The sequence below is a fragment of the Actinomadura terrae genome, assembly GCF_022751215.1.
Lineage (GTDB): Bacteria > Actinomycetota > Actinomycetes > Streptosporangiales > Streptosporangiaceae > Spirillospora > Spirillospora terrae.
In genome coordinates this window covers 682,823-739,666 of record NZ_JAICDG010000003.1, presented here as the reverse complement: position 1 = coordinate 739,666, position 56,844 = coordinate 682,823, and the positions used below count along the sequence as shown (strand labels likewise).

General features: G+C 72.9%; 49 protein-coding genes (2 of these 49 only partly in view). 27 read left to right on the top strand and 22 right to left on the bottom strand.

Translation table 11 applies throughout. The features are described from left to right. Positions 1-101 carry the final stretch of an acetamidase/formamidase family protein gene (locus tag K2F47_RS23110; protein ID WP_242907005.1) on the top strand. Its footprint begins 808 nt before the window's first position, so only the last 101 of its 909 coding nucleotides appear in the window; its start codon lies beyond the left edge, outside the window; its stop codon occupies positions 99-101. A gap of 7 nt (positions 102-108) precedes the next feature. On the opposite strand, the gene K2F47_RS23105 is transcribed toward K2F47_RS23110, so the two are convergent. Next, positions 109-768: a GAP family protein gene (locus K2F47_RS23105; RefSeq protein WP_242907004.1), complete on the bottom strand. Its 660-nt coding sequence runs from the start codon at positions 766-768 to the stop codon at positions 109-111. A 393-nt stretch (positions 769-1,161) separates the two neighbouring features. Here K2F47_RS23105 and K2F47_RS23100 point away from each other — a divergent pair, with 393 nt between their 5' ends. From K2F47_RS23100 to K2F47_RS23075, 6 genes are all read left to right on the top strand, one after another. After that, positions 1,162-1,875, top strand: coding sequence for a (Fe-S)-binding protein (locus K2F47_RS23100; protein WP_242907003.1), 714 nt, complete (start codon positions 1,162-1,164; stop codon positions 1,873-1,875). Between the two features lie 38 nt (positions 1,876-1,913). Further along, positions 1,914-3,326, top strand: a complete 1,413-nt coding sequence (locus tag K2F47_RS23095) for a LutB/LldF family L-lactate oxidation iron-sulfur protein (protein ID WP_242907543.1) — start codon at positions 1,914-1,916, stop codon at positions 3,324-3,326. Beyond that, positions 3,323-3,946, top strand: a complete 624-nt coding sequence (locus K2F47_RS23090; RefSeq protein ID WP_242907002.1) for a LutC/YkgG family protein — start codon at positions 3,323-3,325, stop codon at positions 3,944-3,946. Before K2F47_RS23095 ends, K2F47_RS23090 begins: the two co-directional genes overlap by 4 nt. Positions 3,947-4,334: 388 nt before the next feature. After that, positions 4,335-7,286 (top strand): helix-turn-helix transcriptional regulator, encoded by a 2,952-nt coding sequence (locus K2F47_RS23085; RefSeq protein ID WP_242907001.1) that lies wholly within the window; start codon positions 4,335-4,337, stop codon positions 7,284-7,286. 247 nt (positions 7,287-7,533) lie between these two features. Continuing rightward, complete coding sequence (locus K2F47_RS23080; RefSeq protein WP_242907000.1) at positions 7,534-8,628, top strand: alpha/beta hydrolase; 1,095 nt, start codon at positions 7,534-7,536, stop codon at positions 8,626-8,628. Positions 8,629-8,674: 46 nt separating this feature from the next. Further along, positions 8,675-11,344, top strand: coding sequence for a GMC oxidoreductase (locus K2F47_RS23075; RefSeq protein WP_242906999.1), 2,670 nt, complete (start codon positions 8,675-8,677; stop codon positions 11,342-11,344). A 103-nt stretch (positions 11,345-11,447) separates the two neighbouring features. Here the strand turns inward: K2F47_RS23075 and K2F47_RS23070 are convergent, their stop codons facing one another. Then, a complete protein-coding gene (locus K2F47_RS23070) occupies positions 11,448-12,017 on the bottom strand; it encodes a CGNR zinc finger domain-containing protein (protein ID WP_242906998.1) in 570 nt (189 codons plus the stop codon). Between the two features lie 60 nt (positions 12,018-12,077). Between K2F47_RS23070 and K2F47_RS23065 the strand changes: the two genes are divergently transcribed. Beyond that, positions 12,078-12,857: a class I SAM-dependent methyltransferase gene (locus K2F47_RS23065; RefSeq protein WP_242906997.1), complete on the top strand. Its 780-nt coding sequence runs from the start codon at positions 12,078-12,080 to the stop codon at positions 12,855-12,857. Between the two features lie 26 nt (positions 12,858-12,883). Here the strand turns inward: K2F47_RS23065 and K2F47_RS23060 are convergent, their stop codons facing one another. Together K2F47_RS23060 and K2F47_RS23055 are read right to left on the bottom strand one after the other, a co-directional pair. Beyond that, the gene (locus K2F47_RS23060; RefSeq protein ID WP_242906996.1) at positions 12,884-13,312 is read right to left on the bottom strand and encodes a PPOX class F420-dependent oxidoreductase; all 429 of its coding nucleotides are present in this window, start codon (positions 13,310-13,312) and stop codon (positions 12,884-12,886) included. A gap of 163 nt (positions 13,313-13,475) precedes the next feature. Continuing rightward, positions 13,476-14,201 carry a nucleotidyl cyclase domain-containing protein gene (locus K2F47_RS23055; protein ID WP_242906995.1) on the bottom strand — a complete coding sequence of 242 codons (726 nt, stop codon included), beginning with the start codon at positions 14,199-14,201 and terminating at the stop codon, positions 13,476-13,478. A 366-nt stretch (positions 14,202-14,567) separates the two neighbouring features. Here K2F47_RS23055 and K2F47_RS23050 point away from each other — a divergent pair, with 366 nt between their 5' ends. From K2F47_RS23050 to K2F47_RS23040, 3 genes are all read left to right on the top strand, one after another. Continuing rightward, on the top strand, positions 14,568-15,170 hold the full coding sequence (locus K2F47_RS23050) for a sigma-70 family RNA polymerase sigma factor (RefSeq protein ID WP_242906994.1): 603 nt from the start codon (positions 14,568-14,570) through the stop codon (positions 15,168-15,170). After that, entirely contained in the window at positions 15,167-15,886 is a 720-nt protein-coding gene (locus K2F47_RS23045; RefSeq protein WP_242906993.1) for a zf-HC2 domain-containing protein, read from the top strand. The genes K2F47_RS23050 and K2F47_RS23045 overlap by 4 nt, the downstream gene beginning before the upstream one ends. Before the next feature lie 109 nt (positions 15,887-15,995). After that, positions 15,996-16,694 (top strand): hypothetical protein, encoded by a 699-nt coding sequence (locus tag K2F47_RS23040; RefSeq protein WP_242906992.1) that lies wholly within the window; start codon positions 15,996-15,998, stop codon positions 16,692-16,694. Positions 16,695-16,734: 40 nt separating this feature from the next. Here the strand turns inward: K2F47_RS23040 and K2F47_RS23035 are convergent, their stop codons facing one another. Both K2F47_RS23035 and K2F47_RS23030 read right to left on the bottom strand, forming a co-directional pair. After that, positions 16,735-17,553, bottom strand: coding sequence for an ABC transporter permease (locus tag K2F47_RS23035; protein WP_242906991.1), 819 nt, complete (start codon positions 17,551-17,553; stop codon positions 16,735-16,737). Next, positions 17,550-18,545, bottom strand: coding sequence for an ATP-binding cassette domain-containing protein (locus K2F47_RS23030; protein ID WP_242906990.1), 996 nt, complete (start codon positions 18,543-18,545; stop codon positions 17,550-17,552). Before K2F47_RS23030 ends, K2F47_RS23035 begins: the two co-directional genes overlap by 4 nt. Positions 18,546-18,637: 92 nt before the next feature. Here K2F47_RS23030 and K2F47_RS23025 point away from each other — a divergent pair, with 92 nt between their 5' ends. Next, entirely contained in the window at positions 18,638-19,390 is a 753-nt protein-coding gene (locus K2F47_RS23025; protein WP_242906989.1) for a TetR/AcrR family transcriptional regulator C-terminal domain-containing protein, read from the top strand. 24 nt (positions 19,391-19,414) lie between these two features. Here the strand turns inward: K2F47_RS23025 and hrpB are convergent, their stop codons facing one another. Next, a complete protein-coding gene (gene hrpB, locus K2F47_RS23020; RefSeq protein ID WP_242906988.1) occupies positions 19,415-21,943 on the bottom strand; it encodes an ATP-dependent helicase HrpB in 2,529 nt (842 codons plus the stop codon). 435 nt (positions 21,944-22,378) lie between these two features. Between hrpB and K2F47_RS23015 the strand changes: the two genes are divergently transcribed. Next, positions 22,379-23,044, top strand: coding sequence for an NERD domain-containing protein (locus K2F47_RS23015; protein ID WP_242906987.1), 666 nt, complete (start codon positions 22,379-22,381; stop codon positions 23,042-23,044). Positions 23,045-23,142: 98 nt separating this feature from the next. On the opposite strand, the gene K2F47_RS23010 is transcribed toward K2F47_RS23015, so the two are convergent. After that, on the bottom strand, positions 23,143-23,547 hold the full coding sequence (locus tag K2F47_RS23010) for a hypothetical protein (protein WP_242907541.1): 405 nt from the start codon (positions 23,545-23,547) through the stop codon (positions 23,143-23,145). 160 nt (positions 23,548-23,707) lie between these two features. Continuing rightward, positions 23,708-24,073, bottom strand: a complete 366-nt coding sequence (locus K2F47_RS23005; protein ID WP_242906985.1) for a hypothetical protein — start codon at positions 24,071-24,073, stop codon at positions 23,708-23,710. 101 nt (positions 24,074-24,174) lie between these two features. Here K2F47_RS23005 and K2F47_RS23000 point away from each other — a divergent pair, with 101 nt between their 5' ends. Continuing rightward, the gene (locus K2F47_RS23000; RefSeq protein ID WP_242906983.1) at positions 24,175-24,885 is read left to right on the top strand and encodes a histidine phosphatase family protein; all 711 of its coding nucleotides are present in this window, start codon (positions 24,175-24,177) and stop codon (positions 24,883-24,885) included. Between the two features lie 11 nt (positions 24,886-24,896). Here the strand turns inward: K2F47_RS23000 and K2F47_RS22995 are convergent, their stop codons facing one another. After that, positions 24,897-26,510, bottom strand: a complete 1,614-nt coding sequence (locus tag K2F47_RS22995) for a GAF domain-containing protein (RefSeq protein ID WP_242906981.1) — start codon at positions 26,508-26,510, stop codon at positions 24,897-24,899. Positions 26,511-27,008: 498 nt separating this feature from the next. Between K2F47_RS22995 and K2F47_RS22990 the strand changes: the two genes are divergently transcribed. From K2F47_RS22990 to K2F47_RS22980, 3 genes are all read left to right on the top strand, one after another. Beyond that, positions 27,009-27,665, top strand: coding sequence for a hypothetical protein (locus K2F47_RS22990; protein ID WP_242906979.1), 657 nt, complete (start codon positions 27,009-27,011; stop codon positions 27,663-27,665). A gap of 89 nt (positions 27,666-27,754) precedes the next feature. Further along, positions 27,755-28,456: an SDR family NAD(P)-dependent oxidoreductase gene (locus K2F47_RS22985; RefSeq protein ID WP_242906977.1), complete on the top strand. Its 702-nt coding sequence runs from the start codon at positions 27,755-27,757 to the stop codon at positions 28,454-28,456. Next, positions 28,443-29,513, top strand: a complete 1,071-nt coding sequence (locus K2F47_RS22980) for a threonine aldolase family protein (protein WP_242906975.1) — start codon at positions 28,443-28,445, stop codon at positions 29,511-29,513. The genes K2F47_RS22985 and K2F47_RS22980 overlap by 14 nt, the downstream gene beginning before the upstream one ends. Positions 29,514-29,550: 37 nt before the next feature. Here the strand turns inward: K2F47_RS22980 and cqsA are convergent, their stop codons facing one another. Further along, positions 29,551-30,723 carry an alpha-hydroxyketone-type quorum-sensing autoinducer synthase gene (cqsA, locus tag K2F47_RS22975; RefSeq protein ID WP_242906973.1) on the bottom strand — a complete coding sequence of 391 codons (1,173 nt, stop codon included), beginning with the start codon at positions 30,721-30,723 and terminating at the stop codon, positions 29,551-29,553. A gap of 175 nt (positions 30,724-30,898) precedes the next feature. On the opposite strand from cqsA, the gene K2F47_RS22970 reads away from it, so the two are divergent. From K2F47_RS22970 to K2F47_RS22960, 3 genes are all read left to right on the top strand, one after another. Further along, the gene (locus tag K2F47_RS22970) at positions 30,899-31,486 is read left to right on the top strand and encodes a TIGR03086 family metal-binding protein (protein WP_242906971.1); all 588 of its coding nucleotides are present in this window, start codon (positions 30,899-30,901) and stop codon (positions 31,484-31,486) included. Between the two features lie 124 nt (positions 31,487-31,610). After that, positions 31,611-32,639 (top strand): lysylphosphatidylglycerol synthase transmembrane domain-containing protein, encoded by a 1,029-nt coding sequence (locus tag K2F47_RS22965; RefSeq protein ID WP_242906969.1) that lies wholly within the window; start codon positions 31,611-31,613, stop codon positions 32,637-32,639. Positions 32,640-32,751: 112 nt separating this feature from the next. Next, positions 32,752-33,348 carry a hypothetical protein gene (locus K2F47_RS22960; protein ID WP_242906967.1) on the top strand — a complete coding sequence of 199 codons (597 nt, stop codon included), beginning with the start codon at positions 32,752-32,754 and terminating at the stop codon, positions 33,346-33,348. Between the two features lie 82 nt (positions 33,349-33,430). On the opposite strand, the gene K2F47_RS22955 is transcribed toward K2F47_RS22960, so the two are convergent. From K2F47_RS22955 to K2F47_RS22940, 4 genes are all read right to left on the bottom strand, one after another. Beyond that, positions 33,431-34,243 carry an SGNH/GDSL hydrolase family protein gene (locus tag K2F47_RS22955; RefSeq protein WP_272497299.1) on the bottom strand — a complete coding sequence of 271 codons (813 nt, stop codon included), beginning with the start codon at positions 34,241-34,243 and terminating at the stop codon, positions 33,431-33,433. A 201-nt stretch (positions 34,244-34,444) separates the two neighbouring features. Next, positions 34,445-35,281 (bottom strand): SDR family NAD(P)-dependent oxidoreductase, encoded by an 837-nt coding sequence (locus tag K2F47_RS22950; protein ID WP_242906965.1) that lies wholly within the window; start codon positions 35,279-35,281, stop codon positions 34,445-34,447. Then, positions 35,278-36,627, bottom strand: coding sequence for a cation:dicarboxylate symporter family transporter (locus K2F47_RS22945; RefSeq protein ID WP_242906963.1), 1,350 nt, complete (start codon positions 36,625-36,627; stop codon positions 35,278-35,280). Before K2F47_RS22945 ends, K2F47_RS22950 begins: the two co-directional genes overlap by 4 nt. Positions 36,628-36,751: 124 nt before the next feature. Next, the gene (locus tag K2F47_RS22940) at positions 36,752-37,528 is read right to left on the bottom strand and encodes an IclR family transcriptional regulator domain-containing protein (RefSeq protein ID WP_242906962.1); all 777 of its coding nucleotides are present in this window, start codon (positions 37,526-37,528) and stop codon (positions 36,752-36,754) included. A 119-nt stretch (positions 37,529-37,647) separates the two neighbouring features. Here K2F47_RS22940 and K2F47_RS22935 point away from each other — a divergent pair, with 119 nt between their 5' ends. After that, entirely contained in the window at positions 37,648-38,301 is a 654-nt protein-coding gene (locus K2F47_RS22935; RefSeq protein WP_242906960.1) for a hypothetical protein, read from the top strand. Between the two features lie 24 nt (positions 38,302-38,325). Further along, the gene (locus K2F47_RS22930; RefSeq protein WP_242906958.1) at positions 38,326-38,889 is read left to right on the top strand and encodes a carboxymuconolactone decarboxylase family protein; all 564 of its coding nucleotides are present in this window, start codon (positions 38,326-38,328) and stop codon (positions 38,887-38,889) included. Between the two features lie 3 nt (positions 38,890-38,892). On the opposite strand, the gene K2F47_RS22925 is transcribed toward K2F47_RS22930, so the two are convergent. From K2F47_RS22925 to K2F47_RS22910, 4 genes are all read right to left on the bottom strand, one after another. Then, positions 38,893-39,291 carry a hypothetical protein gene (locus K2F47_RS22925; protein WP_242906956.1) on the bottom strand — a complete coding sequence of 133 codons (399 nt, stop codon included), beginning with the start codon at positions 39,289-39,291 and terminating at the stop codon, positions 38,893-38,895. 184 nt (positions 39,292-39,475) lie between these two features. Beyond that, entirely contained in the window at positions 39,476-40,582 is a 1,107-nt protein-coding gene (locus K2F47_RS22920; protein WP_308198445.1) for an McrC family protein, read from the bottom strand. A gap of 92 nt (positions 40,583-40,674) precedes the next feature. Beyond that, complete coding sequence (locus tag K2F47_RS41470) at positions 40,675-42,735, bottom strand: AAA family ATPase (RefSeq protein WP_242906955.1); 2,061 nt, start codon at positions 42,733-42,735, stop codon at positions 40,675-40,677. Positions 42,736-42,802: 67 nt separating this feature from the next. After that, positions 42,803-48,205: an NB-ARC domain-containing protein gene (locus tag K2F47_RS22910; RefSeq protein WP_242906953.1), complete on the bottom strand. Its 5,403-nt coding sequence runs from the start codon at positions 48,203-48,205 to the stop codon at positions 42,803-42,805. 216 nt (positions 48,206-48,421) lie between these two features. Between K2F47_RS22910 and K2F47_RS41465 the strand changes: the two genes are divergently transcribed. Beyond that, complete coding sequence (locus K2F47_RS41465) at positions 48,422-49,321, top strand: S-4TM family putative pore-forming effector (protein ID WP_242906951.1); 900 nt, start codon at positions 48,422-48,424, stop codon at positions 49,319-49,321. On the opposite strand, the gene K2F47_RS22900 is transcribed toward K2F47_RS41465, so the two are convergent. Together K2F47_RS22900 and K2F47_RS22895 are read right to left on the bottom strand one after the other, a co-directional pair. Then, the gene (locus K2F47_RS22900; protein ID WP_242906949.1) at positions 49,318-49,869 is read right to left on the bottom strand and encodes an SUKH-4 family immunity protein; all 552 of its coding nucleotides are present in this window, start codon (positions 49,867-49,869) and stop codon (positions 49,318-49,320) included. The two genes, K2F47_RS41465 and K2F47_RS22900, sit on opposite strands and share 4 nt — an antisense overlap. Next, on the bottom strand, positions 49,866-50,291 hold the full coding sequence (locus K2F47_RS22895) for an ATP-binding protein (RefSeq protein WP_242906948.1): 426 nt from the start codon (positions 50,289-50,291) through the stop codon (positions 49,866-49,868). Before K2F47_RS22895 ends, K2F47_RS22900 begins: the two co-directional genes overlap by 4 nt. A gap of 307 nt (positions 50,292-50,598) precedes the next feature. Between K2F47_RS22895 and K2F47_RS22890 the strand changes: the two genes are divergently transcribed. The 4 genes from K2F47_RS22890 to K2F47_RS22875 all read left to right on the top strand — a co-directional run bounded on the left by K2F47_RS22890 (position 50,599) and on the right by K2F47_RS22875 (position 53,559). After that, complete coding sequence (locus K2F47_RS22890; RefSeq protein WP_242906947.1) at positions 50,599-51,918, top strand: hypothetical protein; 1,320 nt, start codon at positions 50,599-50,601, stop codon at positions 51,916-51,918. Between the two features lie 30 nt (positions 51,919-51,948). Next, positions 51,949-52,293: a hypothetical protein gene (locus K2F47_RS22885; RefSeq protein ID WP_242906946.1), complete on the top strand. Its 345-nt coding sequence runs from the start codon at positions 51,949-51,951 to the stop codon at positions 52,291-52,293. Positions 52,294-52,486: 193 nt separating this feature from the next. After that, complete coding sequence (locus K2F47_RS22880; protein WP_242906945.1) at positions 52,487-53,368, top strand: helix-turn-helix domain-containing protein; 882 nt, start codon at positions 52,487-52,489, stop codon at positions 53,366-53,368. Continuing rightward, complete coding sequence (locus K2F47_RS22875) at positions 53,365-53,559, top strand: DUF397 domain-containing protein (RefSeq protein WP_242906944.1); 195 nt, start codon at positions 53,365-53,367, stop codon at positions 53,557-53,559. Before K2F47_RS22880 ends, K2F47_RS22875 begins: the two co-directional genes overlap by 4 nt. Before the next feature lie 76 nt (positions 53,560-53,635). On the opposite strand, the gene K2F47_RS22870 is transcribed toward K2F47_RS22875, so the two are convergent. Beyond that, on the bottom strand, positions 53,636-56,844 hold the 3' portion of the coding sequence (locus K2F47_RS22870; RefSeq protein WP_242906943.1) for an Eco57I restriction-modification methylase domain-containing protein. 880 nt of this gene lie beyond the right edge of the window; 3,209 of the gene's 4,089 nt are visible here — the last part of the coding sequence; its start codon lies beyond the right edge, outside the window — the gene reads right to left on this strand; its stop codon occupies positions 53,636-53,638.

Below are 56,844 nucleotides of genomic sequence, written 5' to 3'. Positions count from 1 at the left end.
ACCTGCTGGCGAGCGTCGCCGCCGACCTGAAGATCTCCGAGGTCGTCGACGTCCCCAACTGGATCGTCTCCGCCCATCTGGAGCTGGCCCTGCTGGGGTAGCGGAGCCTCAGTCGATCAGGCCGCCGATGCCCTTGGCCAGCAGGACGACCCCGATCACCAGCAGCAGCACCGAGACGACCGTCGCGCGGTTCGGCTCCAGCCACGCGCCGAGTGCGTCCAGCCGGGGCCGCCACCGCGCGGCGTCGACCAGGTAGACGACCACCGGGACCGCCACCCCGCACGCCGCGACGAGCGAGAACACCGCGACCGCCACGACCTCCCCGCCGACGCTCAGCAGGCCCTGCGACACCGCGATCGCCGCAGCGACGAACATCAGCAGGTTCGTGGGGTTGAGGATCGAGAGCAGCAGCCCCTGCTGGACGGCCCGCACCGGCGTGACGCCCTCCAGGCGGTTGCGGTGGGTGTCCTCGTGCCGCCCCGTCCACTGCCGGACGGCGATCGTGAGCACGAGGATGCCCAGCAGCAGTACGATCACCGACACCGATGTCTTCGGTTCGCCGGTGTCGGAATTCATCCCGATGACGTTCGCGATCACCAGTAGCACCGTCGTCGCGGCGACGATGCCCGCCGTCCACCCCGCCAGGAACCCGAGCGCCGCGTCCCGCGCGCGCGGCGTCAGCAGCAGGGCCACGATCGCGATGATCGGAATCGGGCTGACCAGCACCCCCAACGTGAGCGGCAGCACTGCCCTGATGACCTCGCCCATCTCGCCCCCGATTCGCCCCCCGCCGCTCGCCCCGACGGCCATACCCCCCTGACCAGCGGTGATACCTGGCGCGGCCACCTCACCGGGGGGCGATGCGCGCGGCCTCCACCGGACGGCGCCCCGGACGCTCGCCCCGACGCCCGCGCGTTACACCGAAAACTCGCCGAAATTGATCCTCCGCGAATGAGAACTTCTGGCGGGGGTCCGTCGTTGTCTGTTCGGGTTCCCTTGGTCGAGCGGGCCCACAGGGACGGCCGGTCGCCCGGGTGGGGACGGTGCGCGCGAGCGCACGGTCCGGGCACCGGCCGTCCCCTTCTCCTTTTCTCCTTGTCAGCGTGCTCCGACTGGCGCGGTGTCTCGACTGGCGGGGCGGGGACCGGGTACGACGGTGGGGTGAAGATCGCGCTTTTCCTCACGTGCGTGAACGACACCCTCTATCCGGACACCGGCAAGGCGGTCGTGCGGCTGCTGCGGCGCCTCGGCCACGATGTCGAGTTCCCCTCCGCCCAGACGTGCTGCGGGCAGATGCACCTCAACACCGGCTACCGGCGGCGGGCGCTGCGCCTGGTGAAGGGGTTCGCCGAGGCGTTCGAGGGCTGCGAGGCGGTGGTGACGCCGTCCGCGTCCTGCGCCGCGATGATCCGCGACTGGCATCCCCGGCTGGCGCCGCGGACCGCGGGCGTCGCGTCCCGCGTCCATGAGCTGTCGGAGTTCCTCGTGGACGTGCTGGGCGTCACCGACGTCGGCGCGTCCTACCCGCACCGCGTCACCTACCACCCGACCTGCCACTCGCTGCGGATGCTGCGGGTCGGCGACCGGCCGCTGCGGCTGCTGCGCGCGGTGCGCGGCATCGACCTGGTCGAACTGCCGGACGCGGCGGAGTGCTGCGGCTTCGGCGGGACGTTCGCGCTGAAGAACGCCGACGTCTCGGCGGCCATGTGCGCGGACAAGGTGGCCGCCGTCCACGCGAGCGGCGCCGAGACGCTGTGCGCGGCCGACAACTCCTGCCTGATGCACATCGGCGGCGCACTCGGCCGGACCCGTTCGGGCGTCCGCTCCGTCCATCTGGCCGAGATCCTCGCCTCGACCGAGGAGGACCCGCTGTGAACGCCCCGTCTCCCGAGGCGATGCCGACCTACCTGGGGATGCCCTCCTTCCCCGACGCGGCCGGGCCCGCCGTCGCCGACGCGCGGCTGCGCCGCAACCTCGCCCACGCCACCACCACGATCCGGGAACGGCGCGCCGCCGCCGTCGCGGAGCTGGAGGACTGGGCGGCGCTCCGCGAGGCGGGCCGCCAGATCAAGGACCACGTGCTGGCGAACCTCGGCCACTACCTGCGGCTGCTGGAGGAGCGGTTCACCGCGGCGGGCGGGACGGTCCACTGGGCGCGGGACGCGGCGGAGGCGAACCGCGTCGTCGCCGACCTGGTGAGGGCCACCGGCGAGACCGAGGTCGTCAAGGTCAAGTCGATGGCGACGCAGGAGATCGGGCTGAACGAGGCGCTCGCGGCGGAGGGGATCACCGCGCACGAGACCGACCTCGCGGAGCTGATCGTCCAGCTCGGCGACGACCGGCCGTCGCACATCCTCGTCCCGGCGATCCACCGGAACAGGTCCGACATCCGCGACATCTTCCTGCGCGCGATGGACGGCGCGCCCGAGGGGCTGACCGACGCGCCCGCCGAGCTGGCCGAGGCGGCGCGGCGGCACCTGCGCGACAAGTTCCTGTCGGCGAGGGTCGCGGTGTCGGGGGTGAACTTCGCGGTCGCCGACACCGGGACGCTGGTCGTGCTGGAGTCGGAGGGCAACGGCCGGATGTGCCTGACGCTGCCGGACACGCTGATCTCCGTGATGGGCGTGGAGAAGATCGTCCCGGCCTGGCGGGACCTGGAGGTGTTCCTCCAGCTGCTGCCGCGCTCGTCCACGGCCGAGCGGATGAACCCCTACACCTCGGCGTGGACGGGCGTCCATCCCGGCGACGGGCCGCGCGACGTCCATCTGGTCCTGCTCGACAACGGGCGCTCGGCGACGCTCGCCGACGAGGTGGGGCGGCAGGCGCTGCGCTGCATCCGCTGCTCGGCCTGCCTGAACGTGTGCCCGGTGTACCGGCGGGCGGGCGGCCACGCCTACGGCTCGCCCTACCCGGGCCCGATCGGCGCGATCCTGTCGCCGCAGCTCAGGGGCGTCGGGTCGGACATCGACGCCTCGCTCCCCTACGCCTCGTCGCTGTGCGGCGCGTGCTACGAGGTGTGCCCGGTCGCGATCGACATCCCCGAGGTGCTGGTGCACCTGCGGGCCCGCGCGGTCGAGCGGGGCCCGCGGCACCGGCTGGAGCGCGCGGCGATGGCGGCGGCCGGGTGGACGCTGCGCTCCCCGACCCGGCTGGCGCTCGCGCAGCGCGCCGCGTCCGCGTCCCGCCGCCTGGCCGGGCGCCGCGGCCGGATCCGGCGGCTGCCCGGTCCACTGCGCGCCTGGTCCGACACCCGCGACACGCCCGTGCCGCCGCCCGAGTCGTTCCGCGCCTGGTGGGCCAGGACGAACGGGGGCGAGGACGAGTGAACGCGCGCGAGGAGATCCTGCGGCGGATCGACCGGGCGGCGCCGGTGCGCCCGGCCGCCGAGGTCGAGGCCGGCCTCGCCCGGATCGACCGCCGCTACCTGGGCCAACACCACACCGGCGACGCCGACGCCACCGTCGCGCTGTTCGCCGAGCGCGTCGCCGACTACCGCGCGACCGTGCTGGAGGCTTCCGCGACGGACGTGGCGGCGGTCGTCACCGAGCGGCTCGCGGCGCGTCCCGGCGTGTACGGCGTGCCCGGCGGCCTGCCGGCGGAATGGACGGCCGGCGCACCCGTCGCGCGCGACCCGTCCGTCGCCGACCTGGACGGACTGGCCGGCGCGGTCACCGCATGCGCGGTCGCGATCGCCGAGACCGGCACGATCGTCCTGGACCACGGCCCGGAGCAGGGGCCGCGCGCGCTCTCGCTGGTCCCCGACTTCCATCTGATCGTCGTCCGCGCCGACCAGATCGCGCCGGACGTGCCGGACGCGCTGCGGCGGCTCGACCCGCGCCGCCCGCTGACGTTCGTGTCGGGCCCGTCCGCCACCAGCGATATCGAGCTGACCCGGGTGGAGGGCGTCCACGGGCCCCGCGTCCTGGAGGTCCTAATACTGCGCTGACCTGCTTAGACACCGTCCAAAACAATAACTCCCGGCACCGGGCGGGGTTCGCGGTTTATGCTCGGCGCGTGCGGCCGCGACGGGGGTGTCGGCGGCGGCCTCCCGGCGGAGCTCCCGGTCCCGCCCGGGGGGCGGGGCGGGGGCCTGGAGGGTGGGGCACGCATGGTGACGAGTCCGGAACGGTTTACCTCCCCGAGGTTGACACGGGGCCCTCCTCGGCGGTTGATAGCTATGGACAACTCGGTCCCGCGAGGGACCCGGCCCGCCGGGGCCGTGCCGTGATCATGGGCGTGTTGTCCCGTCTTATTGACGTATGACTCGATAAGGTAATTTCCGCGGATTCTCAGGTAACGGCGTATCGACCGCCTGTCGCTGTTGGGGTGTGGACATGGAGGGTCGTACGGGCCAGCGCAACGAAGCGACCGCGAACGGCGCTCCCCTGGTCGGCAGGCGGGCCGTCCTCCACGACTTCGAGGAGGCCCTGGACGACACGGCGGCGGCCGCCTTCCGGTTCCTGGCCCTGGTCGGGGAGCCCGGCGCGGGCAAGACCCGGCTGCTGACCGAGCTGGTCTCGGCGGCGGACGCGCGCAAGCTGAGCATCCTGTCCGGCCGCGCGGCCGAGTTCGAGCAGGAGATGCCGTTCGGCGCGGTCGTCGACGCGCTCGACGACCACCTGGAGGAGCACTTCCCCGATCTCAGCCAGGCGACGATCCGGCTGCTCGCGCCCGTCTTCCCCGCGCTGTTCACCGCGCTCAGCGACGGCGTCGCCGCGGGTCCGCCCGGCGCCGAGGCCACACCGGTGGCGCGCTACCAGCTCTACCGGGCGGTGCGGCACCTGCTGGAGGAGCTGGCCGCCCCCTCCGGCCTCGTCCTGATCCTGGACGACGTGCACTGGGCCGACGACGCCACGATCGAGCTGCTGGACCACCTCGTCCGGCACCCGCCGCGCGCCCGGGTGCTGATCGCGCTGGCCTACCGTCCGGCGCAGGCGTCGGCGCGGCTGGCCGCGCTCGTGCAGGCGTCGGTGCGGGCGGTCGGCGGCCGGCAGCTGTCGGTCGAGCCGCTCACCGAGGCCGAGGTCGTCGAGCTGCTCGGCCCCCGCTTCAGCGGGACGCGCTCCCGCGAGCTGTACCGGGCCAGCGGCGGCAACCCCTTCTACCTGGAGGCGCTCGTCCGCACCCGCGAGCCGCTGACCGTGGGGCAGCCCGACGGCGACCTGCCGCCCGCCGTCCGCGCGGCGCTCCAGCTGGAGCTGAGCGGCCTGTCGCCGGACGCGCTGCTGATCGCGCAGAGCGCGGCGGTCGCGGCCGACGAGTTCCCGCCGCTGCTGGCCGCCGCCGCTGCCGAGGTCAGCGAGGAGGTCGCGCTCGCGGCGCTGGACGAGCTGGTCGCCCGCGACATCGTCCGCCCGCACGCCGAGCGGTTCCGGTTCCGGCACCCGCTCGTCCGGCACGCCGCCTACCGGTCGGCCGCGGCCGGGTGGCGGCTCGCCGCGCACGGCCGGATCGCCGCCTACCTCACCGGGATCGGCGCGCCCGCCGCCGTCCGCGCCCGGCACATCGAGCGGTCCGGCCGGGCGGGCGACCGGCACGCGATCGCGACGCTGGTGGAGGCCGCGCGCGCGTTCGCCGCGCAGGCCCCGGCGACGTCCGCGCACTGGCTCCAGGCGGCGCTGCGGCTCATGCCCGAGACGCAGCCGGAGGCGCGGCCCGGCGGAGCGGAGCCCGGCGAGGACGGCTCGGGCCTGCCGTCCCGGCTGGAGCTGATGATGGAGCTGGCGCAGGTCCAGACCGTCGGCGGACACCTCGCCGCGGGCCGCGAGACCGCGCGCAACGTGCTCAAGATGCTCCCCGAGGACGACTACGAGCGCCGGGCGCGCGCCGCCCGGCTCGCCGCGCTGATGGAGCGCCAGCTCGGCCGCCCGCACGAGGCGCGGGCCCTGCTGCTGGACGAGCTGCGCCGCATGCCCGACCCCCGCTCCCCCGCCGCCGTGCCGCTGCGGATGCGGCTGGTCGCCGAGCGGATGATGCGCATCGACTTCCGCGGCGCGCAGGCCGTGCTCGACCTGATGCCCGACGACTCCGAGGACTGGGAGCCCGGCCTGAAGCTGGCCGTCGCGGCGCTGCGTCCGATGCCCGCGCTCGCGGCGGGCCGCGTCGAGGACGCGCTGCGCTACCTGGACGCCGCGAACGTCCTGGTCGACGGCGCCCCCGACGAGCACCTCGCCGAGTGGATGGACGCGATCGCCTGGCTGTGCTGGGCCGAGACGTTCACGGGCCAGTTCCTCTCCGCGGTCGGCAAGTTCCAGCGCGCCAGCGCCGTCGCCCGCCGGACGGGCCAGCTCTACGTCGTGACGAACCTGACCGCCGGCCTGGCCCGCGCGTACGGGATGCTCGGCCGGCTGGAGGAGGCGGCGGTCACCGCCGAGGAGGCAGTCGAGGAGGCGCGGCTGCACCACTCGGGGCAGCAGCTGGTGTTCGCGCTCACCCAGCAGAGCCTCGTCGCGGGCTGGTCGGGGGACGAGGAGTCCGCGCTGGCCCACGCCGAGGAGGCGATCGAGAGCGGCGAGGGCGTCGGCGAGTGGTGGGGGTCGATGGCCCGCTACGCGCGCGCGATGGCGCTGTTCGGCCTCGGCCGCCTGGACGAGGCGGCCGACGCCGTCACGGTCGCGCTCGCGGGCCCGCTGGACCAGCGGACCCACCTGTCGCTGTGCGAGGTGATGGCGGCCCTGGAGGCGGGCCGGAACCGCGCCGACGCCGCGCGGAGCTGGGTGGAGCGCACCGAGGGGTTCGTCATCCCCGGCCTGGAGGCGCACAACGCGCTGGCGCACCTGGCGCGCGCGCACGCGCTCCAGCTCACCGACCCGGAGCGGGCGGCGCGGGAGGCGCTGCGGGCGGCGGAGATGTTCGAGGAGGCCGGGCACCAGATCGAGGCCGGCCGGGCCCGGCTGCGGGCGGGCACCGCGCACGCCGAGGCGGGCGACCGGCCCGCCGCCCGCGAGCAGCTGCGGCTGGCCGCCGGGGTCTTCTCCTCCTGCGGGGCGCGCACGCTGCACGCCCAGGCCGTGCGGGAGCAGCGCCGCATCGGCGTGCGGGTGCCCTCCAAGAACGGCCGCCGCTCCGGGCTGCCCGGCGGGCTGTCCAAGCGGGAGTACGAGGTCGCCACGCTCGTGGTCGAGGGATGCTCGAACTCCCAGATAGCCGAGCGGCTGTTCGTCAGCATCCGCACCGTCGAGACGCACCTGTCGCACATCTTCACAAAGTTCGGGGTGACTTCGCGGGTCGGCGTGGTGAGCGCCCTGACCCGGACCGAGGCCGACCCTGGTGCGCAGAGCGGCTGACCGGGCCTTTTCCTGAAGGTTCCGCTTCGAGCGGGCGAGTTGGAGCGTGCCAACGTGTCCAATCTCGGACAGTCTGGCAGGTTCCAGAACATCTGCGCCGCAGGGACCGTCACAGATGTTACGTATGCCCGGTGCCGCCGTGTCCCGTCCCCGCTGACCAGGTCGGGGAAGAAGTAAGGGTTTACCACGATGCCGAGTATGGGCCGGTCACCGCATCATCATTGCGGGGACGACGGAGGTGAGGAACATGACACGCACGATCTCGCGTTTCACACTCGAAGGAGTGCGCGACGCCGAGGTATCGGTGCACCCGTTCGGGACGGAGGACGGCCTCGGCCTGAACCTGACCCGCTTCCTGCGGAGTGAGAGCGACGACGTCGTCCTCCTCGTCCACGGGCTCACGTCCGCCAGCGATGTCTTCATCATGCCCGAGCACCGGAACCTGGCGAGCCACCTGCTCGACAACGGCTTCGGCGACGTCTGGGCGGTCGACTTCCGGATGAGCGGCCGGTTCCCCTACGACGGGGAGACGCACCGCTACAACCTCGACGACATCGCGCTCTACGACTTCCCCGCGACGATGCGCGAGCTGCGCCGGCACGTCGGCGACCGCCGCGTCCACGTCATCGCGCACTGCCTGGGCGCGGTGTCGTTCTCGATGAGCCTGTTCGCCGGGCTGATCGAGGACATCGCCAGCCTGACCTGCAACAGCGTGTCGCTCACCCCGCGCGTCCCGGCGTTCTCCAAGTTGAAGCTGTCGCTCGGGACCTGGCTGCTGGAGTACGTGGTCGGGCTGCCGTTCATCGACCCGAGGTTCGGGCAGGCGCCGGCGTTCACGCGGCCCTGGATGCTGTCGCAGGCGGTGTCGCTGTTCCACGACGAGTGCCGGACGAGCGCGTGCCACATGCAGAGCTTCCAGTGGGGCGCGGGCAGGCCCGCGATGTACGAGCACTCCAACCTGCTGCCCGAGACGCACGCGCGGGTCGCCGACATCTGCTCGGCGTCCGGGCTGAACTACTACCGGCACGTCCGCAAGATGGTCGAGGCCGGCCAGTCGGTGAAGTACGCGCCGACCGACACGCGGTACGCACGCCTGCCGCTGAGCTACCTGACGAAGGCCAAGGACGTGCGCACGCCGATGCTGCTGCTCGCGCCCGACCGCAACCGGGTCTTCACCGACTCCAACGTCCACCTCCACAAGATCCTGGAGAAGGCCGCGCCCGGACGCCACGAGCTGGCGGTGCTGCCCGGCTACGGGCACCTGGACCCCCTGATCGGCAAGAACGCCCACATCGACGTCTTTCCGCGCATCGTCGACTTCCTCAAGCGGCACAGCGCATGAGCACCGTGACGCTCACGAGCGGAAAGCACACTGACTGGTGACTGGTATGGAACACGTTGACGCCGTGGTCGTCGGGTCCGGATTCGGGGGCTCGGTCGCCGCGTACCGGCTGGCCGAGGCCGGACGGTCCGTCGTGCTGCTGGAGCGCGGCCAGCCGTACCCGCCGGGCAGCTTCCCGCGCTCGCCGCACGAGATGGGACGGGCGTTCTGGGACCCCGCCGCCGGCCTGTACGGCATGTACGACGTGTGGTCGTTCAAGGGCTGCGACTCGGTGGTGTCGGCGGGGCTCGGCGGGGGGTCGCTGATCTACGCCAACGTGCTGCTGCGCAAGGACGAGCACTGGTTCGTCACCGAGCAGGCGATACCGGGCGGCGGGTATGAGTCGTGGCCCGTCTCCCGCGCCGACCTCGACCCGCACTACGACGAGGTCGAGCGGATGATGGGCGCGACCCCCTACCCGCTCGGCCACCAGCCCTTCGACGACACCCCGAAGGCGCACGCCATGCAGGACGCGGCGGCCGAGCTGGGGCTCCAGTGCACGCTGCCGCCGCTCGCGGTGAGCTTCGCGGCCGAACGGGGCGGAGCGCCGGGGCTGAGCCTGCCGATCGTCGACCCCGGGTACGGCAACGTCCACGGGGTGGGGCGGCGGACGTGCCGGCTGTGCGGTGAGTGCAACATCGGCTGCAACGAGGGGTCCAAGAACAGCCTCGACCACACCTACCTGTCCGCGGCCGCCCACCACGGCGCCGACCTGCGCACCTCCCACGAGGTGAAGGCGATCCGGCCGCGGCACGGCGGCGGGTACGAGGTCGACTACGTCCACCACGTCGACCTGACCGCGCGCGGGGGCCGCTCGCGGATGGCGACGATCTCGTGCGACCGGCTGGTCCTCGGCGCCGGGACGTACGGGACGACGTACCTGCTGCTGAAGTCGCACAAGGCGTTCCCGGGGCTGAGCCGCGCGCTCGGCACCCGGTTCAGCGGCAACGGCGACCTGCTGACGTTCCTGCTGAAGGCCAAGGACCGCAACCGCGTCCGGGCGCTGGACGCGGCGCGCGGCCCGGTGATCACCAGCGCGATCCGGCTGGCCGACGAGCTGGACGGGGTGTCGGGCGCGGGCCGCGGCGCCTACATCCAGGACGGCGGCTACCCAGGGTTCGCCGACTGGCTGATCCAGGGGCTGGACGTCCAGAACAACATCGAGCGCGTCGCGAAGTTCCTGTGGGACCGGTTCACCGAGTTCTTCAAGGACCGCCCCGACACGAACGTGTCCGCGGAGCTGTCGGACCTGATCGGGAAGGGCGCGCTGACGGTCAGCTCACTGCCGCTGCTCGGCATGGGCCGCGACACCGCCGACGGGCGGCTGCGGCTGGACGACGGCCGGCTCGCCGCCGACTGGACGACGCGGACCAGCGAGGCGCACTTCGCGCGGGTCCGCGAGACGATGCAGCGCATCGCGGACGTGCTCGGCGCCGAGTACGCCGACAACCCGATGTGGTTCCGCAAGCGGATCATCACGGTCCATCCGCTGGGCGGCGCCCCCATGGGCGTCCACAAGAGCGAGGGCGTCTGCGACGCCTTCGGCGAGGTGTTCGGATACCCGGGCCTGTACGTCGCCGACGGGGCGGCGATGCCGGGACCGGTGGGCCCGAACCCCTCGCTCACGATCGCCGCGCAGGCCGACCGTATGGCCACGCGGCTGCTGGAGGGCGTGCCCGGACGACGGGGTACGGGCACGCTCTCCACCGTCCCGTCCGGCCCCGCGCCGTCTTCGGACGCGGCGCACGGGAGCGCGCCCTCGGGAAGCGTTCCGTCCGGCGTGGGGGCCGAGCCGTCCCGGGGGAACGGCTCGGCGGAGGGGAGAGGCCGGGGCGGCCTGGGGAGCCGCTCCGGAGACCGCCCGGGGGACGGCGGTCAGGGGAACGACTCGACGTACGGTCCGGTCATGTGCGGGGCGGCCGCCGCGCGCACCGCCGGAATCGGATCGGTCTCGGGGAGCCACGAGGGCATCGGGGGATCGCTCGCCGTGGCATCGGACCGGTCACCGGCTCCGGAGGGAGCTCCGGAGACACCGGAAGGGTCTCCGGTGGTGCCGGAGGGGTCTCCGGCGGTACCGGACCGTACGTCGCTGTCGTTCACCGAGGAGATGAAGGGCTACGTCACCTACGGGGTGTCCGACCCGCGCGCGGGTGAGCTCGCGGACGGCCGCGAGGCCATGGCGTTCCGGCTGACGATCACGGCCGAGGACACCGACCGCTTCCTGGCCGAGCCCGAGCACACGGCGCTGGCCGAGGGATGGATCGACGCCGCTGGCCACGGGGGCCGGCGTCCGGTCCAGCGGGGCTGGTTCAACCTGTTCGCGCCCGGCGGCGCGGAGGATCGACGGCTGATGAGGTACCGCTTGTACTTCACCGACGGCGAGGACCGGCCCCGCACCCTGACGGGCACCAAGAACGTGCTGCACGGCCCGCCGACGCGGATCTGGCCCGACACCTCCACGCTGTACGTGCGGATCCTCGACGGCCATGTCGGCGCGGACGGCGAGGACGGCGCGCACGTGCTGGGCGCGGGCGTGCTGCACATCCAGCTGACCGACTTCGCGCGGCAGCTGGCGACGTTCCGCGCGTTCGGGCCGGGCGGCGCCGGGAGGCTGGTCGCCTTCGGCCGGTTCTTCGCCGGCGAGTTGTGGGAGGTCTACGGCCCCGACGGGCACTGATCGGGGCCGTCCATGTTCGTGCAGGCCGAGGGAACTGCGGGGTGCTCTCGGCCTGCACCTCCTTTTGTCCGGGCTCTTGTCCCGGTGCGCGCTCGCGGCGGCGTCAGGGCGTCTGCGCGCGGGCGCGGAACGCGGCGGCCTTGACCCGGTTCTGGCAGGCGGTGCCGCAGAACCGGCGGGTGCCGTTGCGCGAGGTGTCGACGTAGACGCGGTCGCAGTGCGGCGCGGTGCAGACGCCGAGGCGGTCGCCGAGCTCGCTGCCGATGACGACCGCGAGGCCGGTGGCGCAGGGCGCGCCCCACCTGTCGGCGACGCCGCGTCCGCTGCCGTGGAAGTGGACGTGCCAGGGCTCGCCGTCGTGCCGTTCCAGCCGCGGCCTGGCCTGCGTGGCGTCCAGCAGCGCGTTGACCCGCCTGGCCGCCGCGTCGACGTCGCCCGCGGTGATCGCCTCGAAGACGGCGCGCAGGTCGCGGGCGACGGCGGCGAGCTCGTCCAGCTCCGGGCGGGGGTCGGGGGCGCCGTCGCTGAGCGACAGGATCGTGCGCGCGGCGTCGGCCAGCTCGTCGGGGCCGGGCGGCGTGTAGGGCCGGCCGCGCCGCTCCCCCCCGGTGAACACGTTGACCAGCTCCACGGCCGCCCGCACCACCGTGTCGGTATGACTGTTGAAGTTCACTTGACCAGTTACGCCCTTCCCGGTTAGCGTGTCACCGTCCAAAGGTTATACGACAGTCACATGAGGGGACCGCCCATGCTCACCCGCGAGGTCGCCGACACGTGGATCACCCGCTGGGACGCCCAGCAGGAGGGGTACATCCCCGACCGCGAGGAACGCTTCACCGTCATGATCGACGCGTTGGAGGCCGGGCTCGGGCGGCCCGACCCGCTCGTCCTGGACCTCGGCTGCGGCCCCGGCTCGCTCGCGGGCCGCGTCCTGGACCGCATCCCCGGCGCCACCGTCGTCGCGATCGACACCGACCCGCTGCTGATGGGGCTCGGCCGGGCCGTCCACGCCGGGCGGACCGGGCTGGTCTTCACCGAACTCGACCTGCGCGAGCCGGGCTGGGCCGCGCGGCTGCGCCTGGACCGGCAGGCCGACGCCGCGATCAGCACGACCGCGCTGCACTGGATCACCGGCGCGGAGCTGCGCGTCACCTACGGCGAGCTGGCGCGGGTGCTGCGTCCCGGCGGGCTATTCCTCAACGGCGACAACCTGACGGTCGGGGACCGCGCGCCGGGCCTCGGCGCGCTGGAGGCGGCGCTGCGCGAGCGGGAGACCGCGCGCCGGTGGGCGGACCGGCGTCCCGAGGAGTGGGGCCAGTGGTGGGACGCGGTCGCCGCCGAGCCCGCGCTCGCCGAACTGCGGGCGGCGCGCGAGGAGACGGTCGACCACCACGGCTCGGAGTCGGTGTTCCTGTCGACCCACGAGTCCGCGCTGCGCGGCGCCGGGTTCACCGAGGTCGGCACGCTGTGGCAGCGCGGCGACAACCGCGTCCTGGCGGCCCTGCTGCCCTGAGCCCCCGGGCCTCAGCCGACCGGGCCTCAGCCGGCCGGGCGGCCGTAGAGGCGTTCGACGTGCAGGCGGATGACGAGGCGGCCGTCGGCGACCATCGCGCGGCGGTAGTCGTCCCAGTCGGGGTGCTCGCCGCGGATGTCGCGGTACACCGAGATCAGCTCCTCCACGGCCGCGTCGCCGGGGTCGGCGGCGACGGCCGACAGTTCGGCGGTGCCCTCGGCGACGGTGTAGGACCAGCCGTCGGCGGAGCTGACGTGCAGGCTGGCACGCGGGTCGCGGGCCAGGTTGCGGGCCTTGGCGCGGTCGGCGGTGACCGACACCCGCACGAGCCGGCGCCCGGCGTCGTAGTGGTAGTTGACGTTGGACAGCTGCGGCCGCCCGTCCCGCTTGAGGGTGGCCAGCACCCCGAGGTCGTGCTCGGCCAGCAGCCTCGCCAGCGCCGCGTCGTCCGCCATCGTCCGCCTCCATCACCGTTCGCCCGTCACACGCGTCAACCCCGGAAACGGCCGATCACTTCCCGGCGCGGGACGCCACAACCGTAGCCGGAGCCAGCCCCGGGCGACCGGACCGCGGGGCCCGGGCCCCCGCAAGGCGCGGCCACCGGGCCGCAAGCGTCGGCTAGCGGACGGCGAGGGCCGGGAAGTCGTACACGCGGGCCTGCGCGGCGGGCCGGTCCTCCGGCCCGCCGCGTCCCTCCCCGCCCGTCTCGCGCTCTCCGGCGGCGCGGCCGGTCAGGATGTGCCCGCGGAAGGCGGCGCCCTTCGCGGTGACCTTGATCGGCTGGAACGCCTCCGGGGGCAGGGCGCAGAACCCGGTCTGCACGACGTCCTCGAACAGCGAGTCCGACACGACGTAGGCCAGGTCGCGCCCCTTGTCGTCGATCAGCAGGCGGCGCAGCGGCCCGGCGTCCAGCAGCCGCTGGACGACGATCGGCGCGTCCCCGGCGGGCCCGAACGGACCGGCCGCCAGCGTGCCGTGGTGCAGCGCGAGCCGCACCCGCAGCCGGTGCCGGGCGCCCTGCCCCGCGGTGTCGTTGACCTCACGCAGCGCCGCCGCGAGTTCGAGGACGAAGTCGCCGGCCACCGGCGCCGGGTCGACCCCCTCGGGCAGGGTGGCGAGCTCCCCGTCGCCGCCGACCTGCTTCTCCCAGCGGTCGCGGTCGAGGCCGACGCCGCGCGCGGCCCGGTCGAGCGCGTCCGACAGCTGCCGCTGCGCGAGCAGCTGCTCGCGCACGTCCCGCTTGCTGTAGCCCTGGATGTCCACCGCCAGGAGCAGCCGATAGAAGAGCTGGTTGTACGGCCTGTCCGGGTGGTGCCTGTGCTCGTGTTCCCCGTTTCCTGTCACTCCCGATCCCGCCCCTCGGTAGTCCTCCGAGCAAGTAGGGCCGGTTGGCCCCGCATTCGCTCCAAGCGCGGAGTGAGTGTTGCCGGTGTGGAGGACCGCCGTCGGTCGGTGCCCGGGAGGGTGCCGCCTCCGTTCCCTGTGCGAGGTGGTGAGGTCGTCTATTGGACGCGTCCGCCGCGCTCACGGTGCCACAGGTAAGGAACTAGTGGCGAACAAATAAGCCTCGGGCTGGATTGTCCCGGTCCAGGGCTCGCCCGAGGCTCCCCGGACGCCCATTGAACCGTCCACCGGGGGCCCGCCGTACTGCCCCCCGACGTGACATCAGACTCACGGTCCCCGTCCCCGCACCCCCGCCGGAGACCCTCGATGGCCCACCGATCACCGACCGCGACCCGGGCGCCCGCGTCCCCCGACCAGCCGCTCGCCCGGTGGAGCTGGTTCCGCGGGCGCCCGCCGGCGGACGTGGACGACCAGGTCCTCGTGACCGAGCTCTACCGCGTGTACGGCCGGCCGCTGCTGTCGTTCGTGCTGCGGCTCACCGGCGGCGACCGGCACTGGGCCGAGGACGTGGTGCAGGAGACGATGATCCGCGCCTGGCGCAGCGCGCACCAGCTCGACGAGCGGGCGGCGTCGCTGCTGCCCTGGCTCGCGACGGTCGCGCGCCGGATCGTCATCGACGACCAGCGGCGCCGCAACGCCCGGCCGCAGGAGGCGGGCGAGGGCCCGCTGGAGAACATGCGCGTCCCCGACGGGCTGGAGGACCTGCTGCGCTCGGTCGTCGTCTCCGAGGCCCTGCTCGCGCTGTCGCCCGCGCACCGGGAGGTCCTGGAGGAGACCTTCTTCCGGGACCGTTCCGTCAACGAGGCCGCGCGGCGGCTCGGCATCCCCGTGGGCACGGTGAAGTCGCGGGTCTACTACGCGCTCCGGGCGCTGCGCGTCGCCCTGGAGGAGAGAGGCGTGACGCCATGATCGCGGAACCGCCGCACGTCGACGTCGGCGCCTACGCGCTCGGCCTGCTGGAGGACCCGGACCGGCGGGCGTTCGAGGGGCACCTGCGGTCCTGTCCCGGCTGCGCCGAGGAGTTCGGCGCGCTGCGCGGACTCGCCGCGACGCTGGAGGGCATCACGCCGGACGCCGGGCCCGCGCCGGCGCCGCCCGAGCCGGTGGTGGTCGCCGACCTGCTGCGGCGGCGTGCCCGGCGGGGGCGGCGGCGCCGCGCGGCGCGGGCGGTGACCGGGCTGGCCGCCGGGGCGGTGCTGCTGGCCGGCGCGGCCGGGGCGGGGTTCACGGCGGGCGCCGACCACGGGACGTCCGCGCGTCCCGAGGCCGAGGCCCCGTTCCCGGACGGGCCGCGCCTGACCGCCGCCGACGCCGCGACCGGCGCGTCGGGGACGGTGACGGCGCGGCAGGCGCTGTGGGGCAGCCGGGTCGGGTTGCGGCTGACCCGCGTCCGGGGGCCGCTGGAGTGCGAGCTGGTCGCCGTGGACCGGGCCGGACGAGGCCACCCGGTGGCGGGCTGGTCGGTCCCGGCGGCGGGGTACGGCCTGCCCGGGTCGGCGGCGCCGATGCTGACCGTGCAGGGCGGTACCGCGCTGCGCCGGAGCGACATCGCGCGCTTCGAGGTCCGCACGACCGGCGACCGCGTGGCGGGCGGCGGCCGCGTTCTCCTGACCGTCCCAGCGTGAACCGCCGCGCCGTGCCCCGTGCCCGGGGGGGTTCTGCTCGCGGCGCGTCGTCTGGTCCGGCCGCACCGGGTCCGGCGGCGCGCCGCGTCCCACCCTCTAGCCTGGACGGATGAGCGCGACCCGGTCCTCGCCCGGCCCCCGGCTGATGCTGCCCGGCCTCCGCGAGGTGTACGACGCCTACGTCCGGGAGGCGGGCGCCTTGCCGGCGCTGCCGTCGGCGCTGCACGCGGAGGTGTGGGCGTCGCAGCGGCTCGGGAGCCTGGAGGAGTCGGCGCCGGACGCGCGGGCCGCCCGCGCCGCGCTCGCCGATCTGATCGTGTGCCTGCGCGCGGCGGGGACGCCGGGGGCGCGGGCGTTCCTGCGGGTGCTCGCCGCGATCGGTCCCCCGGAGGGGCGCGCGGCGGCGGCGAGGGCGGCGGACGCGGCTCCCGGCCCGGCCGCGCCGTGGGAGGACGCGCTCGGACGGGTCGTCCCCGGGCAGGCGTGGCTGATCCAGGAGGGCCCGCTGGACGGGGACCGCCTGGTGTGCGAGTTCCGCTACGAGGGCGCGGGCACCGCGGGGCTGCACGCGATCGCGGTCCGGCTGTCCTACGGCGACGCGCTCTCCGAGGCCGTGGTCGTCGGGGACGTGGCGGCGCTGATGGCGGCGGCGCGCACGGCGATGCAGGCCGAGTTGTGCGTCGTCCAGCCCTGTGACGCGGCGGCGGCCGGGGCCAGGCTCCGCGCCGCCCTCGACGGCGCGGAGCCCCTGCCCGAGACGTGCTACCCGGCGCTGGCCCTGGCCCGCCACCGGGCCGGCCTCTTGTAGGGGGACGACCCCCGACACCCCCGGAACGGCCCCGACTCCTCTAGCGGCCCATGACCCGGTAGCGGCGGGCGGCGAGCGGGAAGAACACCGCCGTGATCACCAGCGGCCAGAGCAGCGCCAGCAACAGGCTGTGCTGCGCCGCCCACGAGCCGCCCGTCTGCGCCGAGTCGCCGAACAGCTCGCGGCAGGCGGTGACGGTCGCCGACATCGGGTTCCAGTCGGCGATGGCGCCGAGCCAGCCGGGCATCGTGTCGGGCACGACGAGCGCGCTGGACAGGAACCCGATCGGCCACACCAGGGTCTGGACGGCGGCGACCGACTCGGGACCCTTGGCGACCAGGCCGAGGTAGACGCCCATCCAGAGCAGCGCGAACCGCAGCAGGAGCAGCAGCCCGAACCCGGCCAGCGTCTTCGCGGCGCCCTCGTGCGGGCGCCACCCGACCAGCAGCCCGCACACCCCCATGACGGCGAGCGCGGCGGTCGAGTGCAGCAGGTCGGCGGCGCCGCGTCCGGCGATGATGGCGGGCGGGGAGGTCGGCATCGCGCGGAACCGGTCGGTCACGCCCTTGGCGGCGTCCCCGGCGACGGCGGCGAACGTGGTCTCGATGCCGAACAGCATCGTCATCGCGAACATGCCGGGCATGATGAACTCGCGGTAGCCGCCGCCCCCGCCCGGCATGTCCATCTGGCCGCCGAACAAGTAGCCCATCATGAGCACGACCAGCACCGGGAACAGCAGCGCGACGGCGACCTCGCCGGGGCGGCGCGCCCAGTGCGACAGCGCCCGGACGGTCAGCGTGCGGGTGTCGGCGACGGCCCAGCGCAGCCGTCCGAGCGGGCTCTCCGGAAGCGTCATCATGCGGGGACCTCCTTTCCTTCGTGCTTCCCTTCCTGCTTTCTTTCCGTGGCGGTGTCGCCGGTGAGGTGCAGGAACACCTCGTCCAGCGTGGGACGGCGCAGCGCGACGTCGGCGACGCGCACGCCCGCCGCGTCCAGGGCGCGGACGGCCTCGGTCAGCGCGGCGGCGCGGCCCGCGGCGGGCGCCCCGACCCGCAGCGCGGCGGTGTCGACCTCGGCCTCGGCGCCGACCGCGCGGGCGATGATCGCGGCGGCGCCCTCCAGCGCGGCCGGGTCGTCCAGCACGACCTCGACGCGGTCGCCGCCGAGCCGGGCCTTGAGCTGGTCGGGGGCGCCCTCGGCGATGACGCGGCCGTGGTCGATCACCGAGATCCCGTCGGCGAGCCGGTCGGCCTCCTCCAGGTACTGGGTGGTGAGCAGGACGGTGGTCCCGCCCTCCACCAGGGCGCGGACCTCGTCCCACACCTCGATCCGCGAGCGCGGGTCCAGGCCGGTGGTGGGCTCGTCCAGGAACAGGACGGGCGGGGCCAGGATCATCGACGCGGCGAGGTCGAGCCGCCGCCGCATCCCGCCGGAGTACTGCCCGGCGGGCCGTCCGGCGGCCTCGGTCAGCCGGAACCGCTCCAGCAGCTCGTCGGCCCGGCGCCGGGCGGTGCGCGGGCCGAGGTGGTAGAGGCGGCCGAACATGACGAGGTTCTGGCGCCCGCTGAGCACCTCGTCGACGGCGGCGTGCTGGCCGACGAGCCCGACGCGGGTGCGGACGCGCGCGGCGCCGCGCACGACGTCGTGCCCGGCGACGGTGGCGGTGCCGCCGTCCGGCCGGGTGAGCGTGGTCAGCACCCGGACGGCGGTGGTCTTGCCCGCGCCGTTCGGGCCGAGCAGGCCGTGCACGGTCCCGGCGGGGACCGCCAGGTCGAGCCCGGCGAGGGCCTCGGTGCCGCCGTAGCGCTTGCGCAGCCCCTCGGCGACGACCGCGAACTGTGGTGCAGTCATCAGTCTCCCATAACTCCGTACGCTATACGGATTTACCATTCCGAACACTATAACGTACGACGTACAGAGTTTCATCCTGGGAGGATGCGAGCGTGACGACCGAGTACAGCGGGGGCGGCGACCCCAAGCGCAGCCTGGAGCTGCTGTGGGGGGTCCAGGGCAAGCCGCGGCGCGGCCCGAAGCCCCGTCTCACCGTGGAGGGGATCGTGCGCGCGGCGATCGCGGCGGCCGACGCCGACGGACTGGAGGCGCTGTCGATGCGCCGGATCGCCGACGACCTGGGCGTGGCCACGATGTCGATCTACACCTACGTGCCCGGCAAGGCCGAGCTGGTCGATGTGATGCTCGACCGGGCCGTCGGGGAGCTGACGCCGCCCGAGGGCGGGGGCTGGCGCGACCGGCTGGAGCACATCGCCCGCGACAACTGGGACCTGTACCACCGGCACCCGTGGCTGCTCCAGATCGCCGTCGCGCGCCCACCGCTCGGCCCCAACATGATCGCCAAGTACGAGTACGAGCTGACGGCCGTCGAGGGCGTGGGCCTCACCGACCTGGAGATGGACTCGGTCGTCGCGCTGGTCACCGGGTTCGCCGAGAGCGCCGCGCGGGTGTCGGTCAACGCCGTCGAGGCCGAGCGGCGCAGCGGGATCAGCGACCTGGAGTGGTGGAAGGCGACCGCGCCGCTGCTGGAGAAGCTGGTCGACCCGTCCGACTACCCGCTCGGCGACCGCGTCGGCACCGCCGCGGGCCAGGAGTACGGCGCCGTCCTCGCCCCGCGCCGCGCGTTCGAGTTCGGCCTCGCCCGCATCCTGGACGGCATCGAGGTCCTCATCGCCTCTCGCTGAATCACCGCCCGCTGACCTGGTGGTTCAGTGGCGGCGTTTGGCGCGGCGGGTGGGTACGGCGCTCGCCGGGTCCTCGGGCCAGGGGTGGCGGGGGTAGCGGCCGCGCAGCTCCGCCCGCACCGCCCGGTACCCCTCGCGCCAGAACGAGGCCAGGTCGGCGGTGACGGCGGCGGGCCGGCCCGCCGGGGACAGCAGGTGCACCACGAGCGGCACCCGGCCGCCCGCGAGGCGCGGCGCCGCGTCCCACCCGAACAGCTCTTGCAGCTTCACCGCCAGGACGGGCCGCTCCCCCGTGTAGTCCACCCGGATCCGAGACCCGGACGGCACCTCCACCCGCTCGGGGGCCAGCTCGTCCAGGCGGGCGGCGAGATCCCAGGGGAGCAGACCGCGCAGCAGAGCCGCGACGTCGAGCCGCGCCAGGTCGGCGCGCCGCCGGGCGCCGCCGCGCCCGACCTCGAGCCGGTCACGCAGGTGCTCCAGCAGAGCCGCGTCGCCGACGTCGGGCCACGGCTCGCCCAGCGCGCCGCGCAGGAACGCCAGCCGCTCGCGGAGCGCGACGGCGGCGGGCGTCCAGGTCAGCAGCCCCAGCCCGGCCTCGCGCAGCCCGTCCAGGAGGGCGGCCCGCACCCGTTCGGGGTCGGGGTCGCGCAGCGGGCGGGCGTCCAGCTCGATCGCGCCGAGCCGCTCGACGCGGCGGGCGGCGACGTCCCCGTCCCGCCAGCCGACCTCGTCGGCCGTGGCCAGCAGCGGCGCGGCGGCGAACCGGGCCACGTCCTCGTCGATCACCACCGCCTGCCGGACCCGCGCCGACGCGCTCCCGGCGGGCCGGTCGGCGGCGGCGACCGCCAGCCACTCCGCCCGCGCCGCGGCGAGCGCCGATCCGGCGGCGAGCACCGCGCCGGTCCCCGAGGCCATCAGGTGGCCGTCGCGGCCCCGGGCGCGCGCGACGCGTTCGGGGAACGCCAGCGCCACCACGACGCCCGCGACGGCGTCGTCCCCGCGCCACTCCCCCGCCCGGGCCCTCCGGTCGTCGGGGAGGGCGGCGTGGAGGCGGCGCGCCTCGTCCCGCCAGCGCGCGGCGTGCGGGCCGGACGGACGGGACGCGCGGCGCAGCGCGCGCCAGGTCGCGGCGAGGTCGTCGCCGTCCGCGCGGGGCGGCGGCTCCGACAGCAGCGCGACGATCTCGGCGGCGGGCCGGGCGCCGACCTCGCGGGCGCCGTCGACCAGCGCGCGGGCCAGCCGGGGGTGGACGCCGACGCGGGCCAGCACGCGCCCCCGGTCGGTGACGCGGCCGTCGCGGACGGCGCCGAGCGCGGCCAGCACGGCGCGGGCGGCCTCCAGCGCGGCGGCGGGCGGCGGGTCGGGCAGGGCGAGGCCGGTCGCGTCCGGGTCGCCCCAGCAGGCGGCCTGGAGCGCGAACGCGGTGAGGTCGGCCAGCTCGATCTCCGGACGCGGCCGGGCGGGCAGCCGGTCGTGCTCGGCCTCGGGCCAGCAGCGGTAGACGGTGCCGGGGGCCTCGCGTCCGGCCCGTCCGGCGCGCTGGTCGGCGGTGGCGCGGGACGCGCGGACGGTGGTCAGCGACCCGAGCCCGCGCGCGTGGTCGGTGCGGGGCTCGCGCGCCAGCCCGGAGTCGACGACGACCCGCACCCCCGGCACGGTCAGGCTCGACTCGGCGACGGAGGTGGCGAGCACGACCCGGCGCGCGGCGGCGGAGGGGGCGAGCACCGCGTCCTGGACGGCGGCCGGCGCCTGCCCGTGGATCTGGAGGACCTCGGCGGGCACGCCGGACAGCAGCCCGGCGACCCGCGCGATCTCCCCCACGCCCGGCAGGAAGCACAGCACGTCGCCGTCGTGCTCGGCGACGGCGCGGCGGACGGTGGCCGCGACGTGCGCGAGGAGGGCGGGGTCGACGCGCGTCCCGTGCGGCGGCGGGACGGGACGCTCCGGCGGCGCCCAGACGGTCGCGACCGGATGCAGCGCGGCCTCGGTCTCCACGACCGGCGCGCCGCCCAGCAGCCGGGACCAGGGCGCGGTGTCGGCGGTCGCGGACGCGGCGACCAGCGCCAGGTCGGGACGCAGCGCGGCGCGCACGTCCAGCAGGAACGCGAGCGCGGTGTCGGCGTCCAGGTGGCGCTCGTGGCACTCGTCCAGGATCACCGTGCCGGTGCCCGCGAGCTCGGGGTCGTCCTGGAGGCGGCGCAGCAGGACGCCGGTCGTCACGACGTCGACCAGCGCGCCCGGACGCGACTCGCCCCGCACGACCACGCCGACCCGGCCGCCGACGCGCTCCCCCAGCAGCCACGCCATCCGGCGCGCGGCGGCGCGGGCGGCGAGTCGGCGCGGCTCCACGACGAGCACCTTCCCGCCCGCGGCCGCGCCGCCGAGGGCGAGGCCGGCCAGCGCGAGGGGGACGAGGGTGGTCTTGCCGGTGCCCGGCGGCGCGGCCAGGACGGCGGCGCCGTGCCCGGCGAGGGCCGCGCGCAGCGCCGGGACGGCGCGGTGGACGGGCAGGCCCTCCGCGTCCGGGAGGCGCGAGGAGCGGGTGTGCTGCATGCGTCAAGTGTGGCGGTAGGACTCGGCGGTGATGACGTGTGGGCCCTTATCGCACCGGGAAGGTGATCGTCCAGGTGAGAAATGCCACTGCCGCGAAAGGGACCGTGCGGGTTGCGGTGATAGTTGCACCGAGCATTTCGTCCATTTCCCTAGAACGTTCTAAAGAAATTCTCAAGAATCACCCGGGCCGGTCGGCACATAAGTCCAGGTTAGCACCCGTTTCAGCCTCGAAGTGGCCGTGGAGCCTGAGTTATCTCACCGGTGGAAGTGTGGCGACAATGGCCTGTGTATCCCCATAATGGGGGCGTCGTAGCAGGGTGCCGGGAGGTTCGGATGTTCGGCGGCTCGATCTACACCAGGGATAGGGCGGCGTTCACGGGCGGTTCGCCACAGGCCGTTTACGAGGAGCTTTGGCAGCGGGACCGAAAGGGGCGGTTGCGGACCCGTGCAATTCTGGCGGGTGCGGCGCTCGCGCTGTGCGGGGCGCTGGTCAACGGCGTATTCGGAGTCGTGGTCGCGCTGCTGGTGGCGGGTGCCGACACGCTGGTGCATTGGCGGATTTACCACGCGGCCCACGTGTGGCGCCGCGGACTGCGCGGCGAGGAGCGGATGAACCGGTTCCTGCGCTCCACGCTGGAGCGGCGCGGCCACCGGATCCTGTTCGCGCGGACCGTCCCGGGCCACGGCAGCGCCGACGAGCTGGTGATCGGCCCCGGCGGGCTGTGGCTCGTCCACAACGAGGCGTGGCAGCCCGACTTCGAGCTGTCCCACCACGGCGGCAGGCTGTTCATCGAGGGCCGCACCCAGTCCAAGCTCGTCGGGACGGTGACCGCGCGGGCCGAGGCCGCCGCCCGGCTGATCTCCGACCGCTCGGGAATCCCGGTGAAGGTCAGGCCGGTGCTCGCGGTGCACGGCGGGCGGATGCCGCGCCGGACGCCGTTCGAGGCCGACGGCATCGTCTTCGCCCGGCCGCTGAAGCTGATCTGGTGGATGCGGCGCAACCCCTCCGCCGACTACTCCGCCGACGAGGTCGAGGAGATCGCGCGCGCCGCCGTCCATGCCCTGCCGATCGGCGGCCGCGTGATGCCGGCCTCGGTGTGAGCGCGGGTGTGAACACCGGCCTGGACACCGGCGCCGGTGCGGCGCGCGGCGCGGGCCGCGAGGTCGGGCGGCCCCCACGACACCTGTGGCCGGAGGGTTCACCCGCCGCCCACAGGGCGCCCACCGCCCGTGTGGGTCCCGCCACCCGTGCGGGCGGTGCGGCGCAGCCACCACAGCCCCACCACCGGCAGGACGAGCGGCACGAACCCGTAGCCGCGCCCGAAGCCGGACCAGACCGTCGCGTCCGGGAAGGCCGCCGAGTCGACGAGGCTCAGCGTCCCCACGACCAGCACACCGGCCAGTTCCACCGAGCAAGCTGCGACGGCGACGCGGAAGGAGGCGGCGCCGCCGCGGGCCAGCGCGACCGTCGCCAGGACGTAGACGACCGCCGCGACCGCCGACAGCGTGTAGGCGAGCGGGGCCTCGGAGAACCGGGTGGCGATCTGTACCCCGGCGCGCGCTCCGGCGGCCAGCGCGAAGACCGCGTAGACGGCGACCAGCAGCCGCCCGGGCCCGGTGCCCGTGGCGGTGGGTCGGGCCCCCGCGGTGCCCGTGCGGGCTTCGGTGCCGGCGCGGGCACCGTCGTCCGCACGGGCTCCGGGCCCGACGCGCCCCCCTTGCTCAGAGCCGTGGCCGGCGGGGCGTCCCGCGGCGTGCTCGGGCTCAGACACCGGTGCCGTCCCAGATCTGCCGCATCCTGACGATCATGACCGCGACGGCCAGGCAGGCGACGACGATCACGCCCGGCCCGTAGCGGGACCGCTCGAGCACGCCCCACCCGGCGCCCGCGAGCGGCACCAGCAGCGCGCCCAGCATGTAGCCGATGAACGTGGCGGGGCTCTCCGGCCCCTCGTCCCCGGCGATCTTGACGAACCCGACCACGACCTGCGCGACCAGCAGCACCTCCAGGACGCCGAGGACGATCAGGTGCGGCAGGCCCATCGCCCGGTCGCGCAGCGTCGTCACCAGGGCGTGGCCGGCGGCCAGCAGCGCCACCGCGATGATCGCGGCGGCCAGGACATTCGTCACGACAGAACACAGTACTACCGCCTGTAGAGCGAGACCGAACCGGCCGGGCGGGCCGGGGGCCGCTCGCGGGGGCGTCGTGGCGGCGCGGCGGGGATGGCAGCATGGCGGGGGTGAACGCGCTCCAGTGGCTCAACCTGACCCGGCACGGTGAGAGCACCGGCAACGTCGCCTACCGGTCGGTGCTCGGCACCGACGCCGAGGAGACCGGCATCACCGAACGCGACGCCGACATCCCGCTCTCCGGCACCGGCCGCGCGCAGGCGGGCGCGCTCGGCCGCTGGCTCGCCGCGCTGCCCGAGGACGAACGTCCCACGCTCGTCGTCGCCTCGCCGTACCTGCGCGCGCTCGACACCGCGCGGATCGCCCTCGCCGAGGCCCCCTACACCGTCCCGCTGCGGGTGGACGAGCGGCTCCGCGACCGGGAGCAGGGCGTCCTGGAGGGCCTCACGCCGACCGGGGTGCGGCGCCGCTTCCCCGCGGAGGCCGAGCGGGCGCGGCGCCTCGGCAAGTTCTACTACCGGCCGCCCGGCGGCGAGGCGTGGACGGACCTGGCGCTGCGGCTGCGCGGCTTCTACCGCGACCTGGAGGCGGAGGCGCCGGGCGGGCGGGTGCTGGTCGCCACCCACGACGCGATCGTGGTGGTGTCCCGGTACCTGGTGGAGGGCCTGTCCGAGCGGGAGGTCCTGGAGATCGAGAAGGAGCCGGTCGGCAACGCCTCGCTGAGCCGCTGGCGGCACGACGGCGGCGGGCTGCGCGCGGTCTCCTACAACGACAGCTCGCACCTGACCTCGGCGGGCTTCCCCGCCCACTGACCCCTGGCGGGTCAGTCGCCGTCCAGCAGCCGGGCGCGGCGCGAGGCGACGGCGGGCAGCCGCGGGTCGCCGGGCGGCAGGAGCGCGCGGAGCCGCTCCAGGACCTCCAGGTCGGCGCGGCCGGGCTCGGTCTGCGCGTAGGTCCACAGCGCGTCGGCGCCGCCCCGGTCGAGGGCCTGCCGCCGGACCAGGACGGCGAGCTCGTCGCGTTCGGCGCGGACGGCGGGCGCGTCCGAGCCGGGCAGCAGCTCGCCGCCGTACAGCCGGACGGCGCCGGTGACGTCGCCCTCGTCCAGCAGCCGCCGCACGGCGAGGAAGTCGGCCTCGACCGCGCAGCCGAGCCGGTAGGGCTTGGCGTGCACGAGGCCGCCGAGCTGGGCCCGCAGCCGGTGGATCTCGGCGCGGACGGTGCCGGGGCTGCCGCCGTCGCCGTACAGGTACCACGACAGGCGGTCGCCGGTGAGCCCGGCGGGGTGCAGCGCGAGCAGCGCGAGGATCTCGGCGTGCCGGGGCGTCAGCGGCAGGTGCGCGCCGTCCAGCCGCGCGGACGGCTGGTCGGTGCCGAGCAGCGACAGCGTCAGCAGCGGCCCCGCCCCCGGCCCGGCGCCCGGCCGCGCCACGGCCCGGGCCGGGGCGGGGCCGCCGGTCGACCTGACCTGGACGCCACTCATCGGGGGCAGCCGCAGAAGGAAAACCTCACCCAGCGGCTCGGCGACCGCCGACCGCCCGTCCGGGAGCGTGACCGTGCCGCCCGGGACCGGGGCGGTGAGGCGGCGCCCGCGCCAGCCCCCCGCCCCCGGGACGGACGGCCCGGCGGCGAGGACCCGCCCGGTCGCGGTGAGCAGGAGCCCGCCGCCGCGCAGGCCGCGCAGCCGGGGCAGGAAGCGCTCGCGGAGCCCCTCGTCGCGCTCCCGCATGTCGAGCTCCAGCCGGGCCTCGGCGAGCCGGGCCGCCGCCGCGACCAGCGCGACCGTCGCGGGATGCAGCGCCTCGGCGATCGCGCTGACGTCCACGCAGCCGATCACCCGCCCGGAGTCGGGGTCGGTGATCGGCGCGCCCGCGCACGACCAGCGGTGCAGGACGCGCGCGACGTGCTCGGTGGCGTAGACGTGCTCGGGGCGGCCGGTGGCGAGCGCGGTGCCGATACCGTTGGTGCCGACCGACCCCTCCGACCAGCAGAAACCCGCCGTCAACCCGACGGACTCGGCGGCCCGGCGGATCGGGGGCGGGCCGTGCGTCCACAGCGCGTGCCCCGCCTCGTCGGTGACCACCATGAGGTGGGCGGACTCGTCGGCGACGCGGCGCAGCAGGTCGCGCAGCAGCGGCAGGTGCCGGTCGAGGGGGTGCGCGCCGCGCGCGTCGGCGAGGGCGTCGCGGTCCAACACCGGCGGCGCCGCGCGGAGCCCGCTGTCGACGCCCGCGTCCCGGGACCGCCGCCACGACTCGGCGATCGACCGCCGGACCGCGGCCGCCGGACCGGCGGACGGCGGGCGGAGGGCGTCGGGGTCGCCGCGTCCCCGGACGGGCTGGTAGGCCGCCTCGTGCGCGAGGGCGACCGGCCGGATCAGATCCCCCGGATCGCGGCACGCGTGCGGCGCCGGCGCGGCCTGGTCGTGCACCACCATCAGCCCTTCCCCCGTGGAGACGGAACCCGGCCCCACTTCGAAGGATCGGCCCATTCCCAAGGCGGCGCAACCGATTCCCCGGAACCAGGCCGTCCCCAATCGGATACAGAGAGTAGTTGGACGGTCGCAACGTGCATGCAACGTCGCGGCGCCTACCGTACCTCCACGCCGGGAGGCATGGGGCCCGTGGGCCTCCGCCGCCCCGCGCGTCCGGGGGAGGCGCGGGGACGGGCGGCCGACATCGGCCGCGTCCGGCACGAGGGGGAGGGAAGAGGGGGAGGAACGAGCATGCTGTGTCTGACCTGTCAGCGGGTCCGCCCGGCCCTGAGCCGGACCGACTACACCGCCGACCGCGCCCGGCTCATCGTCAGCCGGGGGCTGTGCACGTGCCGCGTCACGCCCGTTCAGCGGACGGCCACGCAAAGTACATGAACCCTTTCACGGCGGTTCGCCTAGAGTTAGGGGACACCCCGTCCGCCGGCTCCCGGGAGGAGCACCATGACCATGATCCCAGGTCTTGTCCGCCGCGCCGCCACCGAGGCGGAGCGCCATCTGCGCGAGGGGGCCCGCGAGGGTGTGCGCCTGCTCGGCAGACTCGGACGGGACCTGGAGCGCGTCGAGGAGCTCGGACGGCTGCTGCCCTCGCTCCCCGAGCGTATACGCGCCCTGGAAGACGGCCTCCGGGCGCGCGAGGCGGAGCTGGCGGGACTGCGCGCCGAGGTCGACTCCCTGGTCGGGCAGCTCAACGACCGCGTCCTGCCGCGCATCGACGAGCGGATGGACGACACCGAGCGCGACCTGACCGCCGTCGCCGCGAGCCTGATCCGCACCGGCCGCGACACCGCCGCCGGACACGCCCGCCTCGACACCACCGAACGGCGCCTCGGCGACCTGCGCACCAGGCTCGGCCAGATGGAGCAGCGCGCCGGGCTGTGGCGCGACGTGCAGGCCAGCGTGGCCAGGCTCGGCGACGACGTCGACGCCCTGCGCGGCACCGCCCGCGCCGGTGCCGCCCGCGACAGCGCCCTCGGTGAACGCGCGGCCCTGCGCCCGGCGGGCGCGCCCGCCCCGATCCCCGAGCACGCGCCGGCCGCCCTCGCGGCGGAACACGCCGCCGAGCACGTCACCGAACACGTCACCGACCGCCCCGCCTGACCCCGCCCCGCCCCGTCTCATCGCGACCGGGACCGTGCCTGGCGGACCTGCCGCGTGCGGGGCCGGTGGGATCCGGGATGATGGGCGGCATGACTGAGTCGGCGGGCAACGCAGCGGACGGCACGGGACGAGTCGTGGTGGTGACGGGGGCGAACGGCGCCGCCGGGCAGGCCGTGACGCGGCGGCTGGCCGCCGGCGGCACGCGCGTCGTCGCCGCCGGACGCCACCCCATCACCTGGGACGACGAACGCGTCACTCCCACGGCCGTAGACCTGTCCGACCAGGCCGCCACCCGCGCGTGGGCGGACGACGTCGCCGCCCGGTTCGGACGGGTCGACGGGCTCGTCCACCTGGTGGGCGGCTGGCGCGGCGGCACCCCGTTCCCCGACACGGACCTGGGCGACTGGGCGTTCCTGCACGACCAGCTTGTCCGCACCGTCCAGCACGCGACGCTGGCCTTCCACCCGCACCTCAGCGCCTCCCCCGCCGGACGGTTCGCGATCGTGTCGCAGCACGCCGCGCGGCACCCCCGGCAGAACGCCGCCGCCTACGCCACCGCCAAGGCCGCGGCGGAGGCGTGGACGCTGGCGATGGCCGACTCGTTCGAGGGCACCGGCGCCGCCGCCGTGGTCCTCGTGGTCGAGGCGCTGCTGACCGACGCGATGCGCGAGCAGCGTCCGGACGCCGACTTCTCCAAGCTCACGCACGTCGACGACCTGGCCGGCGCCGTCGCCGCGCTGTGGGACGAGCCCGCCGCCGACCTGAACGGAACCCGCCGTGACCTCTCCTGAACCCCCCTCCACCCCCGTCCGGGCGGCGCGCGGCTTCGCCAGCGACAACCAGGCCACCGTCCACCCCGACATCCTCGCGGCGCTCGCCGAGGTCAACCACGGGCACCAGCCCGCCTACGGCGCCGACACCACCACCGCGCGGCTCGGCGAGGTCGTCCGGCGCCACTTCGGCGCGCGCGCCGAGGTGTTCCCGGTGTTCAACGGGACGGGCGCGAACGTCGTGTCGCTCCAGGCGATGTCGGAGCGGTGGAGCGCGGTGATCTGCCCCGAGTCCGCGCACATCAACACCGACGAGTGCGGCGCCCCCGAGAAGATCGCCGGGCTGAAGCTGCTCACCGCGCCGACCCCCGACGGCAGGCTCACCCCCGAGCTGGTCGAGCGGTACGCGACCGGGTTCGGCAACATCCAGCGCGCGCAGCCGGCGGCGGTGTCGATCAGCCAGAGCACCGAGCTCGGCACCGTCTACACGGCCGGGCAGGTCGCCGACGTCGCGGCGGCGGCGCACGAGCGGGGCCTGCTCGTGCACATGGACGGCGCGCGCATCGCCAACGCCGCCGCGTCCCTCGACCTGCCGATGGGCGTGTTCACCACCGACGCCGGGGTGGACGTGCTGTCGTTCGGCGGCACCAAGAACGGGCTGCTGATGGGCGAGGCGATCATTGTGCTGAACCCGGACGCGGTGCGCGGGACGGCGTTCCTGCGCAAGGCGGGCATGCAGCTCGCGTCCAAGATGCGGTACGTGTCGGCGCAGCTCGTCGCGCTGCTGGAGGGCGACCTGTGGCTGCGCAACGCGCGGCACGCCAACGCCATGGCCCGGCGCCTCGCGGACGCGGCGCGCGCCGTGCCGGGCGTGCGGATCACCCAGCCGGTGGAGGCGAACGAGGTGTTCGCGATCGTCCCGAAGGACGTCGCGGAGCGGCTCCGCGAGCGGTTCGCGTTCTACACCTGGGACGAGCGGACCGGCGAGGTCCGCTGGGTGTGCTCGTTCGACACGACCGAGGCCGACGTGGACTCCTTCGCCGCCGCCCTCGCCGCCGAACTGGCCCCCGCCCCCTGACCGCCCGCTGAGCGCCGCCCCTGAGCGCCGCGCCGCCTCAGGCGCGGTGGGGCGTCGGCGAGGCCGGTGCCTGCACCTTGTCGCACAGTTCCCGGCAGGCGACCAGGATGCGCTCGACGTCGTCGTCGCTCAGCCCCGCGTGCGTCGACAGCCGGACGATCGTGCGCCGCAGCGACGTCGCCGGCGGGAACAGCGCGGCGCTGAAGATGTCGCGGGCGGCCAGCGCGTCGCGCAGCAGCATCGCCTCGCCCTCCGACCGCGTCTGGAGCGCGATGATCTGCGTGTCGCCCTCCGCCAGGTCGTAGCCGAGCGCGGCGAGCCCGCGGCGCAGCCGCCGGGTGACCGTGCGCAGCCGCTCCCGCCGCCACGACTCGTCCCGGACGACCTCCAGCGCCGCCGACAGCCCGGCGATGTCGTGCGGGAGCAGCGTCGTGCTGAACACCGACGGGAACGCCGTGTGCTTGAAGTACTCGACGAAGTCGGGACGGTTGCACGCGATCAGCCCCGCCCGCCCGGGCAGCGCCTTGGCGAGGCTCGCGGTGCGGAAGTCGACGCCGCCCTCCACGCCCAGCTCGCGGGCCAGCCCCTCGCCGCGCTCGCCGCGCGTGCCGAGCGAGTGCGACTCGTCCACCACCACCAGGCAGCCGTGCTCGCGTGCCACCTCCACCAGGCCCGGCAGCGGGCACACCGAGCCGTCGGTGCTGTAGACGGCGTCGGCGACGATCACGCCGGAGCCGCCGACCTCGATCCGCCGGCGGAGGTGGTCGAGGTCGTTGTGGCGGAAGTAGGCGATCTCCGCGCCCGCCGCCCGCGCGCCCTCCCACAGCGACATGTGCGCCAGGACGTCCAGGTAGACGGGGACGTCGGGCCCCGCGACGACCTGGAGCAACCCGGTGTTGGCGGCCCAGCCCGACGGGCACAGCACGCCCGCGCCCGCGCCCAGGTGCCGCGCGAACCGCTCGCCCAGCTCGATCTGCGGATGGTCGTCGGGCAGGCAGGGGCCGGGCATCGGCGCGGCGCCGTCGGCCGCGCGCAGGCTCGCGATCATCGCGCCGGTGATCGACGGATGCTCGGCGATGGCCAGATAGTCGCTACAGGTGAGCACGATCGCCCTGGTCCCCGGCGCCTTGGCGGGCCGGATCCGGCGCCCGCCCCTGGCGCCGCGGAAGTCTCGGATGCGCTCGCCCAGTCGCTGGTGGGCGCTGGTCATGGTCGTCACACTCCCCCATCGGGCGACGGTCACGGTTGGTAGTGCTTGTTAAGCATAGTGTGAAAAGAATCAAAGGCGTGGCCCAAAACGGCGTGGGACTCCGGGAAACTTTTATTGGAACGAAGCGTTCCGTTCTGATATAGTGGAGGCAACGCCGACACCGGGAGAGACCACGATGACCACCATCACCACCGGCTGGGACCTGCTCGACACCGCCCACGACGCCCTGCGCGCCACCGTCCGCCGCGTCCCCGCCGACGCCTGGAGCCGCCCCACCCCGTGCTCCGAGTGGAACGTCGCGCAGGTCGTCCAGCACGCCGCGGGCGACCAGCTCGCCTTCGCCGCCGCCATCACCGGCGAGCCCGGCCCCGACTTCAACCCCTTCGCCCCGTCCGGCGTGATCGACGGCGCGCCCTCCGACCTCCTGGAGCCGATGGTCGCCGCCTGCGCCGCCGCGTGGGCCACGATCGGCGCAGACGTGGAAAGCGTGCCCGTTCCCGTCCCGCCGAACGCCCTGCCCCCGGCCGTCGGCGCGGGCGCCGCCGCGCTGGACGCCGCCGTCCACGCCTGGGACATCGCCCGGGCCACCGGGCAGCCCTCCCCGCTCACCCCCGAACTCGCGGCCGGCCTGCTCGACGTCGCCCGGCAGATCGTCGAGCCGCTCCGCCAGTACGGCGCCTACGCCGCCGCCATCGAGGGCACCGGCGACGAGGAGACCGCCCTCCTGCACTACCTCGGCCGCGACCCGCACTGGACCGCCTGACCAGCACCGGAGCGCCCGTTCACGCGCGGGCGCCGGGGCCTGACCACCAACCTCCCATGGAGCGTTCCCCTCCCCGGCGCCCCACGGTCGCACAGCCGTCAACCGGAACACCGACAACAAGGGTGTGGAGACGATCGCCGCCCCCGCCGGCACGCCCCCCGCCATCCCGACGACCCTCGCGGCCCCGGCGTCCTCGACGTCCTCGCCGGCCCGGCGGACGGCCGTCCGCTGGGCCGCCGCGAGCGTCCTGCTGGCGGCGCTCGCCACCGTGGCGGTCGTCGTCCTCGGCACCGGGCCCCTCCGCCCGGCCCTGGCGGCGGCCCGGCACATGCGCTGGGGCTTCCTGCCCGTCCTCGTCCTGCTCTCGCTCCTGCACTACGTGGTCGCGGCGATCGCCCTGCGCGGCGCGTCCGGCCACCGCCTCCCCCTGTACGAGACGACGCTGACGCAGTTCACCGCGGCCGCCGCCAACCGCGTCACCCCCGGCGGCCTCGGCGCCGTCGCGGTGAACACCCGCTACCTCGTCTGCCGCGGCCTGCCGCTCCCCCGCGCCGCCGTCGCCGTCGCCGTGCTCCAGGCCGCCGGGCTGCCCGCCGACCTGCTGCTCATGGCCGCCGTCCTCGGCGCGGGCGGCGACGGCCGCATGCTGGACGCGGCCCGCGACCACGCCGCGCGCGCCGCCGCCCTCGTCCCGCCGGTGCCGCTGCTGGTCAGTGCCGGGGTGCTGCTGCCCGCCGCCGTCCTGACCGGCCGCCGCGCCGCCCGCTCGGTCCTCGTCGGACGCGCGGTCGAGGGGTTCGCCGACCTGTGCCGCCGGCCCCGGGACCTCGCCGTCACGATCGGCGCGTCCGCGACGACCACGTTCGTCCTCGCGCTGGCGTTCGCGCTGAGCGTGCTGGCCGTCCCCGCGACCGGCGCCGGGCCCGGCGACGCCCTCGCCCTGCTCGCCGCCTACCTCGTCGGGGCGGCGGCGAGTGCCGCCGTCCCCTCGCCGGGCGGCGTCGGCTCCACCGAGGCCGCGCTCGTCGCCGCGCTCGCCGCGCTCGGCATCCCCGCCGGGCCGGCGTTGCAGGCGGTGCTGCTGTTCCGGGGGATCACGTTCTGGGCGCCGGTCCCCGTGGGCCTCCTCGCCTGCCGGACGCTCCGTCGCTGAACCCGCCCGGCTCCTTTACGTTGTAGATCATTAGCGGGCTCACCTGTACGGGGGATGCGGTTCCCCCGCTCAGGCGATCCCCGCGCCCGGCCCGCGCTGCGATCTTGAGGGCATGACCACCGTCGCCACCGCCCGAGTGGGCGCGGCCTGGCGGGCCGCCCACGCCCCCGCCGCCGGCGTGCCCCGCTGGGCGCGGACCGCCGCCCTCGCCATCCCCTTCCTCGTGCTCCCGTCCAGCCTCTGGCGGATCGTCGGCATCACCCTGCACGTGCCGATCGTCAACGGCGCGGGCGCCGACGGGGCCGACGGCAACCTGCCGTCCTGGCTGCCCGTCGAGGTCTACGTCCTGCTGCTGTCGCTGCTGTCGGAAGGGCTCGCCTTCACCGCGATCGGGCTGGTGGCCACCTGGGGCGAGGTGTTCCCGCGCTGGGTGCCGTTCCTGCGCGGACGCCGCGTCCCGACGCTGGGCGCCGTCGTCCCCGCCGCGCTGGGCGCGGCCGTCCTGACGCCCCTGTGGGGGACGTTGGCCGTGTTCGTCCCCAGGGCGCAGACCGTCCAGGGACGTCCCGTCGAGGGCCCGAACCCCATGGACCTGAACACCTGGGAGGGCGCGCTCGCGTACGGCGCCTACCTGCCGCTCGTGCTGTGGGGCCCGCTCCTGGCCGCCGTGACCGTCGCCTACTGGCGCCGCCGCCGCGCCGCCCGCTGAGAACACACGCTGAGAACACGTGGCCGAGAACATGCGGAAGGGGCGGACGAGCGTCCGCCCCTTCCCTTGTGTCCCGGCGCCTTTAGGTAAGGGCGTGCACGAGCTTCGCGGAGCCGGTGAAGGCCGGCAGGTAGCCGAGCCGCTGGCCCAGGGCCGTCGGGTGGTAGGACGACTCGATCGGCAGCGTCACCGAGTTGAGCCAGTCGTCGCCGGAGCACAGCTCGTGCCCGGCGAACTCGTCCCGGACGTCGGAGAAGGTGAATCCGGCGCGGTCGGACGCGGCCGAGACCGTGGTGTCGAGCGCGTCGGCGGCGCCGTTGAGCGCGGTGCGCTTGGTGTTGCTCAGCCCCACGCACACTTTCACGATCTTGTAGAGCCGCGGATATCCGAGCACCACGACCCGCGCGGACGGCGCCTTCGTCCGGATCTTGGAATAGACCGAGTCGAGCCGTCCCGGAAGCGTGTTCCTGATGTAGACCTTGGCGGCGTCGACCGCTCTCAGGCAGTCCGCCTCCGAATGGAGGACGCAGGTCTGCATGACGTCGGAGAAACCTGCGTCGTTGCCGCCGACCGTGATGCTCACGAGGTCGGTGTCGGAGCCGAGCGACCCGAGCTGCCCGCTCGCGACCGTGTCGGTGGTCGCCCCGGAGCAGGCGGCGAACCTGTAGGAGCTGGTGGAATGGGACGCCGCCCACAGGTTGGGATAGGCGTTGGCACTGCGGTTGCACGCCCCGCTCGCGGGATCGTAGTCCCCCGCGCCCGTGCCGGAGGAGTAGGAGTCGCCGAGGGCGACGTAGTCGGGCCCGGCCGCCGACGCGGTGGCGGGCAGGGCGAGCGAACCGGCGGTGAACGCCGCCACTCCGAATGCGATCAGACAGGGGCGGGGTAGGCGCATCTGAACTCCGGGGCGAGGTATCGAATTGTGTCGATCACCTTGTACCCGGCCCGCCATTCCGCGAAGCCCCCGGCTTGATCAACAATCTTTGTCACGTTTCGCCCTTGCCGCCACCAATTACCCCATAACACCCCTCTCGCAGCACCAAGAATTCACAGGGGGTTCGAAGAAAAGGCGGAAACGGCCGAAAGTGGCCGCCGATCAGTCGCAGCGGGCGGTCATCCCGCCGTCCACGACGATCTCCGTGCCGGTCACGAACCGCGCCTCGTCGGACGCCAGGAACAGCGCCGCGTGGGCGGTGTCGCGGCCGTCCCCCATGAAGCCGAGCGGGATGCGGCCGAGCCGTTCCCGGAGCAGGCGTCCGATGTTGCCGCCGGTGCGCTGGGCGGCCAGGCGCGCCTCCACCATCGGCGTGTGCAGCTGGCCGGGCACGACCGTGTTGACCCGGATGCCGTACTCCGCGTGCTCGACGGCGGTGACCCGCGACAGCTGGATCACGCCCGCCTTCGCCGCCGCGTAGGCGGCCTGCGGCGAGCCGGTGTAGCGGATCCCGGACGTCGAGGCGATGTTGACGATGGCGCCGCCGCCCTGCTCGCGCATCACCGGGAGGACGCTCCGGCAGGCCAGGTAGGCGCTCGTGAGGTTCAGGCCGAGCTGCCCGTCCCAGGTCTCCTCGTCGAGGTCGGCCGCGCCGCCCGGACGCGACCCGCCGACGTTGCAGACCAGCACGTCGATCCGCCCGTAGACCGCCTGGCACGCCTCGGTCATGGTGGCGACGGCGGCGGCGTCGGTCACGTCGCACTCGTAGGGGCGGCCCTCTCCCCCGGTCTCCTCGATCAGCTCCATCGTCCGGGCGAGGGACGCGGCGTCCCGGTCGACCGCGAACACCCGGGCACCCTCGCGCGCGAACACGACGGCGGTCGCGCGCCCGTTGCCCCAGCCGGGTCCGGCGCTGCCCGCGCCGGTGACGAGCGCGACCTTGCCCGCCAGCCTGCCGCCCGCCCCGAGCTCCGATCCGTTTTCGAACCGTCCCGTCACGCGTTGCCTCCCACCGCGGCTGCGGCCGAGGGCGCGGGGTCGGTCGAGGACGGCCCGTCCTCGACGGGGGCCCTCCCGGACAGCACCAGCAGCGCCCGTTCGCGGTCGAAGACCCCCTCCCACACGCTGACGACGATGCTCGCCAGCATCTGCCCGCACAGGCTCACGATGCCGCGCATCATCGACAGGAACCGGTCGACGCCGAAGATCAGCATGATTCCCGCGACCGGGACGGTGCCCGTGGTCGAGAGCGTGGCCGCGAGCAGCACGAACCCCGCGCCCGCGATCCCGGCGCCGCCCTTGGAGGTCAGCAGGAACACCGCGAGCAGGCCGAGCTGCTGCCAGATCGACAGGTCGATGTCGAAGGCCTGCGCGATGTACAGGCCCGCGAACCCCATGTAGAGGCAGACGCCGTCGGAGTTGAACGCGTACCCGGACGGGACGACGAGCCCGACGATCGGCTTCGGGCAGCCGAGCCGCTCCAGCTTCTCGATGAGCTGCGGCATCACGGCCTCGTAGTTGGCGGTGCCGAGGGTGATGAGCAGCTCGTCCTTGAAGTAGCGGTACAGGGGCAGGACGCGGATGCCGCAGATCCGGGCGACGGTGCCGAGCACGACGAGGCAGAAGACGATCCCGGTCAGCCAGAACAGGCCGACGAACGTGCCGAGGCTCGTGAGCGTCTTCGTCCCGAACTTGCCGGTGGTGTAGGCCATCGCGCCGAACGCCCCGAACGGCGCCAGGTACATGACCAGCTTGACGATGCCGAACACGGCCTCGCCGACCCGCTCGACGCCGCGTCCGATGGGGGCGCCGCGCTCGCCCATCATCTTGACCGCGATCGCGAACAGCACCGAGACCAGCAGGATCTGGAGGACGTTGCCGTCCACGAACGCGCCGACGACGCTGTCGGGGATCGTGTTGACGAGGAAGTCGTACCAGTGCTGGTGCTCGCCCTCGGTCGCGTACTCGCCGGCCTTCCCGGCGAGCTTGATGGCGTTCGGGTCCGCGTGGACGCCGTCGCCGGGCCGCAGGACGTCCATCACCACCAGGCCCATGATCAGCGCGATCGTGGTGACGACCTCGAAGTAGACCAGTGCCTTGACGCCGATCCGGCCCATGCCCGCGAGCGCGCCCGCCGAGACGATGCCGGTGACGATCGTGCAGAAGATCACCGGCCCGACGAGCATCCGGATCAGCGAGATGAAGCCGTCGCCGAGCGGTTGCAGGGACGCTCCCGCGTCCGGCGCCGCGAGGCCGAGCGCGGCGCCGAGGGCGAGGGCGACCAGGACCGTCAGCCAGAGTCTCGTGGTGAAGGCGGTCCGTAGGGCGGAAGCGGCACTGGACATCGCGGTTCCTCTTGTTCGCCAGTCGCACAGTTGTACGTCAGTCAGATGGCGAGTGTGACCGACCTCTCCGACCAGGTCAAGAGGCGAGTGTGCGACGGCGGCGTTGAGGATTCGTGGGAGCGGTTCAGGGGGCGGGGACGAAGCCGATGTCGCGGGAGATCGCGTCCGCCGTCCGGAGCAGCAGCGGGACCTGGTGCTCGCGCAGCTCGTCCACCGACACCCGTCCCGCGTTGGCCGAGACGTTGATGGCCGCGATCACGGCGCCGGTCCCGTCGCGCACCGGCGCCGCCGCCGAGCGCACGCCCTCCTCGCGCTCCCCGTCCACCAGCGCGTATCCGCGCTCCCGCACCCGGTCGAGCTCCTTCTCCAGCTCGCCGGGGTCGGTGATCGTGTGCGGGGTGAGCGGCTCCAGCCGGATCGCGGCGAGGTGCTCGCGCAGCGCGTCCGGCGGCAGCGCGGCCAGCAGCACGCGCCCCATCGACGTGGGGTAGGCGGGCAGCCGCGAGCCGACGTTGAGCACGATCGACATGCTCCGGTTCGCGGGGACGCGGGCGACGTAGACGATCTCCCCGCCGTCCAGCGTGGCGGCCGAGCACGACTCGCGCACCTCGTCGGCCAGCCGCCGCATGTGCGGCTGTGCCCGGTCCCAGATCGGAAGCGACGCGAGGTAGCCGTACCCGAGCCGCAGCACGCGCGGCAGCAGCCGGAACCGGCGGTCGTCCACCTCGGCGAAACCGAGCCGGACGCAGGTCAGAAGGATGCGCCGCGCGGTCGCGCGGGACAGCCCGGTCAGCTCGGCGGCCTCGCTGACGGTCAGCGACGGATGCTCCGCCGAGAACGTCTCCAGCACGCGGAACGCCTTCTCGACCGAGTCGATCACATCGGGGTCCTGCCTTGACATCCCTGACTCCCGCCCTCAAAGTATTCTACTGACGTACACATGTTCGTCAGTAGAACAAACCTACCCGCTGCCGACCGCTCCCGGCACGGGAACGCACCGACCGATCGGGAGGGTCCACCGTGGCGGAAGGCCTGCTCTACGTCCTGTCGCAGCCGCGCGACGGCGGCGAGGCGGCGTTCCACGACTGGTACGACGCCGAACACGGCCCCGCCAGGCTCGCCCTGCCCGGCGTCCACCGAGGTCACCGGTACCGCGCGGCCGACGGCGCGACGCCGTCCTGGCTCGCATGGTACGACCTGGACCTCGCCGTCCTCCACACGTCCCGCTACCGCGACCTGCGCGAACACCGCAGCGACCGGGAGCGGTCGGTGATCGCCGCGCTGGAGGTCTTCGAGCGCCGCGTCTACCGCCTGCTGGACGAGCACGGAACCCCCGCCGCCGCACCCCCGCCCCTCCTGCTGGCACGCTCCCTCACGGTCGAACCCGGCCACGCCGCCGACCTCGACGACTGGTACGCGCGCGAGCACGTCCCCGCCCTGCTCGCGATCCCGGGCTGGCGCCGCGTCCGCCGCTTCGCCCTCGAAGACGGGGACGCGCCGCGCCTGCTCACCCTGCACGAGATCGACGACCCCTCGGTGTTCGACACCGAGCCCTACCGCGCCGCGACGAGCACACCGTGGCGCACAAAGATCATGCGGCACGCTCTCGCCGACGAACGCCGCCTGTTCGCCCACCACTCCACCTTCGGCGCACCCGCCGGAAACACCCGCTGAACCACACACACCCGGGGGACATGAATGCCAGCCCGCGTCGACGCGCTCCGCCCCGCGGACCTCACCGACGAGCAACGCGCGCTCTACGATCGGCTGCTCGACAGCGCCCGCGCCACCGGCCCGCGCCCGTTCCCGCTCGCCGACGACGAGGGCCGCCTGCGCGGCCCCTTCAACGGCATGCTGCTCAGCCCGGACCTCGGCGACGCCCTGCAAGAACTCGGCAACGCCGTCCGCTACCGCACCGGCTTCACCGCCCGGCAGAAGGAACTGGCGATCCTCACCGTCGCCGCGCACGAGCACTCCGAATACGAATGGGCCGTCCACGCCCACGCGGCACAGCGGGCGGGGCTGACCGAGGAGCAGATCGAGGCCGTCCGCGCGGGCACCGCATGCCCGCTGGACGACCCGTCCGAGACCGCCGTCCTCGCCGCCGCCCGCGAACTGGCCGCCACCGGCGACCTCACCGACACCGCCTTCGCCGAGGCCACCGCGTCCCTCGGCCTGAACCTCCTGTACGAGCTGGTCACCCTCGTCGGCTACTACCGCGTGATCGCCTTCCAGCTCCGCGTCCTGCGCGTCACCGACTGACCGTCACCGCGGGGTGGTCACCGTCCCCTCCGCCCACGTCCCCGCTCCCCGCACGTCCACGCTGACCGTGACCGCGTCCGCCCCGCCGTTCCGCCACACCGCCTTCTCCTCCCCCGCCACCAACGTCCCCCCGCCCACCTCGGCCCCGCCGACGAACACCGCGAACGAGACCGCCTCCCTGGACGAGCGGTCCCGAACCACGAGCCGCCGCCCCGCCGGCACGAGCACGTCCAGGCAGTACCGCCCACCCCCGGGCGCCCAGCACATGAACGACAACCCAGACTCGGCGCGCCCCGCCTGCCGCGGCCCCCGAGCCTGCGCGAGCGTCCCGACCGGCGTCGGCGGCGCGAACGCGATCGAAACGAACCCCGCCACCGCCGCCAGCAAGATCGTCCGGTTCATCACCCCTCCGCTCGCCCCCGCCATCCCTGGCCGACGAGCAGAAAGCTACGCCCAGCACCCGCCCCCGCACACACAGTGGCGAAAACCGGTACCCCGAATCCTGAAACCCGTGAGTAAGCCGCGCGCACGAGGACGAGGCGCGCGAGGGCTGACGGGGGTCCGACGCGGAGCTCAAGCGCCGCGTTCAGAACCTTCTCGTGAGAATCCGGTGCGCCAGATCCTCGACCTGGGCGAGAAGGTCACCGGACGGCAGCGAAAGGTCGAGCGCGCTCTCCACGATGCGCAGGTCCGGCGTCCCGACCACGTGGTGGGCGTAGGGGGCGCCCATTCCCTCCGCGTAGACGAGATGGCCGCGGTCCAGTCCCAGGACGGTGCAGTAGGCGAGGAGCTGGTAGAGGTCAGACTCGTGTTTGCCCGCAGACTCCTCGATCTTGTACTTCGCGTCCACCACGGCCTGCGGACGCCCGTCCACGGTGTAGTAGACGAGGTCGGGGCGCAGCGAGACCCGCCGGGCGTGGTCGAAGTGATGGCGGAGGTCCTGGAGCCGGACGGTCCCGCCGTGGGGACGCAGCGCCTCAGCGAGGGCGACGGTGAGGAAGTCCTCGAAGACCCGCCACATCTCCAGCATCAGGCCGTCCACCCGGACATGGGTACCGTCTTCGAGCTCGTAGGATGCGCCGCGCAGCACGAGCTCGGCGAGGCCGAGGGCGGTGTGGTAACGGGCGTTGAGCCTGGTCGGCGTCCAGCCGGGCACCGGCATGCCCGGGACGAGCCGCGTCACACCGTCGAGCCGGAGCAGCAGGCGCCGGAGCTGCTTGCGCGTGTCCGCCGGGACGCCCGGCAGGCGCAGCAGCCGGTGGGTCGCGGAGAGCAGGAGCCGGTTCTCGGGGATGTCAGTGGTGTAGTCGTCGTATCGCACCTCGACCGGCACCGGGAACCCGAACCGGCGCTGGATCTGCTCCTTCACGCGGACGCGGCCGCGCACGACCGGCAGCGCCTCCTCCGTCTCGCGGTATCCGAGCAGGACGCTCTGGCTCAGCGCGCGTTCGGCGGCCCGGGCGAAGGCATGGGCGAGCGCGGGCAGCAGTTCGGTCCGTTCGCCCGCGTCCACCTCCTCCTGCTTCCATCCACGCGGCTTTTGGGCATAGCCCAAGAGGAAGAAGAGACGATCAATGCGGATCTTCGGCTGAACGCGCACTTCGATCGGATCCCGGGCCGGCCCGGTCCGCGCGGCACCGACGAAACCGTTGTCGCATACCCGCCACAGCCCCGAATGCGGCCCCGGCGTCACGCGCACCAGTTTCCCGGCGGCTAAGGCACCGGCCTGCTCCGAGGTGAGCTCGTGCTCGGTCCAGGGTCCGTTCTCACGGAGGTGGACGACGGTCACGTGAGCCGCCTTCGCAGCGCGTCGAGACCATACTTCGCCTCGACGTCGGTACCGTCGCCGTAGTGGTGCTCCGCCAGCAGCGGCAGGATCTGGGTTCGCCAGACGCGTGCCAGGCCAACCTCGGTGGCGGCGCTCTCACGCATCAGGTAGGACGGGCCGATCTTGAAGTCACGGTCCTCGATGCGACGGTTGAGCTCGGCGAGCAGCCGCGCGGGCTCGTCGGTGAGCTCCTTCTTCCTGAGCCATTCGGCGAGCATGTCGCGGGTCGGCGGCTCGTCGGGATGGAGCTCGGTGAACCAGAAGCGCCGCCGCATGGCCGTGTCGATGAGGGCGATGGAGCGGTCGGCGGTGTTCATCGTGCCGATGATGAGGACGTTGCGCGGCAGCGTGAAACCGCGGTCCTCCTCCGGGGCGTACAGCAGGTTGACCGGCTCGTCGCGGTACTCCAGCAGGAAGTACAGCTCACCGAAGATCTTCGCGAGGTTGCCGCGGTTGATCTCGTCGATGATCAGGACATAGGGACGCCCCGGGTGGGCGAGGGCGGCGCTGACCAGCCTGCGGAACGGCCCGCGCACGAGGTCGAACGAGATCGTGCCGTCCTCGGCCTGCTTGGGACGGTAGCCCTCGAAGAAGTCCTCGTAGGAGTAGGCGGGATGGAACTGGACGAGCTGGACGCCCTCCGGCCGTCCCGAGGTCAGGTGCCGGGCGAGGTGGCGCGCCAGGTACGTCTTCCCGGTGCCGGGAGGTCCGTAGAAGATGAGCTGGGGACGTTCGCGGAGCTGTTCGACGCACTCCTGCAACCACTCGCGGTCGACCAGCAAGTCTCGCGCGAGTTCGTCGGTGGCGTCGGGCAGCCGCATCGGCTGCTCGACGACCTCGACGGGCTCTCCCAGCAGCTTCTCCAGTTCCGAGAGCGAGGAGGTGAGTTCGACGATCTCCGCGTCGGGGTTGCTCACCAGCGCGGAGAAGTCGTCGGGAAGGTCGTCGTAGTCGATCGGCCGATCCGGGTTGCGCCACCGCACGGCCCGCTGGAGGTTCGCGCGGTTGCCCACGCTGCTGACGAAGGACGGGCCGCCGGCGATCACTCCCAGATAGACCTTGCTGCCGTCGTTGGTGACGACGATGTCGTTCTCCCCCATGCGGGAGAGGAAGGCGTGGAACTCCCCGACGAGCCGCTCCTGGTCCTTGGTGCCGGTTCCGGAGTAGTCCTCCCGTACCGTCTCGGCGACCCGCTGCCGCGAGGCACCGGGCGGCAGGTCGCTCAACCGAGCCGCGGACAGGGAGCACACCTTCTCGGGGAGCCACACGTCCGTGATCAGGTCGCCGCTGGGAACGTTGGAGGCACGGACGAGCCAGGCGCGCCGCGCCCGCGCCTCATCGCCGGAGGCGACCTTCAATTGCAGGTCGGAAGGCACCATGCGGCGCTGCGGATCAGCCCGCCCGTCCGGGGAGGGAACCCCCTCCTCTTCCAGCAGGGCGAGCCACTCCGCTCGTTCGGGCCCGGTGAGATGTGCCTCGCGCGGAAGGGACCCATCGGCGGCGAGCAGCCTGTACCACCCCTCTGGGCGGGTTCCCAGAAGCACGCGGACGAGCGCGGCCGTCGTGATGCCCGTCTCCGACGCGATGTCCGCGATCGAGGCCCACCGGCCTTCCGGCAGCGCCTCCGCGTAACTAGTCGCGGTCTGGAAGCGGGCCTTGTTGCGATCCCAGTACCCGTAGGCCCGGTTCGCTTCGGCGAAGAACGCCGTGGCATCGGGGAACTCGGCGAGAGCGGCACGCCCCAGCCCGGTCGGATACCATTTCCGGCCACGCTTGCCCAGCCACCCGGCCTTCACCAGACTGATGCTCGCCCACTGCAACTCGGTATACGAGACGTCCTCCCAGCCGTCCCCTACCATTTCCCTCCAGCGCGACGCGAGGTCGGGAATCGCCTCGAAGAGCCGGGTGCGCAGGTCACCGTAGGCAACGCCCGCGGCGGGCGCATGCGGGGGGAGGTCCGTCAGGAGTCGCACGGCGACGAAGGCCATGTCCGCGGTGGTCTCGGCTCGACTGGTCACGTGATCGAGGCTGTCAGATACCCCCATGACATTCCAGTCATCTAGCGTTTTCTACTATTTCGAATTACTATGTCGTAATTTTGTATCGATAGACACCGGCGTCCCCTATCGCGCACAACTCGTGCGACCTTGGTATCCACGCGGCCCCTCGCAACGGACGCTCCGTCCTCATGGCGGTGACCCTCCGATGGTCGGCGTCCCACACGTCGATCGAGCCGTCCGCGACGACGGCGGCGAGCAGACGGCCGTCGTCGCTCACAGGGCAGGCCAGGACGCTCCCGGACGCCGGGAGCTCGCGAAGCAGGTTCCCCGCGGACGGATCCCAGAGGCGTGTCGCGCCGTCCCCGGCGCTGGCGATCCAGTCCCCTCCCGGAGCGACGGCACAGGAGCGGACCCCGTCATGGCGAAGGGTCAGTCGCGACGTCGCGCCGCGCACGTCCCATACGCGGACGGTCCCGTCGTCGGCTGCGGTCGCGAGCCAGGTGCCGTCCGGGGCGATTGCGCACGAACGCACCCAGCCGTGGTGGCCCGTCAACCGTGCGCGCTCCCGCCCTCCCGGCAGGCTCCAGAGGACCGTGGAGCCGTCGCCGCCGGACGTGGCGAGCCACGAGCCGTCCGGGGCGAAGGCACAGGACAGGACCGCCCCGGGATGCCGCAGGACGAGGCGGGCCGCGCCGGTGGACGGATCGTGGACCACGACGCGGCCGTCCTCACCGGCGATGGCCACGCCCCGCCCGTCAGGACTGATCGCGCAGGCGTTGTAGGCGACGGGACCGCCGGGTGGCAGATCGACACGTTCTCCGCTGCCGAGATCCAGCCGGTACGCACGACCGCCTCCTCCGACGCAGACAGCCCACCGGCCGTCCGGGGACACCGCGCAGTCACGGACGGCCGCCGCGTTGACATCGATGACCGTCCGGGTCCGGCCGGTGGCCACGTCCCAGATCCGGATCGTCTCGTCGCCGGCGGCGCTCGCGAGCCAGTCGTCGGTGCCACCGGACGCAAGCGCCCAGATCACTCCGGAATGCCCGGTCAGTTCGCGAAGGCCGGCCTCCTGCTCGACGTCCCACACACGGATGGACGGGTCGTAGCCCGCGCTCGCGGCCCAGCCGCCGCCGGGACTGACACAGCAGGCGTTGAGCCACGCCTCGTGTCCTTCCAGCACGGCCCGCTCCCGGCGGGCGGCCACATCCCAGAACCGGACGCGGTGGTCGTTGCCGCCGGTGGCCACCCAGGTCCCGTCGGGCCCGGCCGCGCACGCCAGCGTCGTCCCGCGGTGCCCGGGAAGTTCCGCGCGCGGGACGCCGGACGACGGATCCCACAGGCGCAGCAGCGAGTCGTCCCCGACGGTCGCGAGCCAGTCGCCGTCCGGCGAGAGGGCGCACGACCAGATCGCCACACCCGGGTGGCCGAACTCGCGCAGGAGGTGCCCGGAGGCGACCTTCCAGACCCGGATCACCCCGTCCGAGGCGACGCTGACGAGCCATGACCCGTCGGGACCGAAGGCGCAGTCACGGACGGCCGCGCCGTGCCCGCTGAGGATCCCCAACGCCGTGCCGGTCGCGGGCGCCCACAACCGGATCAGCCGGTCGTCGCCGCCGGTTGCGACGCGCGCGCCGTCGCGGCTCACCGCGCAGCACCGGACGGTCGAGTCATGTCCCGAGAGGGCGCGCAGGAGCCGCCCGTCGTTCACGTCCCAGAGCCGGACGCCGCCGTCGGTGCTCCCGGTGACCAGCCGGTCCTGCGCCGGGAACGCGGCGCAGGCGCGGACGACGGCGCGCCTCGGCTGCTCGGGGGCCGGCGCGTCGAGGGCGCGGCGGACGTCCCAGGTGCGGATCGTGCGATCCTCTCCGACGGTGACGAGCCACGCGCCGTCCTCGCTGACGGCGCAGCCGCGGACGGCCGCGTCGTGTCCGGTCAGGACGGCCAGCGCGCGGCCGGTGGCGGCGTCCCAGAGCCGGACCGTGCCGTCGCCACCGCCGCTGACGATGAGGGTGTCATCAGGGCTGATCGCGCAGCAGCGCACCGACCCGCGGTGGCCCGTCATGGTGAGCTCGGGGCCGCCCGGCCGGATCGGGCTGCGCCGCAGGACGCCGTCTCCCCCGGAACTGGCGGCCCAGGTGCCGTCCCGGCTGGCGGCACAGGACCGGACGGCGCCCGCGTGCGCGCCGACGACGGCGAGGGAGCGGCCGTTTTCGGCGTCCCACACGCGGACCGTACCGTCACCGCCGGCGCTGACCACCGTCCGTCCGTCGCCGCCGATGGCGCAGCCGCGGACGGCGCCGGTGTGGCCCGCGAGCCTGAGTCGCTCGCCGCCGGTCGCGGCGTCCCACAGCCGCACGAGATGGTCGTCGCCGGCGCTCGCGAGCCAGGTGCCGTCGGGGCTGACGGCGCACCGCCGGACGACCCCCCGGTGGCCGGCCAGGACGGCGCGCTCGGTCCCGGTGGTGAGGTCCCACAGCCGGACGGTGCCGTCGTCGCCGGTCGTCGCGGCCCACGTGCCGTCCGGGGCGATCGCGCAAGACAGGACCGGCCCGGCGTGCCCGTCGAGGACGTGCAGGAGCCGCCCCGTCACCATGTCCCAGACACGGACGGCGTCGTCGCCGGCGGTGACGAGCCGCTCTCCGTCCAGGCTCAGCGCGCACGCGCCGAGCGGCGCGGTGTGGCCGTGAATGATACGGCGGAGCGCGGGATGGGGAAGGTCGGGCGGCGGCCACACCGCCTCGATCCGCCGACCCGGAGGAGGCTCCGCTCCGAGCCCCGCGATCCGGCCGAGCCTGCTGAGGAGGATGTCGCCCACGGCGTGCGGCGGGTCGGTGGCGGCGAGGAGGTGCGAGGAGCGCTGCAACCCCCACAGCAGTTCCCGCGCGACCGGGCCGGCACCGAGGGCGAGGTCCGCCTCCACCGGCACCGGTCCGAGCAGCCGAAGCTTCGCGGTGACATAGCGGACGTCGGTGACGAGCGCCGCGAGTTCGTCGCGCAGCCCGGCCTCCGCGAGATGGTAGGGGAGGGACCGCCAGAGGTAGGCCAAGTCGTCCGGCAGCGTCCACCATGCGGTCGCTCCGCCGGCGCTGTTCTCCGTCCACGTTCTCATAGCGTCCAGAAACGCCTTGTTGTGCGCGACCAGCCTCTCCTGCCCGGTGCGGGCACGTAGGTAGGCGCGGACCACGTCGTGAAGGCGCACGGTCGAGGACGTTCCGGGGAGGGCGGGGTGACGCCCCTTCGCGGGAGACGGGCCCGCGCCTTGGCGGAGCGACACCAGCGAGAGGTCGGCGAACGTCCGGCACAGGTGGGCGGTCTCCGCGGCGTCGAGGCCGCCGGTCACGTGCCAGTACGGTTCGAGGACGCGGAGGGGGATCTCGGTGTCCTCACTGAAGATCGACAGTTCGAGGAGGCGGTCGAGGCGCTCGCTGGGAAGGCGGGCGAGCCCGACCTCCATCGTGGCGCGCACCGCGAAACGGCGGTCGTCGGCACTGGTCAGGTCGAGTGCGGACGGACCGCCGGCCCGTAACCGCGCCACGACCTCGCGGGCGGCGTCGGCCTCGGCGGCACCGTCCCTGACCGCCTGCCGGACCGCCCGGTTGACGAGCGACAGCAGCAGCGGCCAGCGGCCGGTCATCCGCAGCAGGTCCTCCAGGTCACGGGCCCCCAACCCGGGGAGGCCGGTGGTCAGCAGGTCGGCGGCCTCGGCGGGCTCCATCTGCCCGACCGCGACGGCGCGGGCCTCCTGCGGGATCACGGCCCTGTTCCTGGTGGTGACGAGGCGGACGCAGCGCGGCGCACCGTAGAGGAAGGGCCGGAGCTGCGCCGCGGTCCACACGTCGTCGACGACCAGCAGCATCGCCCGGTCGCCGATGACGCGGCCGAGGTGGTCGCCGGCGACCTCCGGCACCGCGAACGTCGGACGGTGCCCGCCCACCAGCTCCGCCAGATCGTTGATCTTGGCCGCGAGGTCGGCGCCGGCGAGCTGCTCCCCGACGTCCACCCACAGGACGCCGTCCGGGAAGAGCTGTGCGACCTCCTCGCGACGGCACACCTGCTGGGCGAGAACCGTCTTGCCGAACCCGCCCGTCCCCTCCAGGACCGCGCCGACCTCGACGACGTTGCGCGCCGGCTCCCGCAACACCGCGATGACCTGCTCGATCAGCTCCATCCGCTCGATCACCGGCCCAGGGTAGGGCGGCAACATGATCAATGTGTCCGGCACCGGCGGCGCGTCGTCGCGCCCGGTCCGGGATGTGGCGCCGTGCCCGGCTCGTCGCCCGGCACCGTCGACCGGGGGCGGTTCGACGCCGGGCGCGTAGTGCGGCGGAACGAGATCGTTCGCGGCGGCGAACGCGGACGCGGCGCCGGCGGCGAGCCGGACGAACCACCAGCGGCCGGCCGCGCCGGCGTTGTCGTAGGTACTGTGCACCAGCGCGTGGGCGGTCACCGAGAGCAGGTACTGGGCCCGCCACTCGTCGCCGAGGGACCCGGCGAAGGCCATCCCCGGTTCGTAGATCGCCCAGACGGCATCGGCGTAGGCGGCGGGCAGCAGCGCCGGGAAGGCACGCCGTGGCGAGACCACGTGCCGAAGCAGTTCCTCGGCCTGGTCCTCAGGCAGGGCACCGACGACCGGGAGCAGGGCCGACAGCATCAGCGTGACCGGGTCACGGGTGAGCGGGGCGTCCGGCGCGTAGGCCGACAGATCGATGAACCGCAGTTCGGAGAGCCGGGACCGCCGGCCCGTGGACACGGGCGCCAGAACGTTCGCGAGGTGCAGATCTCCGTGAGCGTGGCCCTGAAGGTAGTCGATCTGGAGACCGGCGATGACCGAGTCCGGGCCGAGCAGGTGGATCGGGTTGGGGGCGACGCCACCGGTTCCCATGGAGATCCAGGCGCTGTCCCTGTCCGACAGGCCGACCTCGTCCAACCAGGTGTCGTCGTTCGCGGAGTGGCAGGTCTCGGCCCGCAGGTAGGCGTCGGCGTCGGCGCACGCCAGCAGCGGCCCGGCCCCGTTCCATTCGTCGAGGACGACCCGGGTCGTCCGGCGGAGCAGGACCGGGCGCCGTTCGGCACCGAGGAGGCTGAGCGGCGCGATCTCCTCCAGGCGGCCGGCGATCCGCTGGAACATCAGGGAGCGGCCGTCGCCGATCGGGTGCGGCGCGTACGGCTGGCGTACCAGGTGCCGTTCGGCGAACGCGGGATGCGACTGCCACGCGTGCTCGTGCCGCCGCGTCTCCTCCTCCGACAGCGCGCGCGGGCACACCTTGACGATGAGCTTCTCCGGCCGCCGCGCGGCGGCCGGCTCGGCCGACCCGAGGATGACGGCGGCGAGGAGGGCTCCGGAGTGCCCCGCACCTCGCCAGGGGCGACGCGGTACGGTGACCGTCCGGTTGAGGCTCCGCGCCCAGCGCCGGAGCGCACGGGCGGTCGCCCGGTCGAAGCTCGCCTCAAGGTCGTCGGCCGTCGTCCGCGACGCGGTTCCCACCGGCCCTCCACAGGGCGAGATCACGAGGCGGGCACCGACCTCCGCCTCCGGGCAGGGCGGCGTGGAGGCACCCCGAACCTGCCGACCCAGCCCGCTCCCTACCCATATCCGAGATCCACAGCACATGTTGTGTTGCGTGACGCATTCGCGTACGTCCCGCCATGGTGTCCTGGGGAGCGACCATGGGCATGGGGACATCCATCTCCGGAGGCCACGGTGCCCGAAGGGAGACCTACGCTCAGGGAGCGTCAGAACGATCCCGCGCTCCTCGCACTGCTGCGCGCCATGTCGGTGTCGCATGCCCGGGTCCGGAGGCTGAACGCCCTGCGGATGGCCGCCGCGATGGCGATGGCGGCGCTGGGCCTCCTCGCCTCGTTCACCGGCAGCCTCCCCTGGGTGAGCGTCCTGGGGGCGCTCTGGGCCCTGGCGTACTCGGCCGGGGCGTCCTTCTGGGCGGACGGCGAACTGCGCAGGGCCGCGCTGCTCCAGGAGATGTTCGACGTGCGGCTGTTCCTGATCCCCTGGAACCGCGTCATCGCCGGGGACGAGGTGCCCGCGCACGAGGTGAGCCGGCTGAACCGCAGGTTCCGTGGCGACGACGGGCCGTTGCGCGACTACTACGAGATCCCGGATCTGCCGAGGCCGTTCGATGTCCTCGGCTGCCAGCACCAGAACCTCGGCTGGGGCGCCCGCGTCCGGCGCCGGTACGCCACGACCGTGGCGGGCGCCACCGCGGGATGGGCGGCGATGGGCCTGCTCGTCGGCGTGGCCGCCGACCTCGGCCTGACCGAGCTGGTCCTGCGCTGGTACCTGCCGTCCCTCGGCGTGCTGCTCCTGGGCATCGACACCCAGCGCGGCCAGCGGATGATCGCAGACGAACGGGAGCGGGTGCTGCGCCTCGTCCACGAGCACCTCGCCCGGACCACCGGCAGGGCCGGCCCCGCCCGGACGCGCGACCTGCTGACGCTGGCGCGGCAGGTCCAGGACGCGGTCTACCGCACACGTGTCGCCCAGTCGCGCGTCCCGAACTGGTTCTTCTCCCGGTTCCGGGCCCGCGACCGCCAGGACTTCCAGGAATCCATGAGAGAGCTGGCGGCCGCCCTGCCGGGTGCCTAGCCCCCCGCGCGGTAGCGCTCGTACTTGCCGACCAGCGTCTCGAAGGGCATCAGCGGCCAGCGGCTGAGGACACCGGTAAAGCGGTCCACGACCAGCAGGCAGGTGCCTCCGGCCGCCATCTCGACGGGACGGGCGACGAACCCGGCGGGGAACTCCTCGACCGCCAGCGGCACCGGACGACCATCGTGGCGGAGGCAGGCGTCCGCGCGGCGCCATGCCTCCGCGCGGTCGACTGCCACCGGCCGCACCGAGTAGGCGGCGAGGACGTGGTCGACGCCCCGCAGCGTCTGGCAGTCGGGGGTGCCGCAGCCGAGGCAGATCTCGCGGCCGTAGGAGTCGTCGCGGGGGCGGTGCGCCGCGAGCACGCGCGTCATCGCGGCGCCGCAGGCGAGCGCCTGGCCGACGAACTTCCGGCTGCGCGGGTCGAGCCGTCCGCCTTCCACGAGGACGGCGTCGATCGCGTGCGCGTCCGCGCGCATCGCGATCGTCATCGCGCTGTGCACACCCCGGCTGATCTCGGTGTGCCTCCGGCCGACCGGCAGCCTCACGCGGCGCCCTCCGCCGCGAACACGGCGGTGACCGTGCGGCCGTCGCGGTTGCCGTGCCAGCCCCAACTCCGGGCCGTGAGCGAGACGGTGCGCAGCCCGCGCCCGGTCTCGGCCGACTCGTCCGCGTCGACGAGGGCGGGCTCATCCGGCCCGCCCTGGTCGGCGACCGCCATCACGATCGTGTCGCCGCACCAGGCGACCTCGACGGCGAACGTCCCGCCGTCCAGGCCGGACCTCGTGTGCCGGATCGCGTTGACGGCGAGTTCGTCGGCCGCGAGCAGCACGTCGTCGAGGTGGGGACAGCCCGCCAGCAGGCATCCGACGAACCGCCGGACCGCGCGGGCCTGCTCGGGGCCGCCGGGGAAGGTTCGCCGCCAGCACAGCGGCACGGACTCTCTTGCCAGGAGCATCACCGGTGACATCGGAACCACCTCTGATCATGTCGGGAACGACATTGCGGATCTGTCGAGCCACTCCTTGTCCACGAGGCAAGCGTCACAGCCGGTCGCGCCCTGAACACGAAGAACCAGAATTCAGATGGCCCGGAGAGGCATTCGGCACAAGCGTCAACCGCACACGCCGACGTCGCACATCGCACTCCCGCACGTGCGGACCTCTTCGGGTAAATCCCGCGGTCGCCCGCCGCGTCTCCCTGGTAGCCCGTCGCTTCTGCTCCCACATCCGGTTCCCGAACACGCGGCGAGCGGCAGATGATCGAAGGATGTGGCGATGGTGACGGGGCGATACCGGTCGATCTTTCACACGGGGCCGCGAGCCGACGAGGCGTTTCCGGCGGCGGAACAACAACTGCGCGGGTGGCTCGGCGAGAAGGGCCTCGACCAGGACGCGTTCGACCGCGGCATGCCGAAGGTCGGCCCGGCGGGACAGGCCCTGCTCGTCCTCGCCCGCAACGCGATGGACGGCACGCAGACGAAGCGGTGGCAGCTCCGCGAGCCGAATGACCGCGGCGCTTGGGTGTCCACGCTCACGGTGCACGCGCTCGGAAAGGCACGCGATCAGGCCCGTAGCTGGTTCTGGCTGGACGTCGAGTTCCTCGGCTCCCCTGCGAACGGGTCCCAGGAACAAGAGCCCGCACAGGCGCCACAGGCCGGAGTCCCCCGGCTCGCCCGCGCCCTGCTCGACGCGGTCGACGCCCGCGACTCCCTGGCCCACATGCGGGCGACGCCGATCCTTGTCCGTCCCCCGGACGTCGACGCGCTCATTGAGACGATCTGCGATCCGGACCGCCGGACGCCCGCGCTCATCGCGAGCGCCAGTTCGCGGCACGACTTCCACGACTGGCGCGCGATGATCGCCAAGTCGATGCGGAACGCCGCCGGCCTGGCGAGCCTCTACCTGCTCGGCCCCCACGCCACGGACCAGTTCAACGACGAGGTCGGCGACTCCCATGGGGTCTGGGGCGGTGCCGTCCGCACCTACCTGCCGGGCGCCGACCCCGCGAGCGCGGAGGATGCACTCCGCCACCGCGTCCAGTCAGCGCCCCGCATTGAGGACAACCAGGGCCGCGCCAGGGCGCTCCTCGCGGGCCTGCCGCGCCGCCTGAGCGCGGAGGCTCGCCTCCCCCGTCCGCTCACCGGACTCAGCAGGGCACTGCTCGCCAACGAGTCTCCCCAGGAAAGACCCGAACTCGCCCCATCGGTCGACGTGGAAAAGGCCACAGAATCCTTCCGCGTCGAAAGGGACCACCTCCAGAGCACCCTGGACGCGGCACTGGAGCTGGTCGCAGAGGCGGAACGGACCGAGGAACTCCTCGCGCACCGCAACGAGGAGCTGAACGCTCTCACGGCCGAGTTCGACCGGGTCAACCAGCGCGCCGAGTCACTTGAGGACCAGGTGCGGGCGCTGCGAAGGCGCCTCGTCGAGGTCGGACGGAGTACCGAGGCATACGCCCCGGCCGACGAGCAGACAATCCTGCCCACCTCCTTCGAGGAGCTTTTGGAGCGTATCGACGGCCTGGAGCGGATCGACTTCAGCGGCGACCGCGACCACCCACGTGGCATGGACATCATGCCGGCCGCGTCGTCCTGAGCGCAGTGCGCCTGGCAGGCCGTGCTCGCCATGAACGACTACGCGGAGGCGAGCGCGGCCGGGCGGGTCACCGGCGACTTCGCCAACTGGTGCAAGCGCCCCGAGCCCGGCGCCCACGCGATCAGCGCGGGCAAGATCGGCCCGGACGAGTCGGAGACCGTGAGAAACAACCCGAAGATGCGCCGGGAACGGTTGCTGCCCGTCCCGCCCGAGGTGGACCCCGACCGAACGGCGTACATGTGGGCCCACGTGCGCCTGGGCGGTGGCGCGGGGATGAGCGCGCCCCGGATGCACTACCTCGACGACGTCAAGAACACGGGGAAGATCTACATCGGCTACCTGGGCAGCCGCCTCACCATCAAGTCCACGAACTGACTCACACCGCCGACCACTCAACGAGCCGTCCGAAGGACGCACGTGCGGAATTCGCACGTCTGGAATCCTCTGACGCTCCCCCGACCTGCCCATTTGTCGCGACGCCCCACCCGTTGGCCGCTACAGTCCCAGTTAGTGCCGTAACTCAGAGTTAGCCACCGATCCAGGCGGCGATGCCCCACGGGAGGCGGTCATGCCGAGCCCCTACGTCCGACGCCGCCGGTTGGCGGCCGAGATCCGCAAACTCCGCGAGAGCCACGACCTCACGACCGATGGCCTCGCCAAGCTCGTCTTCCACTCCCGAACGAAGATCACCCGCCTGGAGAATGCCCAGGTCCGCCCCAACCTCAACGACTTCCTGGACATGCTCGACATCCTCGGAGTCACCGGCAGCGAGTACGACAGACTCGTCAAGCTCGCCCGCGAAGCTGGTCAGAAGGGCTGGTGGGACCGGTACGGGATGTCGATGGGTCCCCGTCAGAAGCTCTACGCGGACCTGGAGTACAGCGCCGACACCGTCCGCGCCTACAACCAGACCGGTATGCCTGGCGGCCTACAAGCTCCGGAGTTCGTATCGGCGCTGGTTGCCCTGGACGAGTGTCAGGGCAAACTCGATTACGTGCCGGAACGCATGGCCGACGCTCGTGCTCAGCGACAGCGCGAACTGCTGCGACCGGACGGACCGTCCTACGAAGTCGTCCTGGATGAGTGCGTGATTCATCGACTGGCAGTCCCGCCAGAGGTGATGACCTGCCAACTCCGACACGTGATCGGGGTGATCTCAGCAGAAGAGCGAATCCGTGTCCGTGTGCTCATGCACAGCACCCCCATTCCGGGGGGCCTTCTTCCGCAGTCATCGTTCTACCTGTACTCGTTCCCCGAGCCAGGCGACGCGCCGTTGGCGGTGGTAGACACCGTCACCACGGATCACGTACTCACCCGGGGGCGCGACGTAGCGCGGTATACCGGGATGTACGATCGCCTCCGCCAAGCCGCCCTGTCTCCAGAAGACAGCATCACCTTCCTCGAACGGGTGGCCAACCGCCTGGCCGACCAGACAGGATCGGGAACATGACCAAGCACTACTCTGGCTGGCGAAAGTCCCGACGTAGCAACCCGAACGGCGAATGCATCGAGGCTGGGCGGGCCAGCGACGGCACAATCGGCGTCCGGGACACCAAGTTTTACGGCACCGGTCCCACTCTGGAGTTCACCAGGGATGAATGGCGGAACTTCCTCCACAAGATCCGCGCGAACGACCCCTGATCCCACCGAAACTTGGCGGCCTTGAGACGGTATAAATTGTCCGAGGCCGCTGGCATTTCTTGGAACTCCTCCCAAATCACATGTCCGGGTGGCGTGGACCTTCCCCTGGCGGCGGGTCAAGGATGGACTTGTACGGTTCCTCCGTCCCCATCGCTCGCGCCATCGCGTCGTAGACGTCCAGGATCAGCGCCTTCGTCCGCGCAAACCGCTCAGGGTCGTTGCGCCGGAAAGCCCCGAAGCTGTCCATGATGTAGCCGACATCTTCACGGCCAACGCCATAGAGATGGAAATAGGCGGCATCCAGCTCGGCCCGCATGGCAAATCGTCGTTCCTCATTCCAAAGGAATGGATTTCCAGAATCTCTGACATCCTCGGCAAATGCTCTCATATCCCATGACGAATAAACAAGCTCAAGAATACGAGCGGAAACCCAATCGCCGACATCCTGTGTCGGATCCCAGCTTGCCTTGCATGTATAGACTTTAGGCCCATGAAACGGCAGTTGCTCGAACTGAAAGAAATTCAGATTTGTTCCGGCCATCTTCTGACGAAGAACATAATCCACAACGAATGATGAGGCAGCGCCACAGAAGAGATAAGGACGAGAGTTTGAGGGGAAGATCAGGTTCCCGGAGTCACCGAATCCACTCTTGGGGAAGATCGAGAAGACAAGAGTGCGTTCGTCGGTCGCACGGCATATTTTCCTGAAGCCCATTAGCCATTCCCGATTCCAGCGACCGTCTAGTCTTTTCTCTACCTCCTCCTCGGCAACCCAGTAGCGGGGCACTATACTAAACTTAGGGTTTCTCTTCTGGTGATATTCCAGGCGCGGCAGCGTCCCCATATTCGCCTGAGCCGACGTCTGCCCGTCGTAAGTGCCAAGTCGATGATCGAAGTGATGAATCATCTTGGCCTCATAAAGAGGCAGCATTTGCCCATCGCCGGACGAGAACACATTTCCACTCAATGTCCACCCCCTTTCGAGGGTAGCTCGAGAACTAAACAAGCCTGAGTCGTTCGCCATGTCGAACATGCGCATGAACGACAATCCCCATGAGTTACTTCGCGGGCCGCTTTCTCGTATGAGTACGGGTACTTGCCGGTAGATTTCTAGCGTTATCTTTGCGTCCCTTCGCGAGCGAAATAGCGGCGCCGTACCTGTATTAGGATTTAGCAGAAGAATATCTCTGGGAGGCATCGCAAATCGACGGTTCTCAATGTCTGATATCCGCCTCGCTCCGAAAGAGAAGTCCGCCTCATCCACCTTGCCTGCTCGCCCCACCACACTCAGAAGACAGAAACGGAAGCTGTGATGGACGTCCCGACTGAGCAAGAATTCTTCGTTCTCGAACTCCAGAAAGGAGATCAGCTTACTCTTACGTACGAGATCGCCGAAGAAGGGGGCCGTCGTGGCGTCGGTGGCGATGCCTGTCGGAAGGACAAGTCCGCTTCGGCCATTGGGGCAGATAATGGTCCTAGCCGTCTCAGCGAAGACCGAGTAGGTGTTGACGTCGCCGTGGCCGGTCAGCGGAAAACGGCCTGACGAGCGGAGCATTTGACTCCAGCCCGTCGCCTTACGGAGTTCCGTTTGAAAATCCGAATAGAGAGACCGGTCGGCGAATTCCTCGCTCGCCCTTAGTTGCTCAATGAGCTTCTTGCGCGCGGCGGCGTTGCGGGCTTTGGCGATCTTGTCGTTGCGGGAGTCGAAGAACTCCTGTTCCTGGAGCTTCACGCGTTCCCACGGCGGGTTGCCGAGGACGCAGGTGAAGCCGCCCTGCCAGCCGGTGTCATGGTTGGCGTCGGAGGTGGCGTCGTTGCCGACGCGGAAGATGTCCGGGAATTCCAGGTGCCAGTGGAAGAAGCCGTACTGCTCAACGATCTTGTCGAGTTCGTCTTCCATCCCCACGGTGGGCTTGGCCTGGGCGAAGAGGCTTTTGGCCTCCTCGTCCCCGCCCATGATCTGGAGGGTGGCGGACGTGATGGGGCGGAGCTTCTCCCGCTTGGGGAACACGAACGCGGCGCACCATGCGTCGGCGATGCGCTTGCGGTTGGCAAGATCCGGGGAGTGGAGAAGGGCGCGGAAGCGGCGGGCCTGCTCGCGGATGTCGGCGATGGTGCCGACGCGCATCCGGTTGAGGGCGGTGGCCTGGCGGGTCAGTTCGGAGGTGTCCTCCGGGGTCTGGATCAGGTCGAAAAGGCCACCGTCTTGAATGGCGAGTTGCCGACCGCGTTCCTTGGTGTTTTCCGTGCGGAACTGCTTCGCAATTTTCTTGTCGTCGTCGCCGATGGGCTTGAACGCCTCGTCCGGGATTCCCTGGATCAGCAGCTTGGGGGTCGTGCCGAGGAGGGAGTTGCCGACCTTGATGTGGTTGTCCAGGAAGGCGAGAGGGCGACCGGGTTCCAGCGATTCGAGCCAGAGCGAGAACTTGGCGAGTTCGGCGGCCATCGGGTTCAGGTCCACGCCGTAGACGCACCGCTCGACGACCTTGTGCATCGCTTCGCGGACGGCAGCGGGTGTCGGCTCGTCGTCACCGCTCCACATGACCGCGTACTTCTTGGCGATGCGGCGGGCGGCGGCGACGAGGAAGTGGCCGGAGCCGCAGGCCGGATCGCAGACGGTGATTTTCAGGAGGTCGTCTGGGTTTCCCGACTGGGCATACTCCTCGATGATCGGGTCGAGGGTCGTCTTGAGGAGTTCGTCGATGAGGGCCGTGGGCGTGTAATACGAGCCGGTTGTCTTGCGCTGATTGCCGCGCAGGTTCTCCAGCCAGAAGCGGGGTTCGGCGTTGTCGATCTGGGGTTCGAGTTCGAGCAGCGACTCGTAGACGCTTCCAAGTTCTTCCGCGCCGAGGTGCTGGTAGTCGACGCGGTGGGCGCGGCCCTTCTTGTCCTTGAAGGTGGTGAGGAGCCGGATGGCGGAAAGAAGGCGTTCGTTGGTGAGTTCGCAGCCGCGCAGCAGGTCAGGGGCGAGATCGGCGTCATTGAGCGGGTTTCCGGCGCGGAAGAACAGGCCGCCGAGCGCGGGCAGGGCGAGCTTGGGATGGCCGTCGTCCGTGCCGAGGGAGTCGAGGACCACGACGAGCGTCCGCCACAGGTCCTTGTGACGGTCGCCCCGACGGCGGGACGAGATACGGCGGAGGCGTTCGACGGAGAAATAGTCCGTATAGCGGTCGCGGGCGGCCTGAAGTTCGGCTCGCTGCTCAGGTGTGGCGTCGGGCGGGTCTTGGACGAGGAGGGCCTTACGGCCTTCCGCGACGAAGAGGAAGATGAGCTGGTAGGCGAGGC

Bases quoted from the DNA above. Each gene is read 5' to 3' on its own strand.
- K2F47_RS23105 (WP_242907004.1), bottom strand. From the start codon at position 768: ATGGGCGAGGTCATCAGGGCAGTGCTGCCGCTCACGTTGGGGGTGCTG.
- K2F47_RS23095 (WP_242907543.1), top strand. From the start codon at position 1,914: ATGCCCTCCTTCCCCGACGCGGCCGGGCCCGCCGTCGCCGACGCGCGG.
- K2F47_RS23085 (WP_242907001.1), top strand. From the start codon at position 4,335: ATGGAGGGTCGTACGGGCCAGCGCAACGAAGCGACCGCGAACGGCGCT.
- K2F47_RS23080 (WP_242907000.1), top strand. From the start codon at position 7,534: ATGACACGCACGATCTCGCGTTTCACACTCGAAGGAGTGCGCGACGCC.
- K2F47_RS23075 (WP_242906999.1), top strand. From the start codon at position 8,675: ATGGAACACGTTGACGCCGTGGTCGTCGGGTCCGGATTCGGGGGCTCG.
- K2F47_RS23065 (WP_242906997.1), top strand. From the start codon at position 12,078: ATGAGGGGACCGCCCATGCTCACCCGCGAGGTCGCCGACACGTGGATC.
- K2F47_RS23060 (WP_242906996.1), bottom strand. From the start codon at position 13,312: ATGGCGGACGACGCGGCGCTGGCGAGGCTGCTGGCCGAGCACGACCTC.
- K2F47_RS23050 (WP_242906994.1), top strand. From the start codon at position 14,568: ATGGCCCACCGATCACCGACCGCGACCCGGGCGCCCGCGTCCCCCGAC.
- K2F47_RS23045 (WP_242906993.1), top strand. From the start codon at position 15,167: ATGATCGCGGAACCGCCGCACGTCGACGTCGGCGCCTACGCGCTCGGC.
- K2F47_RS23040 (WP_242906992.1), top strand. From the start codon at position 15,996: ATGAGCGCGACCCGGTCCTCGCCCGGCCCCCGGCTGATGCTGCCCGGC.
- K2F47_RS23035 (WP_242906991.1), bottom strand. From the start codon at position 17,553: ATGATGACGCTTCCGGAGAGCCCGCTCGGACGGCTGCGCTGGGCCGTC.
- K2F47_RS23030 (WP_242906990.1), bottom strand. From the start codon at position 18,545: ATGACTGCACCACAGTTCGCGGTCGTCGCCGAGGGGCTGCGCAAGCGC.
- hrpB (WP_242906988.1), bottom strand. From the start codon at position 21,943: ATGCAGCACACCCGCTCCTCGCGCCTCCCGGACGCGGAGGGCCTGCCC.
- K2F47_RS23000 (WP_242906983.1), top strand. From the start codon at position 24,175: ATGGCGGGGGTGAACGCGCTCCAGTGGCTCAACCTGACCCGGCACGGT.
- K2F47_RS22995 (WP_242906981.1), bottom strand. From the start codon at position 26,510: ATGGTGGTGCACGACCAGGCCGCGCCGGCGCCGCACGCGTGCCGCGAT.
- K2F47_RS22990 (WP_242906979.1), top strand. From the start codon at position 27,009: ATGACCATGATCCCAGGTCTTGTCCGCCGCGCCGCCACCGAGGCGGAG.
- K2F47_RS22985 (WP_242906977.1), top strand. From the start codon at position 27,755: ATGACTGAGTCGGCGGGCAACGCAGCGGACGGCACGGGACGAGTCGTG.
- cqsA (WP_242906973.1), bottom strand. From the start codon at position 30,723: ATGACCAGCGCCCACCAGCGACTGGGCGAGCGCATCCGAGACTTCCGC.
- K2F47_RS22970 (WP_242906971.1), top strand. From the start codon at position 30,899: ATGACCACCATCACCACCGGCTGGGACCTGCTCGACACCGCCCACGAC.
- K2F47_RS22960 (WP_242906967.1), top strand. From the start codon at position 32,752: ATGACCACCGTCGCCACCGCCCGAGTGGGCGCGGCCTGGCGGGCCGCC.
- K2F47_RS22955 (WP_272497299.1), bottom strand. From the start codon at position 34,243: ATGCGCCTACCCCGCCCCTGTCTGATCGCATTCGGAGTGGCGGCGTTC.
- K2F47_RS22945 (WP_242906963.1), bottom strand. From the start codon at position 36,627: ATGTCCAGTGCCGCTTCCGCCCTACGGACCGCCTTCACCACGAGACTC.
- K2F47_RS22940 (WP_242906962.1), bottom strand. From the start codon at position 37,528: ATGTCAAGGCAGGACCCCGATGTGATCGACTCGGTCGAGAAGGCGTTC.
- K2F47_RS22930 (WP_242906958.1), top strand. From the start codon at position 38,326: ATGCCAGCCCGCGTCGACGCGCTCCGCCCCGCGGACCTCACCGACGAG.
- K2F47_RS22925 (WP_242906956.1), bottom strand. From the start codon at position 39,291: ATGAACCGGACGATCTTGCTGGCGGCGGTGGCGGGGTTCGTTTCGATC.
- K2F47_RS22895 (WP_242906948.1), bottom strand. From the start codon at position 50,291: ATGTCACCGGTGATGCTCCTGGCAAGAGAGTCCGTGCCGCTGTGCTGG.
- K2F47_RS22890 (WP_242906947.1), top strand. From the start codon at position 50,599: ATGGTGACGGGGCGATACCGGTCGATCTTTCACACGGGGCCGCGAGCC.
- K2F47_RS22885 (WP_242906946.1), top strand. From the start codon at position 51,949: ATGAACGACTACGCGGAGGCGAGCGCGGCCGGGCGGGTCACCGGCGAC.
- K2F47_RS22880 (WP_242906945.1), top strand. From the start codon at position 52,487: ATGCCGAGCCCCTACGTCCGACGCCGCCGGTTGGCGGCCGAGATCCGC.
- K2F47_RS22875 (WP_242906944.1), top strand. From the start codon at position 53,365: ATGACCAAGCACTACTCTGGCTGGCGAAAGTCCCGACGTAGCAACCCG.